The sequence below is a fragment of the Cupriavidus sp. L7L genome (assembly GCF_004353535.1).
GTDB lineage: Bacteria > Pseudomonadota > Gammaproteobacteria > Burkholderiales > Burkholderiaceae > Cupriavidus > Cupriavidus oxalaticus_A.
The window spans coordinates 1-57,433 of sequence record NZ_SMNY01000006.1 but is presented as its reverse complement, the minus strand read 5'-3'; the positions used below and the strand labels follow the sequence as shown (position 1 = coordinate 57,433).

Annotated in this window: 45 protein-coding genes and 3 pseudogenes (1 of these 48 cut by a window edge); 22 read left to right on the top strand and 26 right to left on the bottom strand. The window is 67.7% G+C overall.

The window, feature by feature from the left end; genetic code table 11:
- A protein-coding gene (locus E1J61_RS05935; RefSeq protein WP_371702962.1) for a CreA family protein crosses the window boundary here: on the top strand, positions 1-123 show its end. Its footprint begins 354 nt before the window's first position; 123 of the gene's 477 nt are visible here — the last part of the coding sequence; the start codon falls outside the window, past its left edge; the stop codon is at positions 121-123.
- 33 nt (positions 124-156) lie between these two features.
- On the opposite strand, the gene E1J61_RS05930 is transcribed toward E1J61_RS05935, so the two are convergent.
- The 4 genes from E1J61_RS05930 to E1J61_RS05915 form a co-directional block, all read right to left on the bottom strand.
- Positions 157-1,905, bottom strand: a complete 1,749-nt coding sequence (locus E1J61_RS05930; protein WP_133093204.1) for a class I adenylate-forming enzyme family protein — start codon at positions 1,903-1,905, stop codon at positions 157-159.
- A gap of 121 nt (positions 1,906-2,026) precedes the next feature.
- Complete coding sequence (locus E1J61_RS05925) at positions 2,027-2,791, bottom strand: SDR family oxidoreductase (protein WP_133093203.1); 765 nt, start codon at positions 2,789-2,791, stop codon at positions 2,027-2,029.
- Positions 2,792-3,070: 279 nt separating this feature from the next.
- On the bottom strand, positions 3,071-3,928 hold the full coding sequence (locus E1J61_RS05920) for an arylamine N-acetyltransferase (protein ID WP_133093202.1): 858 nt from the start codon (positions 3,926-3,928) through the stop codon (positions 3,071-3,073).
- Between the two features lie 27 nt (positions 3,929-3,955).
- The gene (locus E1J61_RS05915; RefSeq protein ID WP_133093201.1) at positions 3,956-4,726 is read right to left on the bottom strand and encodes a Crp/Fnr family transcriptional regulator; all 771 of its coding nucleotides are present in this window, start codon (positions 4,724-4,726) and stop codon (positions 3,956-3,958) included.
- A 180-nt stretch (positions 4,727-4,906) separates the two neighbouring features.
- On the opposite strand from E1J61_RS05915, the gene E1J61_RS05910 reads away from it, so the two are divergent.
- The gene (locus E1J61_RS05910; RefSeq protein ID WP_133093200.1) at positions 4,907-5,404 is read left to right on the top strand and encodes a DUF962 domain-containing protein; all 498 of its coding nucleotides are present in this window, start codon (positions 4,907-4,909) and stop codon (positions 5,402-5,404) included.
- A 19-nt stretch (positions 5,405-5,423) separates the two neighbouring features.
- Here the strand turns inward: E1J61_RS05910 and E1J61_RS05905 are convergent, their stop codons facing one another.
- Both E1J61_RS05905 and E1J61_RS05900 read right to left on the bottom strand, forming a co-directional pair.
- On the bottom strand, positions 5,424-5,780 hold the full coding sequence (locus E1J61_RS05905; RefSeq protein WP_305791052.1) for an ATP-binding protein: 357 nt from the start codon (positions 5,778-5,780) through the stop codon (positions 5,424-5,426).
- 29 nt (positions 5,781-5,809) lie between these two features.
- Positions 5,810-6,046: pseudogene (locus E1J61_RS05900) on the bottom strand (response regulator); the annotation flags it as partial.
- A gap of 208 nt (positions 6,047-6,254) precedes the next feature.
- On the opposite strand from E1J61_RS05900, the gene E1J61_RS05895 reads away from it, so the two are divergent.
- Together E1J61_RS05895 and E1J61_RS05890 are read left to right on the top strand one after the other, a co-directional pair.
- The gene (locus tag E1J61_RS05895) at positions 6,255-6,494 is read left to right on the top strand and encodes a hypothetical protein (RefSeq protein ID WP_133093199.1); all 240 of its coding nucleotides are present in this window, start codon (positions 6,255-6,257) and stop codon (positions 6,492-6,494) included.
- Positions 6,495-6,766: 272 nt separating this feature from the next.
- Entirely contained in the window at positions 6,767-7,225 is a 459-nt protein-coding gene (locus E1J61_RS05890) for an HU family DNA-binding protein (protein ID WP_063241379.1), read from the top strand.
- Positions 7,226-7,486: 261 nt separating this feature from the next.
- On the opposite strand, the gene E1J61_RS05885 is transcribed toward E1J61_RS05890, so the two are convergent.
- The 3 genes from E1J61_RS05885 to E1J61_RS05875 form a co-directional block, all read right to left on the bottom strand.
- Complete coding sequence (locus tag E1J61_RS05885) at positions 7,487-7,855, bottom strand: 5-carboxymethyl-2-hydroxymuconate Delta-isomerase (RefSeq protein ID WP_133093198.1); 369 nt, start codon at positions 7,853-7,855, stop codon at positions 7,487-7,489.
- Between the two features lie 152 nt (positions 7,856-8,007).
- The gene (locus tag E1J61_RS05880; RefSeq protein WP_133093197.1) at positions 8,008-8,604 is read right to left on the bottom strand and encodes an HAD domain-containing protein; all 597 of its coding nucleotides are present in this window, start codon (positions 8,602-8,604) and stop codon (positions 8,008-8,010) included.
- A 209-nt stretch (positions 8,605-8,813) separates the two neighbouring features.
- Entirely contained in the window at positions 8,814-10,433 is a 1,620-nt protein-coding gene (locus E1J61_RS05875) for a methyl-accepting chemotaxis protein (protein WP_133093196.1), read from the bottom strand.
- Positions 10,434-10,691: 258 nt separating this feature from the next.
- On the opposite strand from E1J61_RS05875, the pseudogene E1J61_RS05870 reads away from it, so the two are divergent.
- A pseudogene (locus E1J61_RS05870) lies at positions 10,692-12,531 on the top strand (EAL domain-containing protein).
- Here E1J61_RS05870 and E1J61_RS05865 read toward each other — a convergent pair.
- A complete protein-coding gene (locus tag E1J61_RS05865) occupies positions 12,528-13,283 on the bottom strand; it encodes a response regulator transcription factor (protein ID WP_133093332.1) in 756 nt (251 codons plus the stop codon). The pseudogene E1J61_RS05870 and the gene E1J61_RS05865 sit on opposite strands and share 4 nt — an antisense overlap.
- A gap of 437 nt (positions 13,284-13,720) precedes the next feature.
- Between E1J61_RS05865 and cls the strand changes: the two genes are divergently transcribed.
- The 3 genes from cls (at position 13,721) to E1J61_RS05850 (ending at position 16,566) form a co-directional block, all read left to right on the top strand.
- The gene (gene cls, locus E1J61_RS05860; protein ID WP_133093195.1) at positions 13,721-15,157 is read left to right on the top strand and encodes a cardiolipin synthase; all 1,437 of its coding nucleotides are present in this window, start codon (positions 13,721-13,723) and stop codon (positions 15,155-15,157) included.
- A gap of 112 nt (positions 15,158-15,269) precedes the next feature.
- Positions 15,270-15,914 (top strand): TetR/AcrR family transcriptional regulator, encoded by a 645-nt coding sequence (locus E1J61_RS05855; RefSeq protein WP_133093194.1) that lies wholly within the window; start codon positions 15,270-15,272, stop codon positions 15,912-15,914.
- Positions 15,915-16,239: 325 nt separating this feature from the next.
- Entirely contained in the window at positions 16,240-16,566 is a 327-nt protein-coding gene (locus E1J61_RS05850; RefSeq protein ID WP_133093193.1) for a hypothetical protein, read from the top strand.
- A 148-nt stretch (positions 16,567-16,714) separates the two neighbouring features.
- On the opposite strand, the gene E1J61_RS05845 is transcribed toward E1J61_RS05850, so the two are convergent.
- Together E1J61_RS05845 and E1J61_RS05840 are read right to left on the bottom strand one after the other, a co-directional pair.
- The gene (locus E1J61_RS05845) at positions 16,715-17,140 is read right to left on the bottom strand and encodes a hypothetical protein (protein ID WP_133093192.1); all 426 of its coding nucleotides are present in this window, start codon (positions 17,138-17,140) and stop codon (positions 16,715-16,717) included.
- 233 nt (positions 17,141-17,373) lie between these two features.
- Positions 17,374-18,483: a site-specific integrase gene (locus E1J61_RS05840; protein ID WP_133093191.1), complete on the bottom strand. Its 1,110-nt coding sequence runs from the start codon at positions 18,481-18,483 to the stop codon at positions 17,374-17,376.
- Between the two features lie 101 nt (positions 18,484-18,584).
- On the opposite strand from E1J61_RS05840, the gene E1J61_RS05835 reads away from it, so the two are divergent.
- Positions 18,585-19,550 (top strand): DNA-binding protein, encoded by a 966-nt coding sequence (locus E1J61_RS05835; protein ID WP_133093190.1) that lies wholly within the window; start codon positions 18,585-18,587, stop codon positions 19,548-19,550.
- Between the two features lie 14 nt (positions 19,551-19,564).
- Here E1J61_RS05835 and E1J61_RS05830 read toward each other — a convergent pair whose 3' ends face one another.
- Positions 19,565-21,151 (bottom strand): fatty acid--CoA ligase, encoded by a 1,587-nt coding sequence (locus E1J61_RS05830; protein ID WP_133093189.1) that lies wholly within the window; start codon positions 21,149-21,151, stop codon positions 19,565-19,567.
- A gap of 192 nt (positions 21,152-21,343) precedes the next feature.
- Here E1J61_RS05830 and E1J61_RS05825 point away from each other — a divergent pair, with 192 nt between their 5' ends.
- The 4 genes from E1J61_RS05825 (at position 21,344) to E1J61_RS05810 (ending at position 29,338) form a co-directional block, all read left to right on the top strand.
- Entirely contained in the window at positions 21,344-23,665 is a 2,322-nt protein-coding gene (locus tag E1J61_RS05825) for an ATP-dependent DNA helicase (RefSeq protein WP_133093188.1), read from the top strand.
- 145 nt (positions 23,666-23,810) lie between these two features.
- On the top strand, positions 23,811-24,134 hold the full coding sequence (locus E1J61_RS05820) for a thioredoxin family protein (RefSeq protein WP_133093187.1): 324 nt from the start codon (positions 23,811-23,813) through the stop codon (positions 24,132-24,134).
- 219 nt (positions 24,135-24,353) lie between these two features.
- Positions 24,354-25,487, top strand: coding sequence for an HD-GYP domain-containing protein (locus tag E1J61_RS05815; RefSeq protein WP_133093186.1), 1,134 nt, complete (start codon positions 24,354-24,356; stop codon positions 25,485-25,487).
- Positions 25,488-25,492: 5 nt separating this feature from the next.
- Positions 25,493-29,338 (top strand): response regulator, encoded by a 3,846-nt coding sequence (locus E1J61_RS05810; protein ID WP_133093185.1) that lies wholly within the window; start codon positions 25,493-25,495, stop codon positions 29,336-29,338.
- A gap of 16 nt (positions 29,339-29,354) precedes the next feature.
- On the opposite strand, the gene E1J61_RS05805 is transcribed toward E1J61_RS05810, so the two are convergent.
- The 6 genes from E1J61_RS05805 to E1J61_RS05780 form a co-directional block, all read right to left on the bottom strand.
- Complete coding sequence (locus tag E1J61_RS05805; RefSeq protein WP_133093184.1) at positions 29,355-29,690, bottom strand: cupin domain-containing protein; 336 nt, start codon at positions 29,688-29,690, stop codon at positions 29,355-29,357.
- Between the two features lie 122 nt (positions 29,691-29,812).
- A complete protein-coding gene (locus E1J61_RS05800; RefSeq protein ID WP_133093183.1) occupies positions 29,813-30,007 on the bottom strand; it encodes a hypothetical protein in 195 nt (64 codons plus the stop codon).
- A gap of 195 nt (positions 30,008-30,202) precedes the next feature.
- Positions 30,203-31,678, bottom strand: a complete 1,476-nt coding sequence (locus E1J61_RS05795) for an efflux transporter outer membrane subunit (RefSeq protein ID WP_133093182.1) — start codon at positions 31,676-31,678, stop codon at positions 30,203-30,205.
- Positions 31,675-32,565, bottom strand: a complete 891-nt coding sequence (locus tag E1J61_RS05790; RefSeq protein ID WP_133093181.1) for an HlyD family secretion protein — start codon at positions 32,563-32,565, stop codon at positions 31,675-31,677. Before E1J61_RS05790 ends, E1J61_RS05795 begins: the two co-directional genes overlap by 4 nt.
- Positions 32,562-32,780: a DUF1656 domain-containing protein gene (locus tag E1J61_RS05785; protein WP_133093180.1), complete on the bottom strand. Its 219-nt coding sequence runs from the start codon at positions 32,778-32,780 to the stop codon at positions 32,562-32,564. The genes E1J61_RS05790 and E1J61_RS05785 overlap by 4 nt, the downstream gene beginning before the upstream one ends.
- A gap of 28 nt (positions 32,781-32,808) precedes the next feature.
- Positions 32,809-34,788, bottom strand: a complete 1,980-nt coding sequence (locus E1J61_RS05780; protein ID WP_133093179.1) for an FUSC family protein — start codon at positions 34,786-34,788, stop codon at positions 32,809-32,811.
- A gap of 204 nt (positions 34,789-34,992) precedes the next feature.
- Here E1J61_RS05780 and E1J61_RS05775 point away from each other — a divergent pair, with 204 nt between their 5' ends.
- Positions 34,993-35,898 carry a LysR family transcriptional regulator gene (locus E1J61_RS05775; RefSeq protein WP_133093178.1) on the top strand — a complete coding sequence of 302 codons (906 nt, stop codon included), beginning with the start codon at positions 34,993-34,995 and terminating at the stop codon, positions 35,896-35,898.
- 28 nt (positions 35,899-35,926) lie between these two features.
- Here the strand turns inward: E1J61_RS05775 and E1J61_RS05770 are convergent, their stop codons facing one another.
- The 3 genes from E1J61_RS05770 to E1J61_RS05760 form a co-directional block, all read right to left on the bottom strand.
- The gene (locus E1J61_RS05770; protein ID WP_243736798.1) at positions 35,927-36,412 is read right to left on the bottom strand and encodes a hypothetical protein; all 486 of its coding nucleotides are present in this window, start codon (positions 36,410-36,412) and stop codon (positions 35,927-35,929) included.
- Positions 36,413-36,635: 223 nt separating this feature from the next.
- Positions 36,636-38,978: a cytochrome P450/oxidoreductase gene (locus tag E1J61_RS05765; protein WP_133093176.1), complete on the bottom strand. Its 2,343-nt coding sequence runs from the start codon at positions 38,976-38,978 to the stop codon at positions 36,636-36,638.
- 83 nt (positions 38,979-39,061) lie between these two features.
- Positions 39,062-40,060 carry a tripartite tricarboxylate transporter substrate binding protein gene (locus E1J61_RS05760; RefSeq protein ID WP_133093175.1) on the bottom strand — a complete coding sequence of 333 codons (999 nt, stop codon included), beginning with the start codon at positions 40,058-40,060 and terminating at the stop codon, positions 39,062-39,064.
- Between the two features lie 146 nt (positions 40,061-40,206).
- On the opposite strand from E1J61_RS05760, the gene E1J61_RS05755 reads away from it, so the two are divergent.
- Both E1J61_RS05755 and ampC read left to right on the top strand, forming a co-directional pair.
- A complete protein-coding gene (locus E1J61_RS05755; RefSeq protein ID WP_133093174.1) occupies positions 40,207-41,058 on the top strand; it encodes an IclR family transcriptional regulator in 852 nt (283 codons plus the stop codon).
- 101 nt (positions 41,059-41,159) lie between these two features.
- Positions 41,160-42,344, top strand: coding sequence for a class C beta-lactamase (ampC, locus tag E1J61_RS05750; RefSeq protein WP_133093173.1), 1,185 nt, complete (start codon positions 41,160-41,162; stop codon positions 42,342-42,344).
- Positions 42,345-42,423: 79 nt separating this feature from the next.
- On the opposite strand, the gene E1J61_RS05745 is transcribed toward ampC, so the two are convergent.
- From E1J61_RS05745 to E1J61_RS05735, 3 genes are all read right to left on the bottom strand, one after another.
- Positions 42,424-44,208, bottom strand: coding sequence for an acyl-CoA dehydrogenase (locus tag E1J61_RS05745; RefSeq protein ID WP_133093172.1), 1,785 nt, complete (start codon positions 44,206-44,208; stop codon positions 42,424-42,426).
- 230 nt (positions 44,209-44,438) lie between these two features.
- Entirely contained in the window at positions 44,439-45,374 is a 936-nt protein-coding gene (locus tag E1J61_RS05740; protein ID WP_133093331.1) for an AraC family transcriptional regulator, read from the bottom strand.
- Positions 45,375-45,577: 203 nt separating this feature from the next.
- The gene (locus E1J61_RS05735) at positions 45,578-46,093 is read right to left on the bottom strand and encodes a MarR family winged helix-turn-helix transcriptional regulator (RefSeq protein ID WP_133093171.1); all 516 of its coding nucleotides are present in this window, start codon (positions 46,091-46,093) and stop codon (positions 45,578-45,580) included.
- Between the two features lie 411 nt (positions 46,094-46,504).
- Here E1J61_RS05735 and E1J61_RS05730 point away from each other — a divergent pair, with 411 nt between their 5' ends.
- Complete coding sequence (locus tag E1J61_RS05730) at positions 46,505-46,897, top strand: hypothetical protein (protein ID WP_133093170.1); 393 nt, start codon at positions 46,505-46,507, stop codon at positions 46,895-46,897.
- A gap of 90 nt (positions 46,898-46,987) precedes the next feature.
- Here the strand turns inward: E1J61_RS05730 and E1J61_RS05725 are convergent, their stop codons facing one another.
- Complete coding sequence (locus tag E1J61_RS05725; protein ID WP_133093169.1) at positions 46,988-48,367, bottom strand: MFS transporter; 1,380 nt, start codon at positions 48,365-48,367, stop codon at positions 46,988-46,990.
- Between the two features lie 261 nt (positions 48,368-48,628).
- On the opposite strand from E1J61_RS05725, the pseudogene E1J61_RS38160 reads away from it, so the two are divergent.
- The 5 genes and pseudogenes from E1J61_RS38160 to E1J61_RS05700 all read left to right on the top strand — a co-directional run.
- Positions 48,629-48,909, top strand: a pseudogene (locus E1J61_RS38160) (integrase); the annotation flags it as partial.
- A gap of 691 nt (positions 48,910-49,600) precedes the next feature.
- Positions 49,601-50,458: a hypothetical protein gene (locus E1J61_RS05715; protein WP_133093168.1), complete on the top strand. Its 858-nt coding sequence runs from the start codon at positions 49,601-49,603 to the stop codon at positions 50,456-50,458.
- Entirely contained in the window at positions 50,451-50,897 is a 447-nt protein-coding gene (locus tag E1J61_RS05710) for a hypothetical protein (RefSeq protein ID WP_133093167.1), read from the top strand. Before E1J61_RS05715 ends, E1J61_RS05710 begins: the two co-directional genes overlap by 8 nt.
- A gap of 61 nt (positions 50,898-50,958) precedes the next feature.
- Positions 50,959-51,816, top strand: coding sequence for a hypothetical protein (locus tag E1J61_RS05705; protein ID WP_133093166.1), 858 nt, complete (start codon positions 50,959-50,961; stop codon positions 51,814-51,816).
- A partial coding sequence (locus tag E1J61_RS05700; protein ID WP_133093165.1) for a cadherin-like domain-containing protein occupies positions 51,816-57,433 on the top strand: 5,618 nt, incomplete at its 3' end. The genes E1J61_RS05705 and E1J61_RS05700, both read left to right, overlap by 1 nt.

Here is a 57,433-nt window from a genome sequence, read left to right as displayed (position 1 = left end):
GTCGATCGCAAGCGCAATACGCTGGTCTACCTGACGTATTCGGACCGCATCGTCAGCGGCAGCCCGCAGAACAGCGTGACCGCCGTGCCGGTTCCGGCCGGCACGACGATCCCGGTCAAGTAGAGCGCTGCCGGCTCGTGGTTTGCCGCCGGCTGGTCAGGCTGCCTGGTCGAACAGCTTGCGCAGGTTCGACTTGAGGATCTTGCCATTGGCATTGCGCGGCAGCATCTCCCGGTAGAGCAGGATGCGCACCGGCACCTTGAACGCCGCCAGCCGCTCGCGCACGAACTCCTGCAATTCGGCTTCGGTTGCGTGCATGCCTGGCTTGAGGCTGACCACGGCCGCCGGTTCCTCGCCCAGCGTCTTGTGCGCCATGCCGACCACCGCTGCGTCCATCACCGCAGGATGTTCGTACAGCGTGCTTTCCACCTCGATGCAATAGATGTTCTCGCCGCCGCGGATCAGCATGTCTTTCATGCGGTCGACGATATAGACATAGCCTTCCTCGTCCAGCCGCGCGATGTCGCCGGTGCGCAGCCAGCCTTCGATAAAGGTCTGCGCCGTGGCTTCGGGCTTGTTCCAGTAGCCGCGCACGACGTTGGCGCCGCGTACCAGCAGTTCGCCGGTCTCGCCGGGCGGCAGCGCCTGGCCGCGTCCGTCGACCACCTTCATTTCGCCGATCGGCAGCGCCGGACCGCTGCTGTCGGGCCGCAGCACGTATTCCTCGGCGCTGTGGCTGGTGAAGGTCGAAGAGGTTTCGGTCATGCCCCAGCCGATGCCAGGCGCGGCCGTCGGGAACACGTCGCCGATGCGCCGCACCAGTTCCGGCGACGCCGGCGCGCCGCCGTAGTTGACGTTCTCCAGCGAAGACAGGTCGAAGCGCGCGCGCTCCGGATGCTCCAGGATCTGCCAGGCGATGGTGGGCACGCCGCCGGCGGCGGTGCAGCGCTCGCGCTCGATCAGCTCCATGCCGCGCAGCGCGTCCCAGCGGTGCATCAGCACGATCTTGCCGCCGGTGGCGAGCGCGCCGTTGAGCACCGCCATGCAGCCGGTGACATGGAAGAACGGCACCGCCAGCAGCATGGCCTTCTGCGGGGCCGCGGGATCCGGCGCCGGAATCGGCTCGCCGCGGCGCAGCAGGTTGCGCAGCGGGCTGAAGCTGCCAGCGGCCGCGACCGTGGCGGAGTTGCGGTGCGTGCCCAGTGCCCCCTTGGGTTTGCCGGTGGTGCCGGAGGTATAGAAGATGGTGGCATCGTCCTCGGGGTCGATACCGACCTGCGGCGGCGATTGCTGCGGCAGCGCGGCCCAGTCGGCGCTGGTGCCGATCACGCTTTCCAGTGCGGCGACGCGAGGATCGCCGGTCGCAGCGCCGGTGCGCGAGACGTAGACGCGTTCCAGCGACGGGCAGCCGGGCAGATGCTCGAGGATGCGGTCGAGCCGCTCGGCATCGACGATGGCCACGCGGCTGCCGGAGTCGGCCAGGCCGTATTCCAGCTCGGCGCTGGTCCACCACGCGTTCAGCGGCGTCACGATCGCGCCCGCGAGCAGCGCGCCGTAGAACGCCACCGGCCACTCCGGCAGGTTGCGCATCGCCAGCGCCACGCGGTCGCCCTTGCGCACGCCGTCGCGCACCAGCGCATGCGCCAGCGCGATGGCGGCGCGTCGGAAGGCATCGTAGGAAACGCGCTCGTCCTCGTAGACCACGAAGGTGCGGTCGCCGAAGGCACTGGTCGCGTGGAACAGGTCGCACAGCGTCGCGGGTGCGTGCTTCCAGACTGTGGTGGGGATGCCGCGGATCACGCGCGACTCGGTCTCGAACGGCGAGCCGGGCGCGGTCAGCCGGGCATGGGCCTCGGCCAGGGACATGACCGGCCAGTTGCCGGCCGCTTGCGGATTGCTTGACATGACTGCCTCCCGTAACTGCGCTGCAGGTTGAGGGCAATGCAAAGAAAGCGGCGTGCGCCCGGACAGGCCGGCGCACGCGCAACGCTTGCGTCAGAAGCTCAGGTACAACTCAAGATACCGGTCAGATCGTCACGCCGCCATCGACCACCAGCGCCTGACCGGTCATGAAGCTGCTCGCGGCGGAGGCCAGGTACACGGCCGCGCCGGCAATCTCGATCGGCTCGCCGATGCGGCGCAGCGGGGCGCCCTGCGTGGACTGCTTGTAGCGCTCCGGATCTTCCCACAGCGCGCGCGCGAAGTCGGTCTTGATCAGGCCCGGCGCGATGCAGTTGACGCGCACGTTGTGCGGCCCGAATTCCACCGCGAGGTTGCGCGCCAGCTGGAAATCCGCGGCCTTGGAGATGTTGTACACGCCGATGGTCGGCGAGCCGCGCAGGCCGCCGATCGACGACACGATGATGATCGAGCCGTCCTTGCGGTCGATCATCTGCGGCGCGACCATCTGGATCAGCCAGTGGTTGGAAATGACGTTGTTGTCCAGCACCTTGCGGAACTGGTCGTCCGAGACGCCGCCCATCGGCCCGTAGTACGGGTTGGATGCGGCATTGCAAACCAGTACGTCGATCTTGCCGAAGGCCCGGTTGGTTTCGTCGACCAGGCGCTGCAGGTCTTCCTTCGACGATATATTGGCGGGCACCGCGATGGCCGTGCCGGCGCCATGGCGTGCATTGAGCGCGTCAACCACTTCCTGGCAGGCCTCTGCCTTGCGCGAAGAAATCACTACCTTGGCGCCCTGGACGGCCATCTGCTCGGCGATGGCGCGGCCGATGCCGCGCGAGGAGCCGGTGACGATGGCAACCTTGCCCGTCAGATCGAACAATGACATGGAGTCTCCTGTATAGCTGCGCCGGCGTCAGCGGCCGGCTTCATGCAGGCGGCGGGTCTGCCGCGCTGTGGTCCTGGCGATGCGGCGCAAACGCTGCATCGACGGATCATTATGGTGGTGCCGCGCCAGCCGAGTCCACAGCGCCAAGGCCCGGATGGCGGCCATATCAGCATTCTTTCTGCGGGCAATGCGCGGCGTGCATGAAGGCCTGGTGCAGCGCGGCATGGCATCACTGCAAGGTGGCGCACAAGCCGCGCACAAGCCGCGCACTGCATGCACTCATGCGTGCGCGTTAGCCGCGAGCAAGGGCGCAAGCGCCGCCATCAGCCCGTGCCGCAGCGCATCGTCGAGCCGTATGCCGAAGCGCTCATCCAGGACCTGCACCACGGCTGCGGGCGTTGCCAGCCGCTGGCGCCGCACGCCGCCGTCCGGCGCGCGTTCGGCCAGGTCGCCATCGGCCAGCGTCACGCGTGTGCCGTCAACGGTGCGCGCGGCCGTCAGCCGGCGCAGGAACACGCTGTCCGGATGCGTCGAGACATACCAGTTGCGCGGCCCGAAATCGATCCATGGCTGCGGCGTCAGGTCGAAGCGGTAGACCTTGAGCCAGCCCGTATCCCCGCGCGCCTCCAGGTCGAAGCTGTGGAATGCGCTGCCGGCCGCTTCCGGCGGGGAGCTGGCGAGCCGGTAGGGGAAGTCGTCGTCGGCAGGCGCGGACAGCGCCATCGCGCGAAACGGCGTGGGTCCGCCGAAGCCGACATCGGCGACATAGCTGCGATGCGCCACTTCCACGCGCAGCAGCATGTGCGACGCCACGGTCTCGACCGCATCGGGCACGCCCCAACGCACGCGCGCGGCCAGCGGCGTCACGCTGAAGCCGAACGCTGCCAGCGCCGCCGCCAGCAGCGTGTTGAGTTCGAAGCAGTAGCCGCCGCGCCCGCGCGTGACCAGCTTGTCGAAAACGGCGTCGACATCGATGCTGACCGGCCGCCGCAGCAGCGGGTCGATGTTCTCGAACGGAATGCTGGCCAGCTGCGCGCCGAGCACGGCGTCGAGCGCCTCCAGCGTGGGCGAGGGCGGGGCGGCGATGCCCAGCCGCGCGCAATAGGCGTCGAGTTGGGCGGCTTCTAGCGTGATCATGGCAGGCAGGCCTCCACGGTGGCGGATTCAGTTGAGCACTTCCAGCGCGGCCAGGTCGAGCAGCTCGATACCGCCGTATTCCAGCCGCAGCAGGCCGCGGGCTTCGAGTTCGCGCAGGGCGTGGTTGACGGTCTGGCGCGACAGTCCCAGCATCTGCGCGAGCTGTTCCTGCGGGATGCGCACGCGCAGCACCGCATCGGCACGCGCCGGGAGGTTGCCGTAGCCGTGCGCGATCGCGGCCAGGCGCCGGGCAATGCGTGCCGCGGGCGGCAGCAGCTGCGTCTCCTCGACATAGTCGAAGGCCTGGCGCGTCCTTGCGGCAAGCAGCCGCCCGAACGCCTGCCACCATGCCGGATGCTGCGCCAGGCGCCGCTCCAGCGGCGCGCGCGGCACGTGCCACAGCGCGGCGGCGCTGACCGCGCGCGCGTCGTGCGTGCGCGGCAGGCCGTCGAACAGGCAGATCTCGCCGAACCAGCTGCCGGGCTCGAGCAGCCCCAGCAGCGCCGCCTTGCCCGATTCGCCGCTGGCATGGATCTGCACGGTGCCGCTGGCCACGCAGTACAGGCCGTCGAAGCGGTCGCCTCGGGCAAACAAGGTCTCGCCGGGCACCAGCCGGCGCAGGCAGCCGTCGTCGAGCAGTGCCTGGCGCAACCCCGGCGGCAAGTGGCTGAACCAGGCGCCGGCGCGCACCGCGGCCAGCGGGTCGTCCTCCGGCAGCGAGTTGTGCGGCCGCGCGCGCGCTGGCGCGGCACGGGCCGGCAGCGGGGCGTGGCGGTGCGGCGGGGGCGCGGATCCCATGCCGGTCTCCTGTTTCCTGTTGGGGCGAAAGGTCGTCAAAACCGGTGTGCCGGCAGATTGTCAAAAACCAGACAGACCCGCCGGTATGCGCCCACTACTATAAATCCACATCGCGACCCGAGCGCGGACAGCAGCAGGCGGCAGCTTCCGCGCACGCCTGCGCACACAAGGAGACGCCCCGTGAAAACCCTGATCGAGTACCTGGCCAACTACGCCGCCTACCACCGCGATTCGCGCAATATCGTCACCCATTTCATCGGCATCCCGATGATCGTGCTGGCGGTGACCACGCTGCTGGCGCGGCCGGCCATGCCGCTGGGCGACGGCTCCGCCCACCTGACCCCGGCGATGCTGGTGTATATCCTGTCGTGCCTGTTCTACCTGCGCCTGTCGCTGGGCTTCGGCGTGGCGATGGCGTCGATCCTGGCGCTCTTCCTCTATGCCGGCGCGCACATTGCCGCCATGCCGACCGCTGCGTGGCTGGCCACCGGGGTCGGCCTGTTCGTGGCGGGGTGGATTATCCAGTTCATCGGCCATTACTACGAAGGGCGCAAGCCGGCGTTTGTCGACGACCTGGTGGGCCTGCTGATCGGCCCGCTGTTCCTGGTTGCCGAAACCGCTTTCGCGCTGGGGCTGGCGCGCGACACGCGCGACGCGATGGCGGCACGCGCGCACTGACAGGGCATTGTGAAGCGGATCAGGGCAGGCCTGCCGGCAAGCGCAGACGTGCCGACAGCCCGCCCAAAGGGCTGGTTGCCAGCGTCAGGCTGCCTTCGTACATCGCAGCGATCTCGGTGGCGATCACAAGGCCCAGCCCGCTGCCGGCAGCCGCCTCGTCCAGCCTGCCGAAGCGGGCGGTGGCCAGTTCGCGCGCCTCGGGCGGCATGCCCGGCCCATCGTCCTCGACCGCTATTTCCAGTTCGACGCCAGCCTCGCGCAGCGTGACGCGCACGCGCGTGCGCGCCCACTGGCAGGCGTTGTCGAGCAGGTTGCCGAGCATCTCGACGAGGTCCTGGCGGTCGCCGGCAAAATGGCCGTTGCCTTCGACTTCCAGCGCCAGTTCGCGCCCGGCTTTCTAGCGAGCGAGGTCAGCACCACCGTCCCGCCGTTGACGGTGACAGTGCCGGCGCGCGGATTCATCCGAACCGGGCCGCATTGCAGCTCCGGCACAGCCATGCCGTGCGCGCGCCGGATCAGCGCGCGGATGCGCGCCGGCAGCTCTTCCATGCGGAAGGGCTTGGCCACGTAGTCGTCGGCGCCAGCGTCGATGCCTTCGACCTTCTCGGTCCGGTTGTCGCGCGCGGTCAGGATCAGAATCGGCCTGCGCGGCAGGCATGGCCGCGAGCGCCAGCAGCGCTGCCAGTGCGGCAGCGGACAGCATGCGGGCGGGGCGCCGCAGCGGCGCGGAAAATCGCTTCATGGCCCGAAGCTTGCAACAAAAAGCCTGAACGCGGGCTGAACGAAACGCTCAGGCAGGGTTCAGCCAGCGCCGCCGACAATGCCCCGCATCCCATCCAAGGAACCGGACATGTCCCCACCCGAGACCCTCGCCAGCGATTCGCCGCCCCTTGGCAACAGGCCTCTGCGCACGCTGGCGCTTGCGGCCGTTGCACCGGTTTCGCTGCTGTGCGTGGCCAGCGTGTTCGGCATGCAGGCCGGTCTGCCGGCACTGTCGCACGCATGGGCGCAAGCTGATGCATCGCTGCCGCTGCTCGCGCTCGGCGCGCTGTTTGCAGGCCCGCTGCTTGCGCTTCCGGTGCGCGGCTGAGGCACGCAATCCGGTCCGCATGTTCGCGTCGCGCAGCGTGCGCAAGCGCCAAAACGGGGGTACGTAGGCCCTCTTCGCGTTTTCACTGAGGCAAAGCTACGACAAAACCCGGGGTTTTCACGGGGTTTTGCGCTTCGCATGCACGAAAACCCCTTGACTTACGGTTGTTTCCGCTATGATTCAGTGGGCGCCGACAAGGCGTTTTGCGCAGCGCTGCTGAGCGATGCAAAACGATGAAGCCGGCATCCATCGTTCAACTTACGTATATCGATATGGCGACCAAAGCGAAACCGACCGCGAAGACTGCAACCAAGCCCGCTGCCAAGAAGGCCGCGGCAACCAAGGCACCCGTGAAGGCTGCCGCCAAGAAGGCCGCGCCGGCCAAGAAGGCTGCTTCCGCCGCTGCGCCCGTTGCGCGCCCGCTGAAGGACACCTTCAACAAGTCGAGCCTGGTCGCTCACCTGGTAGCCCAGACGGAACTGGAAGCCAAGACCGTGAAGACGGTCCTGGCCCATCTGGAAAACACCATCGTCAGCGCGCTGAACAAGAAGGGCGCTGGTGAATTCACGCTGCCGGGCCTGCTGAAGGTGACGGCACAGCAAGTCCCGGCCAAGAAGAAGCGCTTCGGCAAGGACCCGTTCACCGGTGAAGAGCGTTGGTTCCCGGCCAAGCCGGCCAGCGTCAAGGTGAAGGTGCGCCCGCTGAAGAAGCTGAAGGACGCCGCGGCCTGATCTGCGCCACAGCCTGTCCCAATGAAAAAGGAGCCGCTCGCGGCTCCTTTTTTCATGGCTGGGACAATGTGGGCCATTTAATCCAGGTCAATCCGCCAGCGCTGGCGTCCCCCTAGAATCCCAGACGTCATGGGTGCGGGGGCGCTCCCCATGACAGGCTTCGGCGTCTTCCCCGAAGCTGGTGCCCGCGGCCTGAGAGGGTCGCGGGTTTTTTGTTGGCCGGGAATTACTGGCCGGCGATTGCTGGCGCGTTGCCGTGGCTCAGCCAATGACCTGCTTGGCGAAGGTGGCGCGCTGCATCTCGCACACTTCCACCGATACCTGCACCGACTGGCCACCGTCCACGCCCGTGCGCACGGCGTCGGCGATCACGTCGCAGACGGCCTGGCCCAGCGCCTGGCGCACGGCAGTGTCGCGGCCATCGAGGATCGACAGGCGCGCATGGACGAACGCGCGTTCCGCGGCATCCACGCCCTGGCGGTAAGTCGACAGCGTGATGCAGCGCGACTTGATATCGGCCTCCTGGAACTGCCCCGATGCCAGCAGCGCGGCGTTGGCTTCGTCGAGCAACTCTTCCTGCGAGCAGTTCAGGCGGGTGTTTTCCGTGAGTTCGATGACGAGGTGGGGCATGGCGGTATCCTGGATGATCCTGGCGATGGGGCCGGCGGGAATGCCGGCGAGAGCGAGCATGATACGGGAACAAGCGGGGATCGCGCGCCACGTGGAATGCAACGGGGCGCCCGAAGGCGCCCCGCTTGGCTTGCCGCGAAGGTGGCTGCGGATCAGGCGTGGACGTACTCACGCATGACTTGCGCAGCCTGCTCCGTGGCGAAGCGCGCCGGGTTCTCGCGCGCCAGTTGCTGCAGCTGCTCCAGCTTGGCCTTCAGCCCGGCATCGAGCTTGGGCGCGGGCATCACCGTGGACGGGCAGGCCACCCCAAGGATGCCGAGCGCCTGCTGGAAGTTCTCAAGCGTCAGGCCGAGCGCCGGATCGACGCTGACCAGGTGATCGCGCATGGCTTCCGGCATGGACCCGGGCGCGGCGCATGACAGGATCGCGTAGTGGACGGGCGCCGCAGCCTGCGCAAAATAAGCGGCGATCTCTGCGCCGTGGCCGCCGGTGGCGGCCGGGGTCATGGCCTCGATCTGCAGGTCCAGCTGCTGCAGGATCGCCGCCGGCGTGCCGCGACGCCAGGCATCGGACACCACCACGCGCGCACCGGCGACACCGAACAGGCGGCGGACGAAGCCGAGCGCGATCGGGTCGAAGAACCTGACATCGCGCAGCGTGCCCGAATCCGGAATGCCGCCGAGGCGGGCGCGAGAGCGGTCGGAGTACAGGACGCCGGGCACGTCCAGCATGATCAGTCGTTCAGCCATGGTTTCCTGGGCGGATGCCAGTTCAGTTGGTGTGAGGCAAGATTACTAGGCAGCCAGCGCCCTGCACGTAACCGGCACCGCTTCAGTTGAAACAGTTCTGTAACTTTGTCGAGGAAGTCGTAAATGCCGGTTACTTCCCCATGTCAAATGTTTCGGACAGACACATCTGTCCGACGCATCGCCGATAACGGCGCGCGACAAAGGGCTGTTCAGAAGCGGAAACGCGCCACATCCTCGGCCAGAACCGCGGCCTGGTGATCGAGGCGCCCGGCCTGTCCGCCCAGCTCATCCACCAGCGCGGCGTTCTGCTGGGCGGTCTGGCGCAGCTGCGTGACGGATCCGGCAGCCGCCTGCACACTGGCGGCCTGCTGGTCGGCCAGCGTGCACAGGGTTCCGGCCAGCGCATGGCTGTGCTGGACCGCGGTGGCGATACGCTCCATCGCTGCCACCACGTCGCCGCTCAGGCGCGCGCCCAGGCCGATTTCATGCGTGGCCGTGCCGATGATGCCGCCGATCTCGCGCGCGGCATCGGCGCTGCGCTGGGCCAACGCGCGCACTTCCTGCGCGACCACGGCAAAGCCGCGCCCGGCCGCACCCGCGCGGGCGGCCTCGACGGCGGCGTTGAGCGCCAGGATATTGGTCTGGAACGCGATGCCCTCGATCACGCTGACAATCTCCGCGATATGGCGCGAGTGGCCGTGCAGCGCGTCCATGGCGCCGCGCATCTGCCGCACCACGTCCGCGCCGGCATCGGTGGCGGTGCGCGCCTGGTCGGCCAGCAGGCTCGATTCGGTCGCCTGGGCGTGTGCGTCGGCAACGCGGCCCGCCAGCGCCTCCATGCTGGCACCCGCGGCATCGAGTGCGCTGGCCTGCAGCTGTGTGCGGGCCGACAAGGCGTGGTTGTCGGCGGCGATCTGCTGGCTGGCCGCGGCGATCTCCTGCGCGGAGCCATGAATGCGGGCCAGCACGCCGGCGAGCTGGTCGCGCATGCACGCCACGTGGTGCAGCATGCTGCTGCGATCCGCGGGATGCAGCGCGATCGTGGCGGTCAGGTCGCCGGCGGCAATGCGCCGCGCAATCTCGGCCGCGTCGCGCGGCTCGCCGCCCAGCTCGGCCCGCAGGCTGCGCGCGGCGATCCACGCGAGCCCTGCCGCGGCCAGCAGGCTGGCGCCGAGCAGGGCCACCATCCACGCCTGCGCGCGCAGCTGGCTGCTGGCGACGCTTGCTACGGTGGCGGCGGCCTGCCGCTCCTGCCGCACGCGCACCGCCTCGATACGCTGGCTCAGCGCCTGCAATTGCTCGGTGACAAAGTGGCCCTCGACCGAGACCGCGCTGTCGAACTGCAGCGGATCGAGCGGCTGCTTGCGCAGCAGCGCGACATAGCCCTGCACCAGCTCGGCGGCGCGCTGCCGCGCCTCGAGCAGCGGTCCGGCCTGCGTGGCATTGGCCTGGCGCACGCCGGCCAGCGCCGTGTCGAGCCGCGCCAGCGCCTGGTCGATCTCGGCGGCGGCGGTGTCGCGCTCGGCGCCGCTGGTGGCCATGGTCAGCGCCAGCTGGGCGCGGCCGAGTGCGGCCAGCGCCGAATGCGCGCGCTCGGCCGACATGGCGCCATGCATGTCCTGCTGGTAGAGGGTATCGGTGCGCGCCTTGATCGACACCAGGTTGGCGATACCGGTCAGCCCGACCGCGGCCCCGAACAGGTAGACCAGGGCAAAGGCGGCGCACAGGCGTGCGACCAGCGGCAGGCGGTTCAGGCGCGAGGCGGCCCGGCCCAGCGCGGCAAAAGCCGGGCGGCGGCCCGGCAGGCTTGACTTGATGACGTGCAACACGGAGATGACTCCTGACGGGCGCGCGTCCAGCCAACCGCAGCGGGCGGCAGCGCAGCCCGGGCTTGACCCGGTTTGCCGTCGCGCCTTCCTCGTGCGGGAGGGTCGCTGGCGGCGCACGGATGGTGAACGATCAATGTGACGAAATCGTGACATGACAAGCATGGGACTGTCATCGTGCTGTCATATCAATGTCATGCAATGTGGCCCGCCCTCAGGGCCGTGCTGCCCTGCCCATCTGTTCGCCTCCCGGATCGACTCATGCCCGGCCACGACGCCGCACAGCCACAGTTCCTCCTCATCCCGGGCGTACCGGCCGGGCCGGTGGTGCCACGCGCGCAGATCCCGCCGCTGCATGCGGTGTTCCAGCCGATCGTGCACGCCGGCAATGCCGAACTGTTCGGCTACGAAGCACTGGTCCGCGGCCCGGCGGGATCGCCTTACGCATTGCCGGAAGCCCTGTTCCGCCTGGCGCAGGGCGTGGAGGACACCATCGCGCTGGAAATCGAGGCGGCGCGCACCGCGCTGGCCGCCTGGCGCGGTTTGGAACTGCCGGGCAAGCTGTTCCTGAATTTCAGCCCGATGACGTTGCGGCATCTGCTGGCCGATCGAGAGCGCTTGTCGGGGGCATTGCTGCGCGCCGGTATCGCACCGTCGCGGCTGGTGATCGAGGTCACCGAGCAGACCCCGATCGGCGATGCCGCGAGCTTCGGCACGGCCATGTCGCTGCTGCGCGAGCTGGGCATGCAGTATGCGCTGGACGACTTCGGCTCCGGCCATGCCAACCTGGACCTGCTGGCGCAACTGTCGCCGCAGTTCGTCAAGATCGACAAGTCGCTGATACGCGGCATCGGCTCGTGCTCGCGGCGGCTGGAGATATTGCGTGCGGTGATGCGCATGATGAGCGCCTTTGGCGGGCGCGTCATTGCCGAGGGCATCGAGCATGAGGATGAGCTTGCGGTGGTGCGCGACCTCGGCGTGACCGGTGCGCAGGGCTACTACATCGGCAGGCCGTCGGCGCGCCCGGATACGCAGGTGGCACCGCAGGTGCTGCGCACGCTCGCGTCCCGGCATATCGCGGTGTTTCCGCAGGTGGTGCGCTCGGGCTGGTCCGGCATGACCGCCGGGCGGCTGTTGCGTCCGGCACCGACCGTGTCGCCCGCCGCCAGCAACGACGCGGTGCTGCGCATGTTCCAGGACCAGCCCGAGCTGGATGCCGTGGCGGTGGTCCATGACGATGGACGGCCGCTTGCCATCATCGGCCGCCAGGGCTTTATCGACCGCTACGCGGCACCGTTCCACCGCGAGCTGTATGGCAAGAAGGCCTGCATTGCCATGGCCAACCGCGAGCCGGCCTGCTTCGAGCGCAGCGCGACGCTGGAGGAAATGGCGCAGATCCTGTCCGGAGAGAACACACGCTCGCTGGCCGATGGCTTCCTGATCACCAGAGCAAGGCCGCTATATCGGGCTGGGCACCGGTGCCGACCTGATCCGCGCGATCACCGAAGTGCGCATGGAGGCGGCACGCTATGCCAATCCGCTGACGTTCCTGCCCGGCAATATCCCGCTCAACCAGCATATCGAGCGCCTGATCGACGCCGCCAGCGAGTTCCACGCGTGCTATGTCGACCTGAACCACTTCAAGCCGTTCAACGACAAGTACGGCTACTGGAAGGGCGACGAAATGCTCAAGGGCGCCGCCGCGATCCTGGCCGAGGCGTGCGACCCCGCGCGCGATTTCATTGGCCATGTCGGCGGCGACGACTTCCTGGTGCTGTTCCAGAGCAGCGACTGGCCGGCGCGGATGCGAGAGGCGATCCGGCGCTTCAACGATGCGGCACTCGCCATGTATGCGCCGGGGGATCGTGCCGCAGGCGGCATGCAGGGCGAAGACCGGCACGGCCTGCCGGTGTTCTTTCCGCCGGTATCGATGGCGGCGGGCGTGGTGTGCGTCAGCGGGGACGGCGTGACTGCGCTGCAGCGCCTGGGCAGCCAGCATATCGGCGCCGCCGCGGCAGTCGCCAAGCGCGAGGCCAAGCGTTCGGCCACGGGCATGGCGGTGCTCGAGTTCCTGTCGCTGGCGCCAGCGCTGCAGGCCTAGCAACCAGAGGGCTTGCGCGCGGCCAGCTCGCGACCTGTTACCGGCAGCCGCGGCAGGCTGCTTTCCTCCAGCACATCGAGGCGATAGCCATGGGCGTAGACGACGGTGACGATGATGCCGTTCTCGATGCCAAGCCGCAGCGTCTTGCGCAGCCGCGACATCAGGCCCGCCAGCGCCCGCGACAGCGGCGGCAGTTCATGGCGCCATACCGTCTGCTCGATGCGGCTGTTGGGCAGCACCCGGCCGGCGTTGGAAAACAGCAGCATGGCCAGGTCGAATTCCTTCGGCGTCAGTTCGATGCGCTCGTCGCGCAGCGTGGCGAAGCGCCCGACGCTGTTGAGCTGGTACGGGCCGGCCCGCACCACCAACCCCTGGCGCAAACGCTCGCCGGTCACGCGGCGGCGCAGCGCGGCGATGCGCGCCAGCAGCACGCGGTGGCTGAGCGGACGGCACATGTAGTCGTCAGCACCGGCATCCAGCGCGTCGACCAGGCGGTCTTCGCTGCTGTCGCTGCCCAGTATCATGATCGGCACATCGCGCGAGCGCGCGCTGCGCACCGCGCGGATCACGTCGATGGCCGGGATGTCGGCGACTTCGTCGGGAACCAGCAGCATGTCGTAGGTCTGCTGCAGGGCGCTGTGGATCAGGTCGCGGCCCGCGTCGAAGACGCTGCAGCGAAAACCCGAGCGCACCAGCAGGTCGGGAACGTCCTGCAACTGGGGCGACCTGCCCAGCAGCAGCGCAATAGTGATCGGCGACGGCATACGAAGCGAGCGTGACGGGGTGTGAGAGCGGCAGGAAGGAGGCGGCTATCGGACAGCGTTGAACGGGATCGGAACCGAAGCGCGGCGCATGCCAGGCTGCGAATGACGGAGCACCTTGCGGCCTCAAAGGGTAAAAAGCCTGATGCCGTGGATCAATCGGACCTTTCCGAACAGTTCGCCGTTTTTGCCCTTTTTGTTCCGGCGAGGTAAGGGGCAGCCAATGATGGCTGGGGGGAGCGAGAGCGCAGAAGTTGTCCACAGATCCTGTGGACAACGGGCCTGCGCCATGCCTGGCGGCCGCATGGCACCGTCATCCCGTCGGCGTGCCAAAAAAGAAGGCAGGCGTGCGACGCGGCATCAACATCCGGCCCGCGGTGTGCCAAAATAGCGCGCATCGTGTTCCGGTCCGGGGACTCAAGCCACCGATGCTGCAGAGCCCGAGTGTCATCGCCTTCATCCTCCTGGCCTTTCACGTCGTCGGCGTGATGGCGGCGCTGCACGCCGTCATGACGGTGCGCACCGCGCCTGGCGCGATCGCCTGGGCGGGGTCGCTGGTGATGATGCCGTACTTCACGCTGGTCCCGTACCTGATCTTCGGGCGCAGCACCTTTGCCGGCTATGTCGATGCGCGGCGCTTCAATGACGACCGGCTGCGCGAGATCCGCCACGGCATGACCCCGCGCGAACGCGAGGCCCGCAGCGCCTGCGTGGTGCACGCGCCGACGCAACTCTGCATGCGCGCGCTGCCGCGGCTGACCGGCATGCCATGCCTGGCCAACAACGACGTGCGCCTGCTGGTCAACGGCACGCAGACCTTCGATGCCATCTTTGCCGCGATCGCCCAGGCCCGGCAGGTGTTGATCGTGCAGTTCTTCATCGTCCACGACGATGCGCTGGGCCGGCGCCTGCAGGCGCTGCTGTGCGAGCGCGCGCGGGCCGGCGTCGAGGTCTACTTCCTGTTCGACAGCATCGGCTGCCATGCGCTGCCGCGCCGCTACGTGCGCACGCTGCTCGAGGCGGGCGTCGATGCGCGGCCGTTTTCCACGCATCGCGGCTTCGTCAACCGCTTCCAGCTCAACTTCCGCAACCATCGCAAGCTGGTCGTCGTGGACGGGCGCGAGGCGTTTATCGGTGGCCACAATGTCGGCGTGGAATACCTGGGAGAGCGTCCGCCGCTGGCGCCGTGGCGCGACACCCATATCGCATTGCGCGGCAGTGCCGTGCTGGACCTGCAGATGTCCTTTGCCGAAGACTGGTACTGGGCCGCGCGCGAAGTCCCGCATCTGCTGATGCCGCCACCCGAGGTGGGCGGCCGCATGACCTGCCAGGTGGTGCCAACCGGTCCCGCGGACTCGCAGGAAACGTGTTCGCTGTTCTTTGTCGAGGCGATCCAGTCGGCGCGGCACCGGCTGTGGATCACGTCGCCATATTTCGTGCCGGATGAGGCGGTGTTCGCCGTGCTGCGGCTGGCGGTGCTGCGCGGCGTCGATGTCCGCATCCTGATACCGGCGCGTCCCGATCACCTGGTCGTCTACGCCGCGTCGACCATCTATGCGTATCAGGCTGTCGCCGCCGGAATAAAACTGTATCGCTACCAGCCGGGCTTCCTGCACCAGAAGGTGATTCTGATCGACGATGAAGCCGCCGCGGTGGGCACGGCAAACCTCGACAACCGTTCGTTCCGGCTCAACTTCGAGCTGATGGTGATGACGGCGGACAAGGGCTTCGCTGCCGACGTGGCGGCCATGCTGGAAACCGATTTTGCCAACGCCAGACGGGTCGGGCTGGATGAGTTCCTGGGCGCGCCCGCGCCGCTGCGCGTGGCCATGCACGTGGCCAAGTTGTTCGCCCCCATCCTCTGATTCCGGCTGCGGATGCCGGCCTGCGGCAAGCCGGTGGCGCTTTGCTTGTGTACACTGTTCACTATAAGCGCCTACAGATAATGAACCGAATCCAGCATCACAGGGGAACCGCATGAAGCCGGCCGTCCCCGCGCCGCCGGCGCGCGCCACTTACCGCCATGGCGACCTGCGCCGAGCCTTGCTTGACGCCGGCATCGACCTGGCCCGCGAAGGCGGCCCCGACTCCATCGTGCTGCGCGAAGCCACGCGCCGCGCCGGCGTCGTTCCCAATGCGGCGTACCGGCACTTTGCCAGCCGGCAGGACCTGCTGCAGGCGGTGCGGGCGTCGGCCTTGTCGTCGCTGGCGATCGCCATGGAGGCCGAGATCGGCGGACTGCGCCCGGGCCGTGGCGCGGCTGCCCATGCGCGCGCATGCCTGCGCGCGGTCGGCACGGGGTACCTTCGCTTCGCGCTGGCGGAAACCGGCCTGTTCCGCACGGCATTCTCCGTGCCGGATGAAGTCGAGGATGACGCCGATCCCGCCAAGGCGGGCAACAGCGGACTCAATCCGTTCCAGCTTCTTGGCGCCGCGCTCGACAAGCTGGTGGAGGCCGGTGCCTTGCCGCCCGAGCGGCGGCCCGGCGCCGAGTACCTGGCCTGGTCCGCCGTGCACGGCCTGGCGATCCTGCTGATCGACGGCCCGTTACGCAGCCGCGCGCGCGAAATGGCGGAGCCGCTCGGGCAACGGTTGCTGGAAATGGTCGAGAAGGGCCTGTAAGCCCGCGTCGCGGCCAAAAAAATTGCCACGATGGCGGGGACCATCGTGGCAGTGAAAGGAACCAGGAAGGGGGGCAACCTGGCTCTGTCGGGGCACCCGCGGGCCGGGTGCAAGGGCAATGTAATACGGGCTTTCTCATGCGAATATCGGACAATTCCTAAATATGTCCCTGAATTGTCGTTACTCGCATTGTGCTGGGCGCAGTGCTCGCCAAGTCATCGCAAATCGCGGGCCGGGCGCCGGTGCAAGCCGGTTGAATTGCATGCCAGCCGCTGCGGTCTAACCCTGTGCCCGCAATCCAGGCTGGCGATGCAAGGAGGGACCTATGCGTTACGGTTATGGAGTGTTGCTTGCTGCGGCGCTGGTCAGCGGGTGCGTGGCCTATCCCTACCCCTATGCCGGCGACGACTACCTGGCCTATCCCGCATACCCGGTCAGCTCGCCGTACTACAGCGGCTACCCGGTCACGCCCGGCTACCCCTATTACGGCCCCGGATATGGCAGCTACTATGGCAGCTTTGCCTTTATCTATGGCGGCGGTGGTCACGGCTGGAAGCACGGACACCATGGACACCACGGCTGGCATGGCGGCGGCGGTCGCGGCAGAGGCGGCTGGGCCGCTGGCGGACGTGGCGGAGGCAGGGGCCGGTGACGGATGTCCGGCAAGGATGGCTGCGGGGATGACCAGGGCGCACGGCTCCCGGCCATCCCGTTTGAAGACGAGGGGCGCTACCGCCCGGCGCCTGACGCTGTGTGCGGACCAGACGCTACGGCAGCCAGGCAGCCAGGCAGCCAGGCAGCTAAGGCAGCTGCCGCAACTGGCCGATCACGGACATCAGGCGCCCGTGCGCCACGATCACGCCCGACTCATCCTGCAATGCTTCCTGGTAGCGCTTGCGAAAACCCGGATCGGCGCCGTCGCTGAAGAGCTTTTCGGCAGCGCGCGCCACGGCGCGGCAGGTGTCGTCGTGATGTTCCTTCGATTCAAGTTCCTCATCGACCTCGATGATCAGCCGAGACAGCGGATCGAGCCAGCGAAAGAAGTTGTCCTCCGTGACCAGCTGGACAAACAGTCCGGCAGGGATCGGGCCGTTCAGCCTTTCGTACTGGCTGCGGTCGTAGCCGATGACTTCCTTGTGAACTTGCAGCAAGGCCGCCCGCAAGGCTTGCAGCCCCGAGCGGCGAGTTTCCTGGGTGGCGAGGAATTGTTCGTTGGGCATGCCCATCTCCGTGTTTCCACTGGTATGGCCCGGCAGCCGGCTCGGTCGCTCCGGCACGCTTGCGGCGCACATCGCGGGCTTGTCCGGGCGGGTCGCCATCACGTGGCCCGGATCTCAGGGTGCTGCCGGCCATCGCATCTGGCATTGCCGGCGCGCCTGCCAGTATAGGCACCGGGCGCATCCCGGGCCAGCGCACGGGGATAGCGAAATACCCGCATTTGCGGCGCGTTCTGCGCCCGCTAGCCGTTTTTCTCTTCCGCTTGTGCTGGCCCGAGCAGGTCCGCCGCGCGCGAGCGCTGCATGTCCGCCGCGCGGAAATAACGCACCACCGTGGCGACGCTGGCGTGGCCTGTCATTGCCATGGTCTCGGCCAGCGGCACCTGTTGCGATGCCGCTTCGGTGACGAAACCCGCGCGCAGCGAATGCGCTGAGTAGTCGCCCTCCAGTCCCGCCTGTGCGCAGCGCGCCTTGACGATGCGGCTCACGGCAGCGTCGGACAGCCCTTCACCCACATGGCCCCCGCGCCGGATGCGCCGGAACAGCGGTCCGCTCGCAATGCCCGATGCGGCCAGCCATGCCTCCAGCGCCTGCCCCGCTGCACCGCTCACGGGCTTGGCGGCATCGGCATGATCGCGGCCTGACTGGTTGGTCTTGGACCAGCCCAGCACGTAGACAAATTCACCCGGTGCGATGCGCGTCAGGTTCTCCACCGTCGCGCGCGCGACCTCGGAACGGCGGCGGCCGCCGCTGGCCCATGCGAACAGCAGTAGCGCGCGGTCGCGCACGCCGCGCAGCGAGTCGTCGCAGGTAGCGAGCAGCCGCAGCAGCGGGTCGCGCGTCAGCGCGGCCTTGCGCGCCTGGCGTTGTCCGCGGCGCGCATAGGCGCGCCGGATGCCGGACATCAGCTCGCGCACCGACGCGTCGGCACACGGATTGGGCAACTGCTGCAAGCGGTGGGCCTTGGCGAGCACCGCAAGCCGGTGCGTCAGCGTGGACAGCGCGGGCGCGCCGGGTCGTGCCTTGTATCCATCAGCGACCAGCGCCTGGTCGATCGCCGGGGGCAGCTCGCAAACAGGCCCGTGCGGCGTCTGCCGCGTAGCGTGGTCGACGATGAACTGAACCACGACGGCAGGAGCAAGCGGAAGGCGGACCGGCTGGCGGTAACGCAACCCGTGCCAGGCAGCCCAGTAGCGCAGGGCTGAGCGATAGCTCGCCACGGTGTTGGGCGACTCGCCTTCGCGGCGAAGCGCGTTTGCGGCCTGCTCGGCGAGGGGATCCAGTTCAGACGGGCGAAGCGGCGCCGGGAGTTCGACATCGGAGGCAAGCTGGGATGGGTTGGCTGATATCATAATAAATATGACGTATGCTGTATCATATCATACAGAGACAACGAATAGCGTTCGATAAGTCTCCATTATCGAACCTTATTTTGGCTTTCCCGGACCTGACCATGGAAACACTCCGCTCCCGAGGCATCACCCGCGACGACGTCTGGGCTGCCGCCGACAGCCTGCTCAAGGCAGGCCAGCGCCCGACCATCGAACGCATCCGCTTGCATCTGGGCCGCGGTTCGCCCAACACGGTCAGTCCGCACCTCGACGCCTGGTTTGCCGCGCTCGGCGGGCGATTGCAGGATCCGCAAGGCTTCGCGCCCAAGCCGGGTTGCCCCGAACCCGTCACTGAAGCGGCGCGCTACCTGTGGGAAGCCGCGTTGCAGGTCGCCCGGGCGCAGGCGGAAGCCGCGCTGGCCCAGCGGGAAACGGCGCTGGCCGAGGCGCAGGCGACATTGGCCAGGGAGCGGGAAATGCTGGAGCAGGAGCGGCTGGTCATGCAGGCGCGGCTGGACGGTGCCGAAGCGGCTATGGCGGAAATGACGCGCGCGCGGGACGAGGCGCTGGAGCGCGGCGCGCAGGCCGAAGCCCGCGCTACCGCCTTGCAGCAGCAGGTCGAGACGCTGCGCGCCGAGGCGGGCGCCGCGCTGGAGGCCCGGGTCTTGTTGCAGCGTGAATTCGCCGCGGAACGCGCCGCGTGGGACCAGGAGCGCGAAACCATGACCGCCCGCGCCACGGCCAGCGAACGCCGGCTGGCGCTGGAACTGGATGCGGCCCGCGTGGCGGGCAAGGATGCGCAGAAGTTGCTGGAAACAGAGCGCAAGGCCGCGCTGGAGCGGCTTGCGCACGCTGCCGAAGCGGCTTCACGCCAGGGCAGCGAAATGACGCGCCTGAGCCAGTCGATTGCCGTACTGGAAGAACGTGTCCGACAGCGCGAGGCGATGCTTGCCGAATATCGCGAACAGAAGAAGGAGGCAGCCAGCGCGGGCGTGGCCGCCGTGGGCCGGCGTGGGCGCCCGGCCCGGGGCACATTGGCCGGCGGCGCCAGCGGCCTGCTGCGTATCCGCGCGGTGCCGGGCGGCTGAGCTGCGGCGCAGCGCTACGCCGCCTGCGCGCCGGCGCGCAGCATGTGCTTCTGGATCTTGCCGCTGGTGGTCTTGGGCAGCGCGTCCAGGAAGTGATAGCGGCGCGGCCGCTTGTAAGCGGCCAGCCGGTCGCCCTGCAGCAGGAAGGCATCTAGCTGCTCGGCACTGACCGGCGCATCGCCGCGCGCCACCACGTACGCACCCACCACCTGGCCCCAGGTCGGGTCGGGTTCGCCCAGCACCGCGACTTCCAGCACCGCCGGGTGCTCGATCAGCGCGTCCTCGACTTCGCGCGGATACACGTTCTCCGCGCCGGAGTTGATCATGTAGTCGATGCGGTCGCGGATCCACAGGTAGCCGTCGGCGTCGAGGCTGCCGAGGTCGCCGGTGTGGTACCAGCCATGTGCCAGCGCCCGCGCATTGGCGCCGGGCCGGTTCAGGTAGCCCTGCATCATGCAGGCGCCGCGCACCAGCACCTCGCCGACTTCGCCGGGCGCGCACGGTTGCGCCGGATCGGTCGGCGCGCCATCGTCGCGCAGTTTCGCCACCACCAGGTCATGGCCGAGCGCGGGCAGGCCCGCCGAGCCGGCACGGGTCAGCTGTTCGTGCGGGTAGAGCACCGACATGCACGGGCCCATCTCGGTGGTGCCGTACACCTGTACCAGGCCGGCGCCGATCTTGCGGTCCCATTCGCGGATCAGGTGCGGCGCCATCGAGGCGCCGCCGTATTCGACCAGCCGCAGCGACGAGAGGTCGCGCGTTTCCGCCCCGGGGTGGTTCAGCAGCATGCCGACCATGGTCGGTGCGGCGAAGAAGTGGGTCACGCGCTCGCTTTCCACCAGTTGCCAGGCTTCGCCCGCATCGAAGCGGCGCTGCAGCACCTGCGTGGCGCCGACCTGCAGCCGCGGCAGGAAGCTGGTGTGCAGCTCGGCGGTATGGTTCAGCGGCGCCACCGACAGGCCCACGTCTTCGCGCGACAGCGTCATGGCCTGGTGCATGATCGCGTTGTGCTGGAGCTTGCTGCGGTGGGTGTGCACCACGCCCTTGGGGCGGCCCGTGGTACCGCTGGTGTACATCAGGATGCAGGGATCGTCCTCGTGGACGTCGGCCGCTGGCAGCGTGGCCGGCTGGCCGGCGGCGAGCGTGTCGAGGCGGTGCGTGGCAAAAGCCGGAGCCGGGTCCGCGTCGGCATAGATGCGCAGCGCGGTGCCGGGGGCCAGTTCCGTCGCCTTTTCCACGACGGCGGCGCCTTCCTGCTCGAACAGCACCGCCCTGGCAGCCCCGTCGTTCAGGATGTAGGCCAGTTCCTGCGCCGCCAGCCGGTAGTTGACGGGGTTGAACACCGCACCCAGCCGCGCCGTGGCCAGCAGCGTGAAGACGAAGGCCGGCGTGTTGTAGAGGAAGGCGGCCACGACGTCGCCCTTGCCGATGCCCAGCGCCTGCAGTCCGTGGGCGTGGCGGTTGACCTCGGCATCGAACTCCGCATACGACCAGGACCGCCGCGCGGCGCCGATGCCGCTGACCAGCGCGGTCTTGCGGGGCAGGTAGCGTGCCGGCCAGGAAAGGGTATCGCCAAGGGTGAGGCCGCGGTTCAAGGTCATGCTCCAGTCGTGTGCCGGCCGCCGGGTAAAACAGGCCAGCCGATATTCTTGTGTGAGCCGGAGACTATAGGGCGCAGTACGGGGCACATGGAAATAACGATTTGCTCTTTCCTTATGCCGCCGTTGCCGCGCAGAGCCTGAGAATCGGTCCTGATACTGTATATTCATACAGTCTCAAGCCGTTCCACCCCAGTGTCCGTCGATACACCCGCCGCCCCCGTTCCGGTCCCAGCCCCAGAGCAGGCCCCTGCCTACGTCGTCGCCGTGCGCGCGTTGTGCGATTTCACCGCCAAGGCGGGCGACCTCGACCTGCGCTTCGTGCCGACGCCAACCGCGCAGGAGGGCGTCGCCGGCCATGCGCTGGTGACCGGCAGGCGCGGACCGGGCTACCAGGCGGAAGTGCCGCTGTTCGCGGATTTCGGCCCCTTGCATGTCCGCGGCCGGGCCGATGGTTATGATCCGCACGCCAACCGCCTGGAAGAAATCAAGACCGTGCGCGGCGAGGCCGCCGTGCCGGACAACCACCGCCACCTGCACTGGGCGCAGGCAAAGATCTATGGCTGCCTGATGTGCCGCAAGCTCGGGCTACCCGGGATCGACGTGGCCGTGGTCTATTTCGACATCGTGGGGCAGCGCGAGCACCCGGTGGTGCAGCACTTCAGCGCGGACGATCTCGATGCGTTCTTCGTCCAGACCTGCGAACGCTTTTTGCAATGGGCACAAGCCGAACTGGCACACCGGCAGGCCCGCGATGCTGCGCTGACACAGCTGGCCTTCCCGCATCCGGTATTCCGCACCGGCCAGCGCGAGCTGGCGCAGGCCGTCTACAACGCCAACCGCGCCGGGCGCACCCTGCTGGCCCAGGCGCCGACCGGCATCGGCAAGTCGATCGGCACGCTGTTCCCGCTGCTCAAGGCGATGCCGGGGCAGGCTATCGACAAGGCGTTCTTCCTGTCGGCGCGCTCCACCGGCCGCGGCGTCGCCTTGCACGCGGCGCAGGCGCTGCGCAGCCACGGCGCGCAGCCGCTGCGGGTGATCGAACTGGTGGCGCGCGACAAGGCCTGCGAGCATCCGGAGCTGGCCTGCCACGGCGAATCCTGCCCACTTGCGCGCGGCTTCTACGATCGCCTGCCCGCCGCGCGCGAAGCCGCCCGCGAGGTGCCGGTGCGCGACCGTGCCGCGGTGCGCACGCTGGCGCTGGCGCATGGCATCTGCCCCTACTACCTGGCGCAGGAACTGGTGCGCTGGAGCGATGTGGTGGTGGCGGACTACAACTATTACTTCGACCGCAGCGCGCTGCTGTACGCGCTGACCGTCGCCAACGGCTGGCGCGCGGGCGTGCTGGTCGACGAGGCGCACAACCTGGTCGAGCGCGGCCGCGCCATGTACACCGCCGAGCTGGATCCGCAGGCGCTGCGCGACGCCCGGCGCGGCGCGCCCGCGGCGGTGGCCAGGCCGCTGGCCCGGCTGGCGCGACACTGGGGCGCACTGGCGCGGCAAGCCGACGTTGCCTATGAAGTCTTGCCGGAAGTGCCCGCGCCCCTGCTGCGCGCGCTCGATGATTGCTGCGCGGCAGTGCTGGCGCACATGACCGAGCAGCCCGCGTCGGTCGACCCGGCGTTGCAGCGGTTCTATTTCGATGCCTTGCATTTCGGCCGGCTGGCGGAGCAGCTCGACGCGAATTCGCTGTTCGATATCCAGCGGCCAACCGCCGCCGCAAAGGCCGGACGCGGCAACCATGCGCTCCTGTGCCTGCGCAATGTCATCCCTGCGCCGTTCCTGCGGCCGCGCTTTGCCGCGGCCCATTCCGTCACGCTGTTCTCGGCCACGCTGGACCCGGCCGCCTACTACCTCGATACGCTGGGTTTGCCCGCCGACTGCGCGCGCGTGGCGGTGCCGTCGCCGTTCAGCGCGGAACAACTGTCGGTACGCATCGCCAGCCGGATTTCGACCCGCTATGCGCGGCGCGGCCAGTCGCTGCCGGCCATTGCCGCGCTAATGGCGGACCAGTTCCGCGCGCGCCGCGGCAACTACCTCGCGTTCTTCAGCAGCCACGAATACCTGCAGCAGGCTGTGTCGAATTTCACGCAGGCGCATCCCGACATTCCGCACTGGGTCCAGTCGCGCGGCATGGACGAAGCGGCGCAGGCCGCTTTCCTGTCAGCCTTTGTCGCGGGCGGCGCAGGCATCGGCTTTGCGGTGCTGGGCGGCGCCTTTGCCGAGGGCGTGGACCTGCCCGGCGAACGCCTGATCGGCGCCTTCGTCGCCACGCTGGGGCTGCCGCAGTTCAACGCGGTCAACGAGCAGTTCCGCGCGCGCATGCAGGCGGCCTTCGGCCAGGGCTACGACTATGCCTATCTCTATCCGGGCTTGCGCAAGGTGGTGCAGGCCGCGGGCAGGGTGATCCGCACGCAGCAGGACGAAGGCGTGGTCTACCTGATCGACGACCGCTTTGCCGCGCCGGAGGTGCGCCGGCTGCTGCCGGAATGGTGGCAAATCGGCCCGACGGCGTAGAAATTACACGGCGCGCGGGCTTGGCCTGGCCCTTGCCGACCGCTTGCCGGCCTTGCCGGGGCGGTGCGGATCTGGCACGAATCCGGCAGCAATGCGACCATGCGTGCCGACCGCAAACCGTCGTCAGCGAATCAAGGACCCGACCATGCCCATGACCCAGCATTACGCGGCCACCGAGCCGCCCCGTACCGAAGTGGATGCGCTGAACGGCGGCACCGTGCTCGAATTCGGCGCCCCATGGTGCGGCTACTGCCAGCGCGCGCAACCGGCGCTCGCCGAAGCGTTCGCCGTGCATCCCGCGCTGCGCCATATCAAGGTCGAGGACGGCAGCGGACGCCCGCTCGGCCGCTCGTTCCGCATCAAGCTGTGGCCGACTCTGGTGTTCCTGCGCGACGGGCAGGAAGTGGCCAGGCTGGTAAGGCCGACCGAGGCGGATCCGATCCGGGAGGCCATGCGGCGCATCAGTTGATCTTTTCGGGTGGCTAATACTTAATATTGCGGCAATTTTCTGCCAGCGCAGGGCGCTCAACCCTGCTTTGGGAGGGGACAAGCCGGAGCATTTCTGCCGTTTGTGCAGAAGTCGCCTCCGCGCAATGGCCCTGCTGGCTGTGCGGGGCGGCCAGCCCGGCAACGGCCCGCGCGCCCGGCGCGCACGAAACAAGACGGTCTCAACCGCCAATTTCGACAGATGAGCGCCCTAAGCACCGACCGGCGGCCGACAGTCCTGGTCGTCGACGACGTTCCCGAAAACATTGCGGCCATGGTCGCGCTGCTGCAGGACCCATACCGCGTCAAGGTGGCGACCCGGGCGGCCACCGCGCTGCAACTGGCGCGCGAAGCGCCACCCGACCTGATCCTGATGGATGTGTCGATGCCTGGCATGGACGGCTACGAGGCATGCCGCCAGCTCAAGGCCGATGCGCGCACCGCGTGCGTGCCGGTGATCTTCCTGACCGCACGGGCCGAGGCCCATGACGAGGCGCTCGGCTTCGAGGTCGGCGCGGTCGACTACATCATGAAGCCGGTCAGCGCGCCGGTGGCGCGCGCGCGCATTGCGAGCCAGCTGGCGCTCAAGCAGGCGCACGATTTCCTGCGCGACCGCTCGGCCTGGCTCGAGGCCGAGGTGCAGCGCCGCACGCGCGAGATCGAGCAGATCGAGGACGCCACCATTATCGCGCTGGCGGCGCTGGCCGAGACCCGCGATAACGAGACCGGCAACCATATCCGCCGCACCCAGCACTATGTGCGCGCACTGGCGCGCAAGCTGCAGCGCGAGCCGCATTTCGCCGGCAGGCTCGACGACAAGGCCATCGACCTGATGTTCAAGTCCGCGCCGCTGCACGATATCGGCAAGGTCGGCATCCCCGACCGCATTCTGCTCAAGCCCGGCAAGCTCACCGCGGAAGAATTCGAGGTCATGAAGACCCATACCACGCTGGGCCGCGATGCCATTGCCGATGCCGAGGCGCAGTGCGGCACCACCAGCTCCTTCCTGCGCTACGCGCGCGAGATCGCGCATCACCACCACGAGAAATGGGACGGCAGCGGCTATCCCGACGGCCTGGCCGGCGAAGCGATCCCGCTGTCGGCGCGGCTGATGGCGGTAGCCGATGTCTATGACGCGCTGATCTCGCGCCGCGTCTACAAGCCCGCGTTTGCGCACGATGACGCGGTGCGCATCATCGGCGAGGGCCGCGGCCGCCATTTCGACCCGCGCGTGATCGACGCCTTCCTGGCGATCACCGGCGAGTTCCATGCGATCGCGCTGGAATATGCCGATCCGTCCGGCGCCGAGCCGGTGCCGGCCTCCGCGCAGGGCTGACCGGCATGCCATCGCTGCGCATGGCGCTGCGCCGCCGCGCCGGCGTGCGGCCGTTCGGCCCGCTGCTCGCCTATGCCGCGCTGCTGGCGGTGGCGGTATGGCTGCTCGCGCTCGGTGCAGCGTCGGTGGTGCGCGAGAACGAGCAGGCCAGCGTGGGCGCGCGCCTGGGCGCCACCGTCAACACCACCGCGCGGCTGCTGGAGGTCTGGGCGGGCGAGCAGCGCCGCCGCGCCGTGTCGATCGCCGCAATGGACCACACCGTGCGGCTGGCGCTGCCGCTGCTGGCCAGCCATGGCGGCGCCACCCCGGCGCAGGCTGCCGAATTTGCCCGCTGGATCGCGCCGCTGATGCGTTCGCACGGCTATATCGGCTTTGCGCTGGTGAACGCGGACGACCGCATCGTGGCCTCCGAACTGGCCGACCGCACCGGCCAGCTGCTGTTGCCCGAGTCCGCCCGCACCGCGCAGCGTGCGCGCCACGACGGCGCCGCGGTGTCCGCGCCGTATCCCGGCCCGCAGCCGATCCCCAATGCCAGCGGTCGTGCCGGCGTCCCGACATTCCAGGTGGTATGCGCGCGGCTGTCGGATCTTGCCGGACAGGATGCCAGGCGCGCGGCCGGCACCCTGTGCCTGCGCATCGACCCGCATGTGGTCATGCTGCAGATCGTCATGGCGGCGCGCTATGGCCGCAGCGGCGACCTGTACATGATCGACGGCCAGGGCCGCCTGGTGTCCCCCGCGCGCTTCGATGAAGAACTGGCCGCGCAGGGGCTGCTGGCGCCCGGCATGGCGTCGATGTTCCATACCGTGGCGCGGATTCCCGCGGCTGACGGCAACGGCACCTACCGCCTGCCGCCGGGAGCGCCGCTGACCCGGCTGGCGCAGCAGGTGCTGTCGCACCAGACCCTGCAGCTTGCCTTCGGCTACCGCGACTACCGCGGCCGGCGCGTGGCCGGCGCCGGGCTGTGGGTGCCGGCGCTGGCGAGCGGGCTGATCGTCGAGCAGGACATGGAGGAGGCCTTCCATTCGTACTTGTCGACCCGCACCGTGGTCATCGGCATGGCACTGGCGATCCTGCTGCTGATCGGCCTGGCCGCGTGGGCGCTGCGGCGCGGCCAGCTGCGCCTGGCGCACAGCGAGGAGCGGCTGCGCGCCATGCTCGACCATTCGCCCGCCATCATGCACCTGAAGGACCGCAACCACGCCTTCCTGGCGCTGAACCCGGCCACGCAGGCATTGATCGGACAGCCCGAGCGCGCGGCGCTAGGCCGCACCGACCGCGAATTGCCGGCGATGCCCGATGGCACGCAGGAGCGCTGGGATATCGAAGAGCGGGTGATGGCGAGCGGGCAGGCGGAGGAACACATCTACACGATGCAGGCGGCGGAGGGCGCGCGCGAACTGCAGGTGATGCGCTTCCCGGTGCGCAATCCGGCCACCAACGAAGTGGTCGGCGTGGGTTCGGTCGGCATCGACATCACCAGCCAGGTGCGGGCGCATCGCGAGCTGAAGGAGCTGTCGCAGACGCTGGAGCACAAGGTGTCCGAGCGCACCCGCGAACTTGCCATCGCCAACGCCGAGCTGGCCGAGGCCAAGCACGCCGCGGAATCGGCGGCGCAGGCCAAGGCCAGCTTCCTGGCCAACATGAGCCATGAGATCCGCACGCCGATGAACGCGGTGATCGGCATGGCCCATCTGGCGCTGGGCACGCAGCTCGATCCCAGGCAGCGCGACTATGTCGGGAAGATCGAGCGCTCGGGCCAGCACCTGCTTGGCATCCTCAACGACATCCTCGACCTGTCCAAGATCGAGGCCGGCAAGCTGGAAGTGGAAGAGATCGACTTCTCGCTGGAGCGCGTGCTGCGCACCGTGGGCGACCTCGTGTCGGAGCGGGCCGCGGCAAAGCAGCTCGAGCTGATCGTCGAGGTCGCCCCCGACGTGCCCGACGCGCTGCGCGGCGATCCGCTGCGCATCCGCCAGGTGCTGATCAATTTCACCACCAACGCGGTCAAGTTCACCGAGCGCGGCGAGATCGTGGTGCGCGTGGTGCGCGTGGCGCCCTGTGCCGGCGACGGCGACAGCAACGGCGACGGCAACCCGCCGCGGGTGCGGCTGCATTTCGCGGTGCGCGACACCGGCATCGGCATCGCGCCCGCGGCGATCGGGCGGTTGTTCCGGAACTTCGAGCAGGCCGACAGCTCGACCACGCGCCGTTACGGCGGCAGCGGCCTGGGCCTGGCGATCAGCCAGCGGCTGGTGCATCTGATGGGGGGCACGCTGGGCGCGGACAGCACGCCGGGCGAGGGCAGCACGTTCTGGTTCGAGCTGTCGCTGCGGCCGGGCAGCCAGCGCGCCCCGGCGCTGCTGGTGCGGCCGGAACTGGCCGGACGCCGCCTGCTGGTGGTCGACGACCACGGCTACGCGCGCCAGGTCATCGCCGCGATGCTGCGCCGCTTCGGCTTCCGCGCCGACCAGGCCGCCTCGGGCGAAGCGGCGCTGGCGGCGATCCAGGCCGCGGATGCCGAGGGCGATCCTTACCACGCCGCCTTTATCGACTGGCGCATGCCCGGCCTGGACGGCATCGAGACCGCGCGCCGGCTGGCCAGGCTGGCGCTGCGCGGGCCGCGCCCGCGGCCGCTGATGGTGACGGCCAACGGCAGCGAGGCGGTGTTGCGCGCCGGCGAGCAGGGCGGCTTCGACGCGCTGCTGCTCAAGCCGGTCAGCCCGTCGGTGCTGTTCGATGCCACGCTGCGGGTGCTCGCCGCCGAACCCGGCATGCCGCCGCCGGCCGAGCCGGAGCGCGCGGCGCCCGGCCCGGGCTGGTCGCTGCCGCAGCGGCGCGTGCTGCTGGTCGAGGACAACGAAATCAATCGCGAGGTCGCGGTACACCTGCTGCAGCAGGCCGGCATTACGCCGGACACCGCCGGCAACGGGCGGGCCGCACTCGAGCGGCTGGCCACGCATGCGTATGACCTGGTGCTGATGGACATGCAGATGCCGGTGATGGACGGCGTCGAGGCCACGCGGCGCATTCGCGCCGATGCGCGGCTTGCCGCGCTGCCGGTGGTCGCCATGACTGCCAACGCCTTGCCCGAGGACCGCGAACGCTGCCTGGCGGCCGGCATGGACGACCATATCGCCAAGCCGATCAGCCCGCCGGTGTTCTTTGCCACCGTGCATCGCTGGCTGACCCGCGACGGCGAGGTGCCGGCCGTGGCGCCGAAGTGGCCGGCATGGCTTGGCGCGCTCGCCGCGACGGGTGTGCTGGATATCGGGGATGCGCTCGCGCGCGCCGGCGGGCAGCCGGAGACTTACCGGGGTCTGCTGGCGCGGCTGCGCGACCGATACGCCGATGCCGGCACGCAGCTCGCGAAGCTCACGCATGGCCATACCGGCGAAGCCGCGCAGCTTGTGCACGAGCTGGCCGGCGTGGCGGGCAACCTGGGCGCGATGGCAGTGTCGCGCGCCGCCGCGGCGCTGGAAAGCACGCTGCGCGACGGCGGCGGTGATGAGGGCGGCGTCGCGCTGCAGGCCGCCGCGTTGCAAGCGGCGATGTCGGATCTCCTGGCGGCACTGCGCCTGCACCTGCCGGATGTACCGCCTGCGCCGCCATCCACGGTCCAGCCTTCCGCCGGATCCGCTGCGCAGGCGCTGATCCGGCTGCGGCGGCAGCTGCGCGAAGGCGCCAGCGAAGCCGGATCGACCCTCGCGGCGCAGCGCGCCGCACTGGACGCGGTGGTGCCTGCCGGCATGCTGGCCGAACTGGAAGGCGCGATCGGAGCGTACGACTACGCCACTGCGCTCGCGATCCTCGACGACGTGCTGCCCGTCACGGCATCTGGCCAGGGCTGATACCCGGCCCAGGCCGTCAGCGGCCGGCCGGCAGCACCATCGTCACCAGCACCGATGCATCGGTGTCGGCGGTCAGGTCATAGCGCACGCACGGGCCGACGTAGAGCAGGTCGCCCTGGCGCAGTCCGCGCTCGGCGCCGTCCACGCGCAAGCGGACTTCGCCTTCCAGGCACTGCACCGTCATCGGGCCGTCCACCGCATGGGGCGGAACATGCTTGCCCGCCTTCAGCACCAGCCGCATCACTTCAAGCGGGCCTTCCTTGAACAGGGCTTGGGTGACAGTCTGGTCCAGGCGCGTGCCCAGGGGCAGCACGCTGGCGATCTGTCCGGAAGCTAGGTGAGGGAGGGACATGCGCGGCTCCTCGCTGAAGTGGGGTCGTGGGGTCGTGTGCGATGTGCGTTGTCAGGCGCTGCTGGCTTTTGCCGCCAGCACGCCTTTCCAATCTAGCACCGGAGCGCGCGCCTCAGTAGCGTTCAGCGTGCCGCAGTCGGCGAAGCCGGGGCCGCCGATGCGGGCGCCGCGTGGGCGTTTTGTGCGCACGGAATCGCATGGTGGGCGCGTGCTTCGGCGCGGGCGCGCTCGATCACGGACCAGTCCGGGCCCGCGCTGGCGGGCAGGGATGCGGCAAGGGCGCCAAGCGCGAGCATGGCGATCAGGATGGCTTTCATGGGGATGTCGTCGAAGCGAGTGGGAGGCTTGGGGGGCTGGCCGAAAAGGTCCTTCCGGCCAGCAGTGCCGCCACGGCGAGCGCCGCGGCCGACGGAAGCAAGTATCAGGCGGCGTGTGCCGGCGGCGCCGAGACGCCGGTGCGGTCCAGTGTAGTCACGCCGATCCATTCCGGTGATGATTTAAAAGGACAAAAATCAGTCGCTTTTTTCATCGTTATGCGAAGCGCCTTCCGACGGTCCTGGCGAGGCTTTGCGGCCGGCCTGCCAGCCGCCGCCCAGCGCGAGGAACAGGTCCACCTGGCGGTATGACACCTGTGCTTCGGCCGCGGCCAGCGCGGCCTCGGCATCGGCCAGCGCCAGCTCGGCGTCGAGGCGGTCGAGGAAGGGGATGCGCCCGGCCTGCTGCAGCCGCACCTGCTGGTGCGCGGCTTCGCCGGCCTGCTCGCGCGCGGCATGCAGCGCCTCGCGCCGCTCCAGCGCGCGGATATAGGCGGACAGCGCCGTCTCCGTTTCCTGCAGCGCGCGCAGCACTGTGCCGTCGAAGCGGGCCAGCGCGGCGTCGGCGGCCGCCTCATGGCCGTGGATGCGGTGGCGCACGCCGTTGGTCGGCAGCGACCAGCTCAGCAGCGGACCCAGGCTCCAGCGCGCCGTCGGGCCGCTGCCGAGGTCGCTGAGCACGCCGGTCAGGCCGGCGCTGGCGCCGATGCGGATCGACGGATACAGGTCCGCGGTGGCGACGCCGATGCGCGCGGTCGCCGCGGCCAGTTCGCGCTCGGCCTGGCGGATATCGGGACGGCGCCGCAGCAGCGCGGCACCGTCGCCTACTGGCAGCGGCGCGTGCAGTTCCGGCTCGGCATGGCACTCGACCTCGTCCGGCGCCAGCGCCGACGGCGCCTTGCCCAGCAGCAGCGCCAGGCGGTGATGTGCGGCGGCGCGCTCCGCCGCGAAGGCCGGCAAGGCGGCGCGCAGCGCTTCGGTGCGGGCGCGTTCGCGTGCCACGTGGGGCGGCTGCGCGCGGCCGGCGGCGACCAGCCGGCGGGTAGCGTCCAGTGTTCGCTCCTGCACCGCAAGCTGCTGCGTGGCCACGGCCAGTTCATGAGTGGCGGCGCAACCCTGCACGTAGGCGCGCACGGTCTGCGCGGCAACGCTGACGCGCACCAGGTCGAGGGTGGCTTCGCTGGCTTCGGCGCTGGCGAGCGCGGCCTCGTCGGCACGCGCCAGCTTGCCGAAGAAATCGACCATGTAAGACACGCCGAAGCCGAAATCGCCCAGGTTGAACACCGGCGGCTTGACCGTCTGCAGGAAGCTCTGGGCCGACAGCTGCGCGCGCGCCACGCTGGCGTCGACGCCGCCTTGCGGCAGGTTCTCGGACTCGACTTCATGCAGCAGCGCCACCGCGCGCCGCAGGTTGGCCGAGGCGGCGCGGATGTCGGTGTTGGCCGCCAGCGCCTGCCGCACCAGCTGGTCGAGCCGCGCGTCGTCATAGAGGCGCCACCAGTCGTCCGGGACCGGGCCGATGTCGACGCCATGCGCATTGGCGCCCAGCAGCGCGCCGTTGGCCTGTGGCGCCTTGATTGCGGCGTGCTCCGGCACACGGTAGTCCGGGCCTACCGTGGTGCAGGCGCACAGGCACGCGGCCGCGCACGCCAGCCAGCGACGGCGCGCGCTCATGATCGCGCCGCCGCCTGGCGCCGGGGTTCGCGCACCGACACCGTCGCGGTGCGGCCCGACACCAGCCGGACGTCGGCCGGAACGCCTTCCAGCACGATCCGCACCGGCACGCGCTGCGCCAGCCGGACCCAGTTGAAGGTCGGGTTGACGTTGGGCAGCAGGTTGGAGCCGGCGCTGCGGTCGCGGTCCTCGATGCCGGCGGCGATGCTCTGCACATGCCCGCGCAGGTGCCGCGGCTCGCCCATGATATGGACGTCCACCGGGCTGCCGATATGGATGCGGTGCAGCCTGGTTTCCTCGAAATAACCTTCCACATGGAACGACGCCGCGTCGACCATCGACAGCACCGGGCGGCCGGTGGAGACGTAGTCGCCCAGCCGCGGCAGGCGGTCGTTGAGGTAGCCGGCCACCGGGCTGCGCACGCTGGTGCGCTCCAGGTTCAGCCGCGCCAGCCGCACCGTGGCCTCGGCCTGCGCCAGCGCGGCCTCGCCTTGCTCCACGCGGGCGCGGCCTTGTTCGGCGACTTCGCCCGCCACCAGCCCGTCGAGCGCCCGGTTGCGCGTGGCTTCGCGCCGCGCCTGGGCCAGCGTCGCGCGCAGCGTGGCGGCGGTGGCCAGCGACTGCTGCAGCGCCAGCGCGTAGCGGTCGCGGTCGATCTCGAACAGCACCTCGCCGCGCCGCACGTACTGGTTGTCGCGCACCAGCACGCGCGTGACCAGCCCGGAGACGTCGGGCGCGACCTGGACGATATCGGCGCGCACATGGCCGTCGCGGGTCCATGGCGCGGCGGTGTAGTAGTCCCACAGGTGGCGCAGCACCAGCACGGCGGCCAGCACGGCAAGCAGCGTCGGCAGCAAGGGAAGCAGGGGGCGGAGTCGGAGTGTCATGACGGCAGTCCCGGCACCGCGGCGAAGACTGCCGCCACGGCGCCCAGGACGATCACATAGAGGGAAAGGTTGAACAGCGAGCGGTGCCAGATATGCCGGTAGCAGCCCAGCGCCGCCAGCGCCATGCGGATCGCGGTGGCGACGGCGAAGGCCAGCACCATCAGCACCAGCACGCCTGGCACGAATACGCCATAGAGATCGATTTCACTGAGCATCGGGGAGCGGCAAGAGCGATGAGTGGGATCAGGCTGCGCGCGCCGGCGGGCACGCGGGCTGCAGCGTTACCTGCAGCACCACCAGCGCGCCCAGCGCACCGCTGTCCTGGCGTGGCAGCGCGGCGATGGCATCGGCGACCCAGCGCTGCAGCGCCGCCGGCGCCGCCACGGCATGGCCGCTGCGCAGCCGTGACCGGTAATGCCGCGCGACTGCCGCCAGCACCCGGCGCACCGGCTTGCGTGCCGCAAGCGGGAGGTCCGGCAGCGTCTTGTGCAGCGCCAGCGCGCAATAGCCGACCTGCAGCGCATGGAAGCCGTCGGCCGAGAGCGGGTCGCCAGCGACCCCCAGGCGCGGCACCAGCTGGCCGAGCCGGTCGAGCATGCGTGCGCCGAGCCCTGCGTCGCCATCAGCCGCGCGCAGCGTGGCCGCCCGCGCCAGGTCCTGCCAGCTCGCGCGCACCAGCCGGTGCGCTGCCGCGCGCGCGCCGAACGGGCGCACCGCCATCGCCCACAGCGGTGCGAACAGCATCGAGGCGGCGCTGGCCAGGCAGGCATTGAAGGTGCCGAGGAAATCCGCGTCGAAGACTGCCTGCACATTGGCGAACGAGGCGGTGTTGACCGACAGCAGCATCGCGATCAGCTGGAAGCCCGGCCGCGCCACCAGCAGGCCGATGCCGAGGTAGGGCAGCGCCAGCATCGCCGCCAGCACCTCGAAGGTATGCGCGTGCGGGACCACCACGAAGAGGTAGCCCGAGGCCACCAGCAGGCACACCAGGCTCCAGCGCAGGAAGGGTGCAGCCATGCGGCGCGGTTCGTCGATGGCGGCAAAGAAGCAGCACGCGATCGACGCCACCGCCACCGCGCCGGCGCCGTCTTCCCAGCCCGAGAAAATCCACAGCAACCCGGCACAGAACACCGCCAGCCCGCTGGACACTGCGCCGAACAGCAGCATGCCGTGGTCATGGTGATGGCCGGCGCCGTCGGGTGCCTCAGGTGCCGGACAGCTGGTGGCGGCCGGCGCCTCGGGGCCGTGTTCTCCGATGCCGCGTTGCAGCGCCAGGCATTCCGCGTACAGCGGGCACAGGCGTTGCAGCTGGCCGGCGGCGGTCGTGGCGAGTTGCGCGGGCCAGCCGCCGTCCCCTGCGTCCAGGCGCCAGTCGTGCAGTGTCGGAGCCGGCTGCGCGGCACCGCTGTCCAGCCAAGCGGCGGTCGCATCCAGTGCCTGCCGCAGCGGCGCCGGCAGGCCGCCGGGCAGGCCGCGCAACGCCTGCAGCACGCTTTCCAGCGACGACAGCAACGGCATCAGCATGGTCATGCGCTGGCGCAGCGTGCGCGCATGGCGCAGCGTGCGGCTGCCTTCGGTGTCATAGGCGAGCTGGGTGATCAGCAGGTCCAGCGCCAGGATGTCGCTCGCAAGCCGATGGCGGCCATCGTCGGCGCGCGGACTGCCGCGCAGGATCGCCGCGGCCCAGCCGCTGGCGTCGGCAAGCCAGCTCTGCGCACGCGCGCGCAGCGCGGGCGCCACCTTGGCCGGGAACACGATCGACCCGACCAGCCCGGCGCAGACGATGCCGATCACGATCTCCTCGATGCGCGCCACGGCAATATCGAAGATCCCGGCCGGCTGGCTGACAGCCGGCAGCGCCACGATCGGCAGCGTGTACGCTGCCAGCAGGAACACATAGCTGCGCGGCGAGCGCTGCAGCAGCGACAGGTACACCAGCACGGTGATCCACAGTGCGATCGCAGCCATCAGCACGATCGGCATGTTGACCAGCTGCGGCACGGTGGCGACCGCGGCGGTCGCGCCGAGCACCGTGCCGGCGACGCGGTACGCTGCCTTCGAGCGGGTCGCGCCGGTCAGCGGATGCGAGACGAAGTACACCGTGGCCATGGCCCAGTACGGGCGCGGCAGGCCCAGTGCCAGCGCGATATAGAGCGCCAGCATCGCGGCGGCGAATACCTTCAGCGAGAACAGCCACTGTCGTGCATTCGGCCAGCTAGCCATGGAACAGGGTCTTGAAGACAAGGAGTTTGGGGGCGCGCAGCGCCGCCTGCCACTCCACGCTTCATGGCGGCGCAGTCGGGCAGGGGCGATGTGTGGAAGCGAAGTGTAGCCAAACCCTTGGCATTCCATTCATGATTTAATATTGGCTTCACTATTCGCTTTGTTCATGGGTGCGGTGCCGCCACGGTCCAGCCTCAGATCCACATGCCTATCGATATCCGCGCGCTGCGCTATTTCGTCGAGACCGCGCGCCTGCACAGCTTCACCCAGGCGGCGAGTTCGCTGTTCGTCACCCAGTCGACCATCAGCAAGATGGTGAAGCAGCTCGAGGACGAGGTTGGCCAGCCGCTGCTGATCCGCGAAGGCAAGAGCGTGCGCCTGACCGACGTGGGGCGCGTGGTCTACGAACGCGGGCAGGAAGCACTTGGCGTAGTCCACCGGCTGACGCTGGAGGTGGCCGACCTGTCATCGCTGGGCCGCGGACAGCTGACGGTCGGCATCCCGCCGATGGTCAACCTGTTTTTTTCGCCGGCGGTCAGCGCGTTCCGGCAGCGCTATCCCAACCTGCAGCTGACGCTGGACGAGCACGGCGGGCAGGTGGTCGAGCAACTGGTCGCCAGCGGCGAACTGGAGGTCGGCGCCACGGTGCTGCCCGGAGACAGCGGCCTCGCGCTGGAGACAAGGCAGTTCGGCCGGCACCCGATCTGGGCGGTCGGGCCGCGCAAGGCGAAGTGGGCGCGCGGGCGCACGGTCACGCTGGGCGCGCTGCGCGACGAGCCGCTGGTGATGCTGACCGACGACTTTTCGCTGACGCGCAAGCTCAAACAGGCTTTCGTGGAAGCGCGCATCGAGCCGCGCATCGTGGCGCGCAGCGGCCACTGGGATTTCCTGGCGTCGATGGCGGCGGCCGGACTTGGCACCACCTTCCTGCCGCAGCCGCTGGCCGAGCGGATGCAGGGCCAGGACACGCTCGCCATGGCGCGCCTGACCGAACCGGCGATGGACTGGACCATGGCGCACATCTGGTCGCCGGGACGCTACCTGTCGCACGCGGCGCGCGCGTGGCTGGCGGTCTGCGACGAAGTCCTCGGGGAAGGAGAAAAGCGGTAGCGGCGCCAGTGTGTGCCTCAGTGCGCGCCTATTTGCGCAGGCACTGGTCCGGCGCGATATTCAGCCGCACCAGCGACTGCCGCCCCGCGGTGTAGTGGTACAGCAGCGTCACGCCAAGCTTGCCCAGCACCGGCACGTCCGGATTGCGGCAGATGCCGCGCTCAAGGATCGGCTTGGCCGATGCCATGTATTCGCGCGTGCCGTCGCGCGTGGCATCGACGCCCGACACCTTGAGCTGGAACTCGACGATCTTGCCGGGCCGGGTCACGCAGCCCTCGAAGCGCGTGGTGTCGTCCAGGTCCAGCGGGCCGGCGCGCATCAGCTCCTGGCAGGCCATCCGCAATTCGCGGTCGGCATTGCCGGCCGTCAGCCGCGTGACGCCGGTCATGCCGGTCGGCTTGCCGCGCACGGTGCCGAGCAGCAGGGTGGCGAGGCCGGAAAGCTGCTGGCCCTCCACCGGCGGCGCTGCCGGCGCGGCGGTGGCGGCCAGGGATGTGGCCAGGGATGTGGCCAACGCGGCGGCCACGGAAACAAGGACCGGCAGGGAGCGGTGGGGCGTCGCCGTCGAGGCGGCTGGGGTAAAGCGCATAAAGGGGCAGGGTGGGTTAGTTTTTTTGTAGCCTGCTACTTTAGCCCCTGCCCCCTGTTGCCGTTGTCAGGCATTGTCCTACGCGCCACGGCGTTGGCGTCGTGCGACGGGCTGTCGGAAGCACTTTGTGCCGATGCGGTCGCCGCCGTCACAGCTCCAGCACCAGCCGGCATCCGCCGGCCGCACGCGAGCAGCACGCCATCATCCGGTCGTTGGCGTCGCGCTCGGTGCGGGTCAGGACCACGTCTCGATGATCGACCTGGCCGGCCAGCACGCGCACTTCGCACGAGCCGCACAGGCCTTCCTCGCAATCGCTCTGCACGTCGATATTGGCGCCGCGCAGCGCCGCCAGCAGGGTCTGGCCGGCGGGCACCTCCATGACCAGTCCGGAGTCCTTCAGCTCGACGGTGAAAGGCTGTTCCTTCGACGCGTCCAGCGTGCCCAGCCGCGACACGAAATGCTCGACCCGCAGCGCGTCCTCCGGCCACGCCGCGCAGGCATCGGCGAGCGCATCGAGCAGCCGTTGCGGGCCGCAGGCGTAGACGTGGGTGCGCGGCTGCGGCGTGGCCAGCATGGCGGCGAAGTCGGCGCGGCGGCCTTCGTCGCCGGCGTAGACATGCAGGCGCTCGCCATGCAGGGCCTGCAGCGCGTCCAGCATCGCCATCGAGCCGCGCGAACGGCCGCAGTAATGGATCTCGTAATCGATGCCGAGCTGGCGCGCGCGGCGCGCCATCGCGCTGACCGGCGTGATGCCGATGCCGCCGGCGATGAAGATGGCGCGCGCGCAGCCCTCGTCGAAGCGGAAATGGTTGCGCGGGCCGCGGATGCGCAAGCGGTCGCCCGCGCTGACGCTGCCGTGCACCCAGGCCGAGCCGCCGCGGCTGTCGGGCTCGCGCAGCACGGCGATTTCCAGCGCGGCGGCATCGTCGGGGTCGCCGCACAGCGAATACTGGCGCGACAGCCCGGTATCGCCACACTCCACGTCGATATGCGAGCCCGGTGCCCAGCGCGGCAGCGGCTTGCCGTCCGGCGCCGCCAGTCGCAGCCGTACCACGCCGTCGGCGGCGGGGGCGATGCTTTCCACCACCACGGTGCGCGCGCTGGTGTGCGCCGACGGCTCGCCGATGCGCACGGGCTGGCGCTGCGCCAGCAGCGCGGGGTCGCGGCGCTCCGGGTTCTGCGCCGGGTCCCATTCGACCAGCAGGTGCTCGGGGCCGCGGAACGACGTGTTGGGCACGTAGGTGAAGGACTGTTCCGCCAGCCGCATATGCGGGAGCCGGCGCGTCAGCTCTTCCAGGAAGATCTGCATCTCCATGCGCGCCAGGTTCTTGCCCATGCACTGGTGCGAGCCGTAGCCGAAGGTCAGCTGCTCGCTGGCGTTGTCGCGGCGGATGTCGAACAGGTCGGCATCGGCGAAGTGGCGCTCGTCATGGTTGGCCGAAGAGGTCACGATCAGCAGCTTGCTGCCGGTGGCCAGGCTGATGCCGCCTACCTCCGTATCGCGCGTGACCAACCGGCGCCACGCCGCCACCGAGCCGTTGTGGCGCAGGCATTCTTCCACCGCGTTGGGGATCAGCGACGGATCCTCGCAGATCTCGCGCCATGTGTCGGGATGCTGCAGCAGCAGCTTGATCGCGTTGGCCGAGGCATTGGCGGTGGTCTCGTGCGCGGCGACGATGCCGGCCATCATCATCGAATGCAGGTAGGAGTCGGTGACGACCTCGGGCAGTGCCTTCTGCTTGCGCAGGCCGTACTGCATCCAGCCCGGACCCGACGGGTCCTCGCGCATCTTGTCGAGGATGCGCCCCGCCAGCTGCCAGAAGTTGCCGACGGCATGCGCGACCGCGACCTGTTCATCTGGCCGGGGCCGTCCCCACGTGTTGACGGTATGGGCAATGGAGTACTGGCGCAGCAGGTCCATGTCTTCTTCGGGCACGCCGAGGAAATGCAGTGCCACCGTCAGCGGCACTTCCCACAGCATCTGGTCGACCAGGTCGGCGCGGCCGTCGTCGATAAATTGGTCGACGTATTCGCGCGCCAGGCGCCGCACCATCGGCTCGTGATGCGCCAGCTCGGCGGGCGTGAACGGGTCCATCAGCGCGCGCCGGCGCGGCATGTGGGCCGGCTCGTCCTCGTTGACCAGCGTGCGGTTCATGGCATAGCCGTACGAGGCCAGCACCGCGTTGGCTGCATCGCCGGTGGGCGTGATCTTCTCCAGCGCGATCGACGGGCTGAAGGTGATGTTGTCGCGGAAGATCGCCTTGATGTCGTCGTAGCGCGTGACCACCCAGTAGCCCAGTTTGGGGCTGTAGAACACCGGTTCCTGCTCGCGCGACCAGCGCACGTATTCGGGCGGATCCTGCTGGTAGCCGTCGCCGAACGGATCGAACTCAGCCGCCTTGTGGCTGACCGGGCAGCCATTGGGGGCGGTGAAGGCGGAATGGTCGACGGGACAGCCGCCGCGCGCGGTATCGGGGGAGGGGGTGGCCATGCTGCGTACTCCTGCAAAAAACACTGCCGTCCGGGCGGGGCCGGACGGCCTCAAAGCGATACCAGGACCGAGGCGGGCGCCCCTCAGTTGTCCAGCGTGATCTTCAGGTCGCGGATCAGCTTGGTCCAGCGTGCCGACTCGGTGCGCAGCAGTTCGCTGAACTGCGCCGGCGTATTGCCCACCGGCTCCACGCCGAAGTCCACCAGCCGCTTGTTCACCGCCGGCTCGCGGATCGCCGCGACCACGTCCTTGTTCAGCGTGTTGATGACCTCCGGCGGGGTGGCGGCCGGCACCACCATGCCGACCAGCGCGGCAGCTTCGACGCGCGGATAGCCCAGTTCGGCGAAGGTCGGCACGTCGGGCAGCTGCGGCAGCCGGGTGGCATTGGCCACTGCCAGCGGCCGCACCTTGCCGCCCTTGATAAAGCCGGCGCCGGCGGCGTAGTCCACCATCATCGCGGCGACCTGGCCGGCGGCCACGTCGGACAGCGCGGGCGCGGCGCCGCGGTACGGCGCGTGCGTCATCGGCAGGCCACCGGCTTCGACCTTCAGCAGTTCCATCGCCAGGTGGTGCGGGCTGCCGGCGCCGGCGGAGCCATAGTTGACGCCGCCTTGCGTGGACTTCGCCTGCGTAATGAATTCCTTTGCGCTTTTCACCGGGCTGTTCGCGCCGACCACCAGGATCATCGGGAAGCGGCCCAGCAGCGTGACCGGCGCGAGGTCCTTGCCCGGGTGGTAGGACAGTGTCTTGTACAGGACCGGGTTGAACACCAGCGTGCCGTTGTCGGCGGACAGCACGGTATAGCCGTCTGCGGCCGAGCGCGCCGTCTCGGCCGCGCCGATCGCCGTGTTGCCGCCGGGCTTGTTGTCCACCACGACCGGCTGCCCGACCTTGGCCGACAGGCCCTGGCCGATGGTGCGCGCGAGGAAGTCGGAGCCGCCGCCGGCGGCGTACGGCACGATCCAGCGGATCGGCTTGGCCGGGTAGCTGTCGGCGGCGTGCGCCGGCAGCGTGGACAGCAGGGGCAGGACGAGCGCGCCGAAAGCGGCGATAGCCAGGCGCGGCAGCAGGGGGCGGGGCATGTGGTTGTCTCCGATGAATTTCTGTTTTGCGTAAATCTTATACGCATTGCGTAATCATTGAATGAGGGTTAACCTGAGGCCGCTCGCCCTACCGCCGCCCGACCAAGGCGTGGCCTAATCTGCCTGCCTTTGCCAACACCACTGCCATGCCCGCATCCCGCTCCAAGCCCGCCGCCCCCGAAACGCCTGCCGACGCCGCCTCGCCCCGCGCACGGGAGCGCCGCCAGCGCGTGCAGTCCGCTGTCACGGGCATGGCGGTGCTCAAGGGGCTGGCCAGACTGGGCGGGCGCGCCAGCCTGACCGCGCTGGCCGCGCATATCGACGAAAGCCCGGCCAAGGTGCATCGCTACCTGGTCAGCCTGCTGGAAGAGGGGCTGGTTGCGCAGGAATCCGGCACGCAGCAGTACCACCTGGGCTACGAGGCGCTGCAGATCGGCATGGCGGCGATGCGCCAGGCCGACCCGATCCGGCTGGCCGAAGCCTCGCTGGTGCGGCTGCGCGAGGCGCTGGAAGTGACGTGCTTTGTCGCGGTGATGGGCAACAAGGGCCCGACCATCATGCGTTTTGAAGAACCGGGCTTGCCGGTCACGGTGAACGTGCGCGCGGGGTCGGTGATGCCGCTGCTGTGGTCAGCCACCGGGCGCGTATTCCTGGGCCTGCTCGACGAAACCCGGGTGCAGGCGCAAGCGGCGGAAGAACTGGCAGAGGCTAGCCCGGCGCGGCTGGCATCGCTCGACCGGGACGACCCGATCGGCGCGCTGCGCCGCGCCGTGCAGGCCGACGACTGCGCCTGGGTGCGCGACACCAACCTGACCGGCATCAGCGCCGTGGCCGCGCCGGTACGCGACTACACCGGCCGCGTGTGCGCGGTGCTGACAGCGCTGGGCGCCACCGGCGGCTTCGATCCGTCGATCGACGGGCCGGTCGGCACCGCCGTGCGGCACGAGGCCCGCGTGGTCAGCGCCGCGCTCGGCTTCAACCCCGAAGCGGCGTCCTAACGTCCGGCTTAAGCGCCGGACCAGCCTGCACGGCATTGTGCGGTCCGCGCTCACATGCGTATATTCCTCGCGGATTGCCGACATTCCTGCCACTGCCTGACATGAAGACCCTTGCCCCCACGCGCCTCGCGGCGCTTGCCGCCGCCGGCCTCCTGTGCACGCCAGCCACGTACGCCGCCGACAAGGCCGACCCGCGCCAGCTCGAACGCGCCGTCAACGAGGCGATCGCGCCGATGATGAAGGCGCACAACGTGCCGGGCATGGCCATCGCGGTGACGGCCGGCGGCAAGCAGTACTTCTTCAACTATGGCGTGACGGCGAAGCGGGGCGGCAAGCCTGTCACCGAGTCGACCCTGTTCGAGATCGGCTCGGTCAGCAAGACCTTCACGGCGACGCTGGCGGGCTACGCGCAGGCGCGCGGTCTCATGTCGCTGTCGGATCCCGCCGGCAAGTACCTGCCTGCGCTTGCCGGCAGCGCGCTGGGCACGACCAGCCTGCTCGACCTTGGCACCTATGCGGCCGGCGGCCTGCCGCTGCAGTTTCCGGAGACGGTCGACAGCCCGCAGGCAATGACCGATTACTTCAAGGCCTGGCGACCGGCGTACGCGGCCGGTACCCACCGGCGTTACTCGAACCCCAGCATCGGCCTGTTCGGCTACCTCGCCGCGCGCAGCCTGGGCGAGCCGTTCGACGACCTGATGGAGAAGACCCTGTTTCCGGCGTTCGGCCTGAAGCGCACCTATATCCGGGTGCCGAAGCCGCTGATGCCGGACTACGCGTGGGGCTATACCAAGGACGACAAGCCGGCGCGCGTGACGCCGGGCGTGCTGGATTCCGAGGCCTACGGCGTGAAGACCACGTCTGCCGACATGATCCGCTTCGTCGAGGCCAACATGGCGCCGGCGGGGCTTGACGACAGGATGCAGCGCGCCATCGCCACCACGCGTACCGGCTACTTCAAGGTCGGCGGCATGGTGCAGGGGCTGGGATGGGAGATGTATGCCTATCCGACGCCGGTCAGCGCCATCCTGGCGGGCAGCTCGCCGCAGATGGTGTTCGAGGCCAACAAGGTCGACAGGCTGGAGCCGCCGCAGGCGCCAGGCGCCGATGTGCTGGTCAACAAGACCGGGTCGACCAACGGGTTTGGCGCATACGTCGTGTTCGTGCCGGCAAAGCGCATCGGACTGGTCATGCTCGGCAACAAGAACATGCCGGTGCCGGCGCGGGTGGAGGCCGCGTACCACATCCTGACAGTGCTGGACGGCGAGCTGGCAGCAAAGCGCTAGGGGAACGACCTCCAGTCGCGCAATAAAAAAAGCGGCCCGAAGGCCGCCTGTGTCTACTACGCTACGCGCTGAAGCGCGGTCAGAACTGCTCCGGCGTCAACGCATTGACCGGCGCGGCACCGCCGACGACGGCATCGCGCAGCGCCGTTGCCTGCGACAGGATGTGCTGTGCGAAGAAATGCGCCGTGGCGATCTTGGCGTCGTGGAAGTTCGGATCCTCGGCGCGCTTTGCATCCGCGGCCAGCATGGCCCGGCCCAGCTGCCAGCCCGAGAACACGATGCCGCACAGCTTCAGGTACGGCACGCTGCCGGCGAACACGGCATTCGGGTCCGACTTGGCATTGGCCACCACAAACTCGACCACCGCTTCCAGCGCCGCGCGGCCATTGGCCAGCTGCGCCTGGACCGCGGTAAAGGCCGCGCCGCCATGCTTGCCCAGCGCGGCCTCGGTCGCGGCGATCTGCGCGCAGATCGCGCGCGCCACCGCGCCGCCGTCGCGCAGGGTCTTGCGGCCGACCAGGTCGTTGGCCTGGATGGCCGTGGTGCCTTCGTAGATCGGCAGGATGCGGGCGTCGCGATAATGCTGCGCGGCGCCGGTTTCCTCGATAAAGCCCATGCCGCCATGCACCTGCACGCCGAGGCTGGTGACGTCGATCGACAGCTCCGTGCTCCAGCCCTTGACCACCGGCACCAGGAATTCATAGAACGCCTGGTTCTGCTTGCGCACGGCTGCGTCCGGATGCTGGTGCGCGGTGTCGCTGGCGGCGGCCGCCACGTAGGCGACGGCGCGGGCGCCTTCGGTCAGCGCGCGCATCGTCATCAGCATGCGCTTGACGTCGGGGTGGTGGATGATGGTGACGGCCTCGCGCGCCGAGCCGTCGACCGGGCGGCTCTGCACGCGCTCGCGCGCATACGCCACGGCCTGCTGGTAGGCGCGCTCGGACACCGCGACGCCCTGCATGCCGACGGCGAAGCGGGCCGAGTTCATCATGATGAACATGTACTCCAGGCCACGGTTCTCTTCGCCCACCAGCGTGCCGATGGCGCCGCCGTGGTCGCCGAACTGCAGCACGGCGGTCGGGCTGGCCTTGATGCCGAGCTTGTGTTCGATCGACACGCAGTGCACGTCATTGCGCTCGCCCAGGCTGCCGTCGGCGTTGACCAGGTACTTGGGCACGATGAACAGCGAGATGCCCTTGACGCCTTCGGGCGCGTCGGGCGTGCGGGCCAGCACCAGATGGACGATGTTCTTCGCCATGTCGTGCTCGCCGTAGGTGATGAAGATCTTGGTGCCGAAGACCTTGTAGGTACCGTCGCCCTGCGGCTCGGCGCGGGTGCGCACCGCGGCCAGGTCCGAGCCCGCCTGCGGCTCGGTCAGGTTCATGGTGCCGGTCCACTCGCCGCTGATCAGCCTGGGCAGGATGGTGGCCTTCTGTTCGTCCGAGCCGGCGGTCAGCAGCGCCTCAATGGCGCCGTCGGTCAGCAGCGGGCACAGCGCGAACGACAGGTTGGCGCTGTTCAGCATTTCGATGCAGGCGGTAGAAATCAGCTTGGGCAGGCCCTGGCCGCCAAATTCCTGCGGATGCAGCACGCCCTGCCAGCCGCCTTCGCCGAACTGGCGGAAGGCATCCTTGAAGCCGGGAGTCGTGGTGACCACGCCATCCTTCCAGCTGCTCGGATCCAGGTCGCCGGTGCGGTTGAGCGGCGCCAATACCTGTTCGTTGAACTTGGCGGCTTCGTCGAGCACGGCCCCGGCCGTTTCCGGCGTGGCTTCCTCGAAGCCGGGCAGCTGGCTGACAGCTTCAAGACCTGCGAGCTCGTTCATCACGAACAGCATGTCTTTGAGCGGGGCACGGTAGGTCATGGATGTCTCCTGTCTGTACGTTGGTACGTCTTTGTTCCTGGGTGGCGCGCAAGCCATGGCGCCTGGCCGCAATGCGGGCCGTGATCGGTGATTAACGAGATCGTAACGCGGGAAGCGCCGGCCGCGGCTATCCAAAGCTGCCCATTCATTGACGAAACCTGCCGCCCTGCGCAAACCGGCGCGCGGGAATGCGCACCGGCTGGCGGGCCCCGGCCGGGTGGCAGGATTTGTCAGGCGCTCGCGGGCATGGTGCGGTAGGCCTTGGGCGTGCTGCCGGTCCAGTTGCGGAAGGCGCGATGGAAGGCGGTAGGGTTGTCAAAGCCGATATCGAAGGCGATCTGCGCGATCGCGTCCGTGGTGCGCGTCAGCCGCTGGATGGCAATGTCCCGGCGGACCTCGTCCTTGATCGCCTGGAAGGTGGTGCCCTCGGCGGTGAGCCGGCGGCACAGCGTGCGCACGGAGAAGTGCAGGTCCTGCGCCACCGCTTCGATGGTCGGCGTCGCCGGCAGGCATTCGGCCAGGTACTGGCGCACATGGTGGCACACCATCTGTTCCTCGAACGAGACGAAGATCCAGTCCTCGGGCGCGCGCGCCAGGAATTTCTGCAGGTCGGCCTTGCGCCGGCGCACCGGCATGTCCAGGTAGGCCTCGTCGAACCTGAGCAGCGTCTGGCGGCCGCCGAACTGCACCGGGCCGGGAAACAGGTAAAGCGAATCGCTGGCGCGCGGCGGCCGCGGGAAATCGAACTCCACCCGGGTCAGCGGGATGCGCTTGCCGATCAGCCAGGAGGCAACGCCGTGGACCAGCTTGAGCATCAGCTCGCTGCCCAGCGCGCTGACGCCGGGGCCGGCCGGGTCGGCATGCAGCACGACCTCGCCGATGCCGTCCTCGCGCCCGGACTCGAGCCGGAAATCGTCCAGGATCAGGTGGAAGAACTGGCCGAAGCGGTGCAGCGCCACCTCCAGCCGCGGCGCATCCAGCAGGCTCAGGCACAGGAACTTGAGCGTGCCGTTGCGCAGCGGCCGGCTGAAGATGCCGGGCATCTCGTCGTCCAGCTCCATCGCGAGTTCGCGGTAGAGCGTGGAAAACTGTTCCTCGGTCACGCGCGCGGCCGGGGCCTGCAACAGGCCGCCCGGGATCCCGGCGCGCTCCGCCAGCCGCGCCATGGCGGCAGGGTCGGCACCGGACAGGAAGCCGTTGACCAGTGAAATCGGGACGGTGGCGGTGAACTGGGTCAATGTCGCGGGACGGGCAAGGCGGTACGGAAGCGGGGCGGTGCGTGGCTTATTTTGTCATAGCCCGGCGGGTGTCGGCGGCGCTACGGATGTCGTTGCTGGCCGTGTCGAGCATCGCGACACCGTGGCCGGTCCTACGCGGACCGTGCCGGTTCCTCCGGCGCGTGCGCGCTGGGGGCCGCCTCCATATGGACGCCGGCCAGGCCGGCGTTGAGCTGGTTCAGGAAATGGACCAGCGAAACCTTGTCGTCGAAGCCGAAACTCGCCAGTGCCTGGCGGTAGAACTCATAGATCCTGGGTTGCAGGCCGTTCCAGAACTCGCGTCCCTTTGCCGTCAGCACGACCTTCTTGGCGCGGCGGTCCACCGTGTCGGCAACCCGCTGGACATGCTTTTCCCGCTCCAGCCGCTTGAGCACGCCATCGAGGCTTTGCCGGCTCACCACAAGGTATTCCGTCAGTTCGGAGAACGACATGCCTTCCGCTACCTGCGGCCGCGACAGCGCCCCCAGCACGGACCACTGCACGGTGGTAATGCCGAGCGACTTGCTGGTCTGCCGGTCAAGCGTATTGCCGGCCTGGAACAGACGGAAGAACAGCCGGTTATGGACGGCTGCGTCGGACGGGTCGTACGTGGAGTCTGGTTTGGTCATGGTGTGGGTCTGACACTGGCCGCCGTGGGCTTGCCATGGGTGTGCCTATTCTAAGCGGCGGGGAGCACACACGTGCGCGGGGCGAAGGGAAAGGGTGGCGGCCTGAGCCCTGGCGGGATCCGCCACAATGTATGCTGTAGCTCTCTTCGGCACTATTTGCGCAATGATCATGATTGTTATTTTTGCGTTTATGCCGATGAAATATGGACATGAAGCGGATACATAGATAAATATAAGTAATGATATTGACGTATAAGTAAGGCGTGCCTAGTATTCTTCGGACTCTTGCTACAAAAGGCTCGGCCATGACCATCAAGCTCCACCATGCAGGCGATGTCGCCACCGTCGACCGCCCGGCGCGCTTCGTCGGCCGCTGAGCGGTTGCTCCGCCGGCCAGCTAGGACACAGAACATGGAAGTGGCACAAGCCGCGCGACCCCACCGGTCAACACAGCCGGAAATGGGCATCGCCGACATGCTCCATCACATCCGTGCCGCGGCCCGGACCATCCAGGCCGAAGCAAGGCGCCAATGGCCCGGCGACGCCAATGCGGTGACACGCCGCCTCAGCCGCCTGCTGTCGCTGGCCATGCGCCAGCAATCCGCGCTGGACATTGCGGTGATCCTGGGCAGTGCCGCAGAGCTTCGCTATTTTCCAGACGATGCCGCGCTGGAGCGGTGTACGCGCATGGTCGAGTCCCACGGCGGCAAGGCCATGCGTGCGGTCGTGTGGGCGGTCCGGCATCGCCGCGTGCGGGCCGGCGTAACGATTACCCGACGCTTTATCGTCGACGCGGTCGACTGACCTCCAATGACAATGGCGGGCCCGGCATCTAGCCGGCCCGCCATTTCCTTATCGCGGCGCGCAGTCGCGCCGCGCGCCGCCAGGACGCCGTCAGCTGCGCGCTTCAGCCACGCCCGGCATGACCGAAGCCGGCGCCACGCTTGCCGCGGCATCGGCGTGCAGTTCCGATGCCGACAGCCGATGGTTGATGCACGACAGCGCCAGCGCACCGACGATCCCCGCCGCGCCGATGACCAGGAAGTTCTGCGCCAGCGGCAGCTGCAGCGAAACGATCAGCCCGATCAGTACCGGCGCCGCGATGGCGCCGAGCCGCCCGATGCCCGAGGCCATGCCAACGCCGCTCGAACGGATCGACACCGGATAGAACTGGCCGCTGTATGCATACGCGACGATCTGCGCGCCGGTAGTGCAGGCACCCACCGCGCCGATCAGCAGGTAGAGCATCTCGGTCGAGGTCTTGAACGTCATCAGGTACAGGAACGCCCCGCCGAGCAAATACATCACCACCAGCACCCACTTGATATGGAACCGGTCGGCCAGCCAGCCGCCGCCAATCGCACCGACCACCGCGCCTACGTTCAGCGCGATCACGAAGCTGAGCGCCGAACCCAGGCTGTAGCCCGACATCGCCATCAGCTTGGTCAGCCAGGTGCTGAGCGCATAGACCATGAACAGGCCGGTGAAGAAGGCGATCCAGAACATGACCGTGCTGAAGCCGCGGCCGTCCTGGAACAGGCGGGCCACCGGCACGCCGCTTGCGCGGTCCTGCTGCGATACGCGGAAGGTTGCGCCGGCATCCAGGCGCAGTTGCGGGTCGATGCGCTGCGCGAGGGCGCGCAGGTCCTTTTCGTTCTGGCGCGACACCAGGAACGACAGCGACTCCGGCATCGTCTTCAGGATGAACGGGATCAGGAGCACCGGCACGCCGGCCGCGAAGAACACGATCTGCCAGCCAAACCCGGCAATGAACTGCTTGCCGATCACCGCGGCCAGGATACCGCCGATGGCATAGCCGGAGAACATCACCGTGGTCATGAAGCTGCGGATCTTGCGCGGCGAGTATTCCGTCATCTGCGCGACAATGTTGGGCATGACGCCGCCGATGCCAAGGCCGGCGATAAACCGCATCACGCTGAACGTAACCGGATCGCTGGTCAGGCCCGCGGCCGCGGTGAACACGCTGAACAGGAACACGCACAGCGAGATCGTCCAGCGCCGGCCGATCCGGTCTGACAGGGCGCCCAGGAAGATGGCGCCGAACATCATGCCGAACAGCGCCGAACTCGCCATGAAGCCGGCCGTCGACGCGGTGACGCCCATCTCCTTCATGATCGAAGGCAACGCGGCACCCGCAACGGCGATGTCATAGCCGTCGATGATGATCACCAGCAGGCACCAGGCCAGGACACGCGCATGGAATCGGTTAAAGCGGGCGTTGTCGGCCAGCTTTTGTACATCAATGTGCTGCATTCTGTGTCTCCTTCACCAATTTCTTTTTGAACGCTCAACAAGCGGCGAGGCCCTCCGGACCGGCCCCTGGCCTGGGCTGGACGGACTATGGTTGATGCGTGGTTATACGTCAAGATCATTACTTATATAGCGGAGGAAACCTAGGGTTTTTCCCGTGAAGAAGTGCTGATTAGCGGTTATTCAGTCAATAAGTTGATTTATCAAGTCTGTAATGAGGTGCCCTTTCATGGGACGCATTCAGCGGCGCTGTTCGCGGGTTTCCTGTGGGCGCTCGTCGAGCGCAAGCGTCCGCTGTCGTCGCTCACTCCCGGGGACGCAATGGCCTACCGCGCCTTTCTACGCCGGCCGACCAGGCACAAGCGCGGCTGGGACCGTCCCGGCCACGCACCTCGCCTGGGTAGCGGCCATTTGCGCAGGGCCGTCCGTCCCGCCCCACGGCCTACGCGTTGTCGGTACTGGCGGCCATGTTCCGTTGGCTGATTCAGCCGTTCGGCTTCTTTGCGATAGGCCACGCTGCTTGGCCGGCGACTCGTGCAGCGCGAGCGACGCCGGCGCTGCGCGAGTCCTAATAGAGGCATAGAACATCCGATTTTCTCCGAGAAGTCCGCTTGGAAATTGGTAGGCAGATTTCCTGGCCGTAGCGGCTCGACATCATGCCGAAACCCATCTGATTAAGTTTCGCCATGACAGAAGTGAATAAGCGTTAAATGTTATTCACAAAAACCCTATTGCGGGCGGAACGCGGTCTCGTTACGGTGCCGAACTAGCAAGGGGGCGAGAGTAAAGCCTCTACCGCGCATAATCGCCCTTATATCTGATATTGGATCTCCGAAAAAAGATTCAGAATCGTCCGATGGTTCTCTGGCGAAAGTATAGGTACGCTGGATTTGCAATCCGCGTATGGGTTTGCCCACGCCGCTGACGACACGACGACGTCGTTCCGCAAAAAAGCAAGAACATGGAGTCGGCAGCATGCGAGTTTTCTGCCAATTCAGTTTCGTCCCGAGTTGAGGCGTTCGCCGCGGGGCCGCACGGTGGTGGCCATCAAGTCGACGGCGTGGTGCTAAGCGCAGTGGTGCCCAATGCAAAGCTACTCGCCGGTGGCGGGAAGTCATGCACAGATTGCCAGCTTGGTGACGTTGGATCGCACCGTCGCGACTCGCCAGCGCCGGTTGAGATCATCAAGGCACGAACCGTGAACACATTGTCGTATGAACCCGGAAGGCTAGCGGCATGAAAAGACTACTGAAGGCCCTGGGCAAGGTAGCCCTGATCGCAGGCGCCATTGTCCTGCTTGGTGGGATGGCGCTGTATATCTACTCGCTGGATCGACATGATCTTCCGCCCTTTGACCATGCCAAGGCGGCAGTCCTTCCGGCCAAAACCCGCGCGCAATACGAGCGAGATTTGTTCAACGAGATCCGCGAATGGAACACGGGGACGCCAAAGTATATGGGGAAAAATGGTACCAACCGCCGTGAAGCGGACTGGCTCGCCATGGCGAGGGATGGCTACGAACTGGCCTACATCACCTTGCAAATCCTGCAGCCGTCAACCGGCATTCGCTATGAAATCAAGAAGCCGTTGGCTCGCCTCTCCGAATTAGCGGAGAGTGGGGACGCCGGCGCGATGTGTTTGTACCCCGAACTCAGCAACATGGGGTCAGGCGATGAACGGGCCAAGTATCGGGAACAAGCCTTGGCGTATTGGCGTCGGGGCACGGAACTCGAACATCCAGGATGCCTGAGCAGTGTCGGCTTCTTCCTCATGACGGGCATTCAGGGATTTCCAAAGGACGTGCAAGCAGGGTTCGAGGCGTCGGTCAAGGCGGCTCGCGCTGGATACGATGGTGCCGTCTCCATTTCGGTTTACGTCACCCGGCAAGAGTTGACCAGCGCCAAGGACTGGACGCGGTACTACTGCTGGAAAACCCAGGCCAGCAAGTACAGCAGCCATTCGGACCCTAGAGATGCCTTGTGGAAGCTAAGAAATCAATCCGGGAGGTCTGACAGCGATGCGCTCGCCAACAAACTCGAGACTTGGCACCCGACACTGGACGAATGTGTTGCCCTGAAGCTGGGAGATGAGTGATGGCGGGATCGATTGCACAGTGGCGCAGCCAAGAAGCACAACTGCGTGCCCAACTTGTAAAGGCGACGGACCGTGTGGATGCCCTCGGCAATACTGCTGGGGCAACCTCCCAACAGATCGCCCAAGCCAGGAGCGCCAGCAGCTTGAAATTACCCGTGACGCGCTGAACACCCGGGCCGGCGAATTCCAGCAGTTTGCCAACGACAACAAGCTGCAGCCTCAGTCCGCTACTCCGGTGAAACTGGATGGCAAGGCCTACTACGACAACGGCCATACCGAGTGGGACCATGCCGAAACCCAGATGATGGAGCTTTGCCATGACATGCCGCTCGCTTGCCTATCGGCGGATGCCGGCCCTGGCGCAAGAAAAGTGAATAAACGTGAATTCACAAAAACCCTATTGCGGGCGGAACGCGGTCTCGTTACGGTGCCGAACTAGCAAGGGAGGCGAGAGCGCGAACCGTAAACACATTGTCGTATGAACCTGGAAGGCTAGCGGCATGAAAAGACTACTGAACGGCCTGGGCAAGGTAGCCCTGATCGCAGGCGCCATAGGCTTGCTCGGCGGGATGGCGCTGTATGCCTACTCGCGGGAGCGACATGATCTGCCGCCCTTTGACCATGCCAAGGCGGCAGTCCTTCCGGCCAAGACCCGCGCGCAATACGAGCGAGATTTGTTCAACGAGATCCGCGAATGGAACACCGGGACGCCCAAATATATGGGGAAGGATGGTACCAACCGCCGTGAAGCTGACTGGCTCGCCATGGCGAGGGATGGCTACGAACTGGCCTACATCACCTTGCAAATCCTTCAGCCGTCAACCGGCATTCGCTATGAGATCAAGAAGCCGTTGGCTCGACTCTCCCAGTTGGCGGAGGGTGGGCACGCGGGCGCGATGTGTTTGTACCCCGAACTCAGCAACATGGGGTCAGACGATGAACGGGCCAAGTATCGGGAGCAAGCCCTGGCGTATTGGCGGCGCGGTGCGGAACTCGAACACCCGGGATGTCTGAGCAGTGTCGGCTTCTTCCTCATGACCGGCATTCAGGGATTTCCAAAGGACGTGCAGGCAGGGTTCGAGGCTTCGGTCAAGGCAGCCCGCGCTGGATATGACGGAGCAAGTTCCGTTGCAGTCTACCTAGCACGGCAAGGGATGACCAGCGCCACGAATTGGACAAGGTACTACTGCTGGCAGGTTCAGGCTAGCCAATTCATCACACAAGCGGATCCGTGGATCGTGTTGCGTAAACTAAGGCGTCAATTGGAATCATCAGACGGCCAAGCGCTTGCCGCCAAGCTCGAGGCTTGGCGCCCAACTCTAGAAGATTGCATCGCGCTGAAACTTGGAGATGAGTGATGGCGGGACCAATTGCACAGTGGCGAAATGACTTAGCGCGGCTCGATGCTCAGCTTGACCGGGCGAGGGAACGAGTGGCGGACCTACGGAAACCCGGGGCAGGGGCAACGGATCAACAAATCATCCAAGCTCGCCTCGGCGAACTCGCGGCCGTCAAGCAATACAACGACTTCCTCGACACCGCCAAGCAAGGCTACAACATGGCGAGGCAGTACGAACAACGGCTAAGTAATAGTCGGAATCTGTCGGACTTGGAGCGCCAGCAGATTGAAAATACCCGTGACGCGCTGAACGCCCGGGCCGGCGAGTTCCAGCACTTTGCCAACGAGAACAAGCTGCAGCCTCAGTCCGCTACTCCGGTGAAACTGGATGGCAAGGTCTACTACGACAACGGCCATACCGAGTGGGACACCAGCACCTTCAAAGGCATGGCAGGTGCAGCAGGCGACTCCATCAAGAGCGCGCTGCCGTTGTTGGCTGACTGGATGACGCCGAACAACGCCAGCAATAACATGGCGTGCAATTCCGCACTTGGCACCCTGATGGGGATAGCGCAGGGGAAGGTGTACCCAATTCCCGACGCCACAGGGCATGCCGGCGTCAATGGTGCCATGGGAAAGATGTGGGACCTGGCCAAGGAGAAGGCCGGGGACACCACCCAGCCGGGCGATTTCTTTTGCGGCGCCGCATATCCCAAGACCGATCCGATGGTGGACGAGCTTCGACGGAACGGCCTTATCAGTGATGCGCCGTTGCCTGAAGGGCTTGACCCGGAGCAGTACGTGGTCGTCAAGGTCCCCGCGGATCTACTGACGTCCGCCGTCATGGCCCAGCTGGTAGAACAGGCCGTCCGGAATGGGGATATCTCGCCTGAGCACGCACGCACCTTGCTTGGTGAGCTTGACGCGACGATGGCCAATCGCGGGTATGCCACGAGCCTAGTGGACGACTACGGCACGGCCGGTATTGATTTTGAGCCGATCCCTGGAGCAGTTCCGGATCCAGCGACGATACTCGGTTTGACGCCCATCGGCGAGGTGAATGGTGTTCCTGTCTATCCTGACGATACCTATGAGCCGGGGTTGCAGGACGGCGCTTATGACCCCGGCGCGGGAGACGACCGGTCCGACGCCGCGGCCGACCAAAGTGGCCTGGGTGCGATCCAAAGCATGCTGTCGCTGCTTCAGGCGATCGAGTCCGGCGATACCAAAACCATTGTCGTTGCCGCCGCGGCGCTTCTCGCGAATCTGGACAAGGCCACGGGACTCAATGGTCTTCCCGGCGGCACTGCCTCAGGGTTGAATGCGTTGGCCGCCGGTCTCAACCTGGTCACGGCGATCGAGGATGGCAACGGCCTTGGCATCGCCGCCTCGAGTCTGAACCTGGCGAGCCAGGCCGCAGCCTTATACGCTGGCATCTTGCGGGATCAAGGTGTCACGGCCTTTCTGTCGGAATCCCCTGCGGCCGGCTCGCTGATGGAGTTGGGGAGCGAAGTTGCCCAGTATGCCAGCTACGTTGCCGTGGTAGCGAGCCTCGTCTCACTCGCCATTGCCATCGATGACGGCAACGGGTTCCACGTAGCTAGCGCGTCCCTGGGCGTGGTTGCCTCTGCACTGGCTACCACTGCGGCGTACTCTAGCTGGTCCGGACCCGTTGCCTTCGCTGCGGTGGCGGTGGCCTATATTGGCTCGTTCCTGTCCGAGAAGGACTTGCCGACCCTCGAAGGCGAGGCCACGGCAGTCTGGAACCCGGATGGCAGCATTCACGTCCTGACCACCGTGGACACCGAGCAAGGCGGCGCTACGCCGACGAAGCTGCTGGAAAATCTCGTCAATGGAATGCAGCAGTCGCTGGTCAGCCAGGTCGACGCCGACGGCAATCCGCTGTATGCCATCATTCCGCAGCGCCTGCCAACCATCGGCTATGCCTACGATCCGGATGGGTACTGGGGCAACGAGTCCGTGACCTTCGGGCATGCTGCGGCCGGTCACTTGTACCTCAAGTGGATCGACGAGAACGGGCAGGAGCAGACGCGATACTTCGACAGCGCCGGCAGCCGCAACCAGGAAGGCCAAGCTTCCCTGGCAGAGGAATTCATGGCCCATGCGCTCAAGGCGGTCGTGCCAGCATGGGAAGCCGAGACTGTGCTGGCGGCGATGAACGAGCACGGCGCACTGACGGCGCCGACTACAGGCAGTATTGACGAGAACCGGGCGCGAGTCGCGCAGCAGTTGCACAACCCGGACTGGCAGCAGCCGGACGAAGCTGCCGGGCTGCCCGAAGCAGATGCCGACGGCATCCACCAGAACTTCACGGCGCTGACGGTCGACCTCAAGCCGGAGCTGCCGACCAGTGTGAACACCGGCCGTATCGGCCGAAACGTCGATCTGGATGCCTACATCGAGCAGACCGACTGGGTGCAGGCCAACCAGGGCATCCTGTCGATCGACCTGAATGGCGACGGCCTCATCGGGCAGAACGAGATCCTGACCAACGATGCGGCCGCGGCGCATGCGCGCAACAGCCTGCAGTGGCTCGACGTCAACCATGACGGCAGGCTTGATGCCGACGACCCGGCCTTCAAGGCCCTCGGAATCTGGCTGGACGTGAACCGCAATGGCCAGACCGACGACGGCGAATTCGCCTCGTTCCTGGACCGGGGGATCGCCAGCCTGGATTTCACCAGTGTGCCGCCTGTGCTGCGCGCGGCCGATGGCAGCGCTCTCGCGATCACGGAGCAGCATCTGGCCGCTGACGTGCGTGGCGATTACTACCAAGCCGCATTTGCCGATATCGATGGGGATGGCAAGGCCGATGCCTTTGCCGGCATGCTGCACGCCAAGGAAGGCGGCGAGACCGTTCTCAACGCGGTGGTCACCCACGACTATACGGGCGAGGCGGGCCACACGCACGGCGGTGTTGCCAATGATAACGCCAGCGGCGAGATGGGCGTGGACGAGGGTAGCGACCAGGTCCGTACGGGAAGCGACCGCCGGCATGAGCAGGCGCTGGCGGAGGACGTGATCGCCGCGGACGATATTCGCGTGAGCAGCGGTGCAGCGCAGTCGGATGTCGGTCAGACTACGCAAACCAGCGTGGACCAGAGCGATGCGCGGCTGGCTTCATCCGGCCAGACCAGCGCCAGCCAGCCGCAGACGGTAGCCACCATCCGGCAGAATGATCCGCGTCTCACCAGCGCGCCGCCGGCGACGGCCGCCGACGCCTTCGCGGCCGTCCGTAACGAGTGGATCAAGAGCGCGCAAAGTCCCCTCGCCGGCACCGGTGCCCTGATCGGCGTGGGCATCGGTGCGGTGGCAGTCCCGGCCGATGCCGCTCTGTTGGATGACAGTCAACTTGGCGCAGGTAACGTCGATACGGTCGGGAACAACACCATCAGCCACCTGCCGGCGGAGGGGCCGGGCAACACAGCGGCCTCGCCGGCGGCGCCGGCGTTTGTGCCCGTCCCAGTCGAATCCCTGCCGGCCAGCAGGCGAACGCAGGCCGACAGTGTTGCTGATGTGCTGACGGTGGCGGTCACGCCGAGCCAGGTCACGTCCGTCCCTCATGTCGAGGAGCCGATCCCCGCGGCCAGTGGCGCCGTCTCAACGCAGGACAGCGCATCCCAGCCACCGCAGGCTGGCGACGATGTCCGCCTGGCGCCTCCCGATGTGACCGACGAACAGGTGATCGGCGTCGAGGACACGCGCTATGTCATCGATACCGCGATCATCCTGGCCAACGACACCACGAAGAACACGGTCACGCAGCCGCTGCGCCTGATCTCGGTCTATGGCGCCGAGCACGGTACCGTGTCGTTGGCCATCGATGCCGATGGCGTGCAACGCATCCGATTCACCCCGGACGCCGATTACTGGGGACCGGCCCGCTTTCGCTACGTCGTGCAAGACCAGTATGGCCTGCAATCGATGGGCCGGGTGAACCTGGACATCGCCCCGGTCAACGATGCGCCGGTCACCGCGGGCGAGAACGTCGCTTCCGACGAAGATACCGGGATCCTGCTGACCTCGGCGCAGCTGCTGGCCAACGACTACGACGTCGATTCGCCCACGGTGGGCGATGTGCTACGTATCGTGGCGGTCTCCGAGGCCCAGCACGGGCTGGTGAAGCTGGACGCGGACGGCAACGTCCGCTTCCTGCCCAATCACGACTACTTCGGGCCGGCCAGTTTCACCTATTGGGTGTCTGACGGCAATGGCGGCCTGACGCCGGCCACCGTCACCCTGGAGATCCGCCCGGTCAACGATGTCCCGGTCGTCACCGATGAGACCGTCAGCACCGACGAGGATACCGTGCTGCTGATCCAGCAGGCGGCGCTGCTCAACAACGACTGGGATGTCGACAATCCACGCAGCGACCTGAATGTGTTCTCGGTGAGGGCCGGCCAGCACGGCACCGTCGAACTGCTGCCGGACGGGCAGATCCGCTTCGTGCCCGAGCAGGACTTCTACGGTACGGCGACCTTCTTCTATACCGTGACGGACGGTGCCGGTGGCTACACCGAAGCCATGGCGATGGTGGATCTTGCCCCGGTGAACGATGCACCCATCGTCACCGGCGAGCAGTTCGGCGGCACTGAGGATGAGGCAGTGACCTTCAGCGCCGCGAGCCTGCTGGCGAATGACCGGGACGTCGATGACGCGCAGTCATCGCTCAAGCTGGTGGCGGTGGGCAATGCGCTGCATGGCGAGGTACGACTCAATCCGGACGGCTCGGTCCAATTCATTCCCGACGCGGACTATTTCGGGGCGGCCAGCTTTGAGTACACGGTAGCCGATCCGCACGGAGCCAAGACGACCGGCCGGGTCGATATCGACCTCGCGCCCGTGAACGATGCCCCTCGGCTGACGGACGATGTCATCGCAAGCAGCGAGGATACCGCGCTCACCATCGAGCAGGCCGCGCTGCTGGCGAATGACCGTGACGTGGACAACCCGCACGATGCCCTCGCCATCACCAAGGTGGGCAAGGCCAGCCATGGCACCGTATCGCTGAACCCGGACGGCTCCATTCGCTTTGTGCCTGACCAGGATTTCTTTGGCGAGGCCAGCTTTACCTACGAGGTGAGCGATGGTGTCGGTGGCGTCTCGACCGCGACGGCCACCGTCCATGTGGCGCCGGTCAACGACGCCCCGATCGCCAACGACAACATCGTCGACGGACGCAAGGGCGTGGCCATCACCATGACGGCTGCGGCGCTGCTGACCGATGACTTTGACATCGATAACCCGCACGACGACCTGCGCATTGTTGGCGTGGCGGATGCTGAGCACGGTACCGTGCGCCTGAACGCCCATGGCTCGGTCACCTTCCTGCCGGATCCGGGCTATGGGGGCTTTCCAGGCGCGGCGGGGCACTTCACCTACACTATCGCCGATGGCGCCGGTGGCTTTGCCACGGCCACCACCTCGGTCAACCTGGAGAAGATCAACACCACGCCGGTCGCGGTCGATGACGGCTTCTCTGGCTATGAGAATACGCCGTTCATCATCAACACGGCGCAATTTCTGGCCAATGATAGCGACCCCGACGGGGACACGCTGACGATTGCGCAGGTTGCCAATGCCCAGCACGGCACGGTCGAGGTTCAAGCTGACGG

Bases quoted from the DNA above. Each gene is read 5' to 3' on its own strand.
- E1J61_RS05930 (WP_133093204.1), bottom strand. From the start codon at position 1,905: ATGTCAAGCAATCCGCAAGCGGCCGGCAACTGGCCGGTCATGTCCCTG.
- E1J61_RS05925 (WP_133093203.1), bottom strand. From the start codon at position 2,791: ATGTCATTGTTCGATCTGACGGGCAAGGTTGCCATCGTCACCGGCTCC.
- E1J61_RS05920 (WP_133093202.1), bottom strand. From the start codon at position 3,928: ATGATCACGCTAGAAGCCGCCCAACTCGACGCCTATTGCGCGCGGCTG.
- E1J61_RS05915 (WP_133093201.1), bottom strand. From the start codon at position 4,726: ATGGGATCCGCGCCCCCGCCGCACCGCCACGCCCCGCTGCCGGCCCGT.
- E1J61_RS05895 (WP_133093199.1), top strand. From the start codon at position 6,255: ATGTCCCCACCCGAGACCCTCGCCAGCGATTCGCCGCCCCTTGGCAAC.
- E1J61_RS05890 (WP_063241379.1), top strand. From the start codon at position 6,767: ATGGCGACCAAAGCGAAACCGACCGCGAAGACTGCAACCAAGCCCGCT.
- E1J61_RS05885 (WP_133093198.1), bottom strand. From the start codon at position 7,855: ATGCCCCACCTCGTCATCGAACTCACGGAAAACACCCGCCTGAACTGC.
- E1J61_RS05880 (WP_133093197.1), bottom strand. From the start codon at position 8,604: ATGGCTGAACGACTGATCATGCTGGACGTGCCCGGCGTCCTGTACTCC.
- cls (WP_133093195.1), top strand. From the start codon at position 13,721: ATGCTGCAGAGCCCGAGTGTCATCGCCTTCATCCTCCTGGCCTTTCAC.
- E1J61_RS05855 (WP_133093194.1), top strand. From the start codon at position 15,270: ATGAAGCCGGCCGTCCCCGCGCCGCCGGCGCGCGCCACTTACCGCCAT.
- E1J61_RS05850 (WP_133093193.1), top strand. From the start codon at position 16,240: ATGCGTTACGGTTATGGAGTGTTGCTTGCTGCGGCGCTGGTCAGCGGG.
- E1J61_RS05845 (WP_133093192.1), bottom strand. From the start codon at position 17,140: ATGGGCATGCCCAACGAACAATTCCTCGCCACCCAGGAAACTCGCCGC.
- E1J61_RS05840 (WP_133093191.1), bottom strand. From the start codon at position 18,483: ATGATATCAGCCAACCCATCCCAGCTTGCCTCCGATGTCGAACTCCCG.
- E1J61_RS05835 (WP_133093190.1), top strand. From the start codon at position 18,585: ATGGAAACACTCCGCTCCCGAGGCATCACCCGCGACGACGTCTGGGCT.
- E1J61_RS05830 (WP_133093189.1), bottom strand. From the start codon at position 21,151: ATGACCTTGAACCGCGGCCTCACCCTTGGCGATACCCTTTCCTGGCCG.
- E1J61_RS05820 (WP_133093187.1), top strand. From the start codon at position 23,811: ATGCCCATGACCCAGCATTACGCGGCCACCGAGCCGCCCCGTACCGAA.
- E1J61_RS05815 (WP_133093186.1), top strand. From the start codon at position 24,354: ATGAGCGCCCTAAGCACCGACCGGCGGCCGACAGTCCTGGTCGTCGAC.
- E1J61_RS05810 (WP_133093185.1), top strand. From the start codon at position 25,493: ATGCCATCGCTGCGCATGGCGCTGCGCCGCCGCGCCGGCGTGCGGCCG.
- E1J61_RS05805 (WP_133093184.1), bottom strand. From the start codon at position 29,690: ATGTCCCTCCCTCACCTAGCTTCCGGACAGATCGCCAGCGTGCTGCCC.
- E1J61_RS05800 (WP_133093183.1), bottom strand. From the start codon at position 30,007: ATGAAAGCCATCCTGATCGCCATGCTCGCGCTTGGCGCCCTTGCCGCA.
- E1J61_RS05795 (WP_133093182.1), bottom strand. From the start codon at position 31,678: ATGAGCGCGCGCCGTCGCTGGCTGGCGTGCGCGGCCGCGTGCCTGTGC.
- E1J61_RS05790 (WP_133093181.1), bottom strand. From the start codon at position 32,565: ATGACACTCCGACTCCGCCCCCTGCTTCCCTTGCTGCCGACGCTGCTT.
- E1J61_RS05785 (WP_133093180.1), bottom strand. From the start codon at position 32,780: ATGCTCAGTGAAATCGATCTCTATGGCGTATTCGTGCCAGGCGTGCTG.
- E1J61_RS05780 (WP_133093179.1), bottom strand. From the start codon at position 34,788: ATGGCTAGCTGGCCGAATGCACGACAGTGGCTGTTCTCGCTGAAGGTA.
- E1J61_RS05775 (WP_133093178.1), top strand. From the start codon at position 34,993: ATGCCTATCGATATCCGCGCGCTGCGCTATTTCGTCGAGACCGCGCGC.
- E1J61_RS05765 (WP_133093176.1), bottom strand. From the start codon at position 38,978: ATGGCCACCCCCTCCCCCGATACCGCGCGCGGCGGCTGTCCCGTCGAC.
- E1J61_RS05760 (WP_133093175.1), bottom strand. From the start codon at position 40,060: ATGCCCCGCCCCCTGCTGCCGCGCCTGGCTATCGCCGCTTTCGGCGCG.
- E1J61_RS05755 (WP_133093174.1), top strand. From the start codon at position 40,207: ATGCCCGCATCCCGCTCCAAGCCCGCCGCCCCCGAAACGCCTGCCGAC.
- ampC (WP_133093173.1), top strand. From the start codon at position 41,160: ATGAAGACCCTTGCCCCCACGCGCCTCGCGGCGCTTGCCGCCGCCGGC.
- E1J61_RS05745 (WP_133093172.1), bottom strand. From the start codon at position 44,208: ATGACCTACCGTGCCCCGCTCAAAGACATGCTGTTCGTGATGAACGAG.
- E1J61_RS05740 (WP_133093331.1), bottom strand. From the start codon at position 45,374: ATGGCGCGGCTGGCGGAGCGCGCCGGGATCCCGGGCGGCCTGTTGCAG.
- E1J61_RS05735 (WP_133093171.1), bottom strand. From the start codon at position 46,093: ATGACCAAACCAGACTCCACGTACGACCCGTCCGACGCAGCCGTCCAT.
- E1J61_RS05730 (WP_133093170.1), top strand. From the start codon at position 46,505: ATGGAAGTGGCACAAGCCGCGCGACCCCACCGGTCAACACAGCCGGAA.
- E1J61_RS05725 (WP_133093169.1), bottom strand. From the start codon at position 48,367: ATGCAGCACATTGATGTACAAAAGCTGGCCGACAACGCCCGCTTTAAC.
- E1J61_RS05715 (WP_133093168.1), top strand. From the start codon at position 49,601: ATGAAAAGACTACTGAAGGCCCTGGGCAAGGTAGCCCTGATCGCAGGC.
- E1J61_RS05710 (WP_133093167.1), top strand. From the start codon at position 50,451: ATGAGTGATGGCGGGATCGATTGCACAGTGGCGCAGCCAAGAAGCACA.
- E1J61_RS05705 (WP_133093166.1), top strand. From the start codon at position 50,959: ATGAAAAGACTACTGAACGGCCTGGGCAAGGTAGCCCTGATCGCAGGC.